Below are 55,668 nucleotides of genomic sequence, written 5' to 3' on the forward strand. Positions count from 1 at the left end.
GGGATTGATGCCGAAGCCCTGGCCAACGGTGTCGGCCCCCCAGACGAAGCGAACGTCGCCGCGCTGACCCGGAGCCGCGCGCAGATGGCCCGTGACGGCCTCGCTGAGCGCTCCGCTATCCACATCTTCGAAGCGGACCCGATAGAAGATGCGCTGATCGGCGGGCAATCCGCGCAGATCGATGCGCGCCGTGTAGTCCTGGATCGCGGTGGCGACGGGCCCGACGACCTTGCGCGCCGAGCTGAAACTTTCCCGGGTATCCCACTCCACCAACAGGCGCGCCGGCTTGTCCGTGCGACTCCAGATCAGGGCGCGATCCCGGGTGACATCACCGGCCTGCACCCCATCGGTGATGGCGGGACGCCCACCGGGCGCAGCCCAGGTACGGGAGCCCAGGGCCGGTAGCAGCAGCGTAGCGCCCAGGCCTTGCAGGACACGACGACGATCGGGACGGGTCAGGGACATGGCAGGTGCCTCCGGCGGAAAAGCCCTAGCACTACCCCGCCCTGATGACCTGGTTGTGACAACGAGGAGTATCCAAGGGCGGCCATCGACTATAGGGGTGGTATTACGCGCCAACATGCCTGGGCCTGAACGGCGTGAAATGGCATCATGGCGCCTTTGTTGCGACCCGCCGCCATGGCCGTCGCGAAGTTGCCTGGAGCCCCCATGTCCGCGAGACCCTACATCACCGTCACCCCTCCCAACATCGCGCTGCAGGGTCGGATCGCCCCGCCCGGCTCCAAGTCCATCACCAACCGGGCGCTGCTGCTGGCGGCCTTGGCCAAGGGTACCAGCCGTCTCTCCGGTGCGCTCAAGAGCGACGACACGCGCCACATGTCCGAAGCGCTGCGGCAGATGGGCGTCACCATCGACGAACCCGACGCCACCACCTTCGTGGTGACGAGCTCCGGCCGCCTGCAACGCCCTGAGCAGCCCCTGTTCCTGGGCAACGCGGGGACCGCCGTGCGCTTCCTTACCGCGGCAGTGGCGACCGTCGACGGCGACGTGACCCTGACCGGCGACGCCTACATGCAGAAAAGGCCCATCGGGCCCCTGCTGGAAACCTTGAGCGCCAACGGCATCCAGGTGGACGCTCCCACTGGGTGTCCCCCGGTTACGGTAGCGGGCCAGGGTCGCCTGAACGCCCGCCGCTTCGAGGTGGACGCCGGTCTTTCCAGCCAGTACGTCTCCGCCCTGCTGATGCTCGCCGCCCTGGGCCGCGAGCCCGTGGACGTCGCCCTGCGCGGCAGCGAGATCGGTGCCCGTGGTTACGTCGATCTCACCGTGGCCGCCATGCGTGCCTTCGGTGCCGAGGTGGAGCAGCTCGATGCGGCTACCTGGCGCGTCGCCCCGACCGGCTACGTCGCCCGTGACTACTTCATCGAGCCGGATGCGTCCGCCGCCACCTATCTCTGGGCCGCCCAAGCCCTGACCGGCGGCGCCATCGACCTGGGCGTGGCCGACGCTGCCTTCACCCAGCCCGATGCCAAGGCGCGTGAATTCATTGCCGCCTTCCCGCGGCTGCCGGCCGTCATCGATGGCTCGCAGATGCAGGACGCCATTCCTACCCTGGCGGTGCTGGCGGCGTTCAACGAGACCCCGGTGCGCTTCGTCGGGCTGGCCAACCTGCGCGTCAAGGAGTGCGACCGCGTCGCGGCCCTGCACGACGGCCTGAACGCCATCCTCCCCGGCCTGGCAGCGGTCGAGGGAGACGACCTGCTGGTCGCTGCCGATCCGACGCTGGCCGGCAGCCAGGTCGAGGCGGTGATCGAAACCCACGCGGATCACCGCATCGCCATGAGCTTCGCCTTGGCGGGCCTCAGGGTGGCCGGCATTCGCATTCTCGACCCGGAGTGCGTCGGCAAGACCTATCCTGAGTACTGGAATGCCTTGCGCAGTTTGAATGTCCAACTGAGCGAGGGTGTCGAAGCCTGACGCGCGCCAGTCACAGGGAAGCCACGAATGTCGATTTCTTCGCTCGAGCAGCAGGCGCTGGCGCAGCTGACGTCCCACGCCCTGATCGTCACCGATCGCCAGGGACGCATCGAGCGCTGGAATCGCGGGGCCGAGCTGCTCTGTGGCTGGTCGGCGACGGATACCCTCGGCTGGCTACTCTCTGACTTGCTGGCAGCGGAACGAGATGGCAGCTTCCTCGCCACGGCCCAGCACCAGGCGCTGATCGAGGAGCACGGCCGGGGGGCGGGCTGGATCGGCGTCCGCAGCGGGGAGACTCGCTGGGTGGAGGTGGCGACCACGGCGCTGAAGGAGGCCGACGAGGTCAGGGGCTTCGTCCACGTCCTGCAGGATCGCAGCGAACAGCTGGTGACCGAGGAGCGGGTGCGGCTGGCCCAGCAGGTCGGCCGGGTGGGCACCTTCGAGTTACTGCCCGGGGAATCCCGCTTGCTGGTTTCCTCGGGCTTCTGCCATCTATGGGGATTGCCCGAGAAGCGCAGCTATCCACTGGACGAACTGGTCAAGCAACTGCACCCGGACGACGTCGGCAATCTGCGCACCCTGACCTCCACCCCTGACGACGACGCCCTGGACTACCTGGAATACCGCATCCGCCGCGCCGACACCGGCGAAGAGCGCTGGCTCGGCCGGCGCGGCCAACTGATGACCGGCCAGGGTACGGGACGCTACCTCGGCGTGTGCTACGACATCACCGAGCGCAAGCGTAACGAAGCCGCCATCACCGAACGGGACGTCTGGTTGCAGGAGCTCTACCACGGCATGCGCGAGGGCTTCTACACGGCCCAGGCCATTCGCGACGCCGACGGGCGGATGCAGGATTTCCGCTTCTTGGAGGTCAATCCCATCTTCTCCAGCCTCACCGGCGTCCCGCTGGAGCAGGTTGTGGGCAAGACGCTGCGCGAATCCCTGCCGCAATTGCAGGCGGATTTGCTGCCGGCCTATGCCGACTTCATGAACTCGGATGCGGAGTTCATCCAGTTCGACATCCTGCTGCACCTGCCGCGCGAGCACTGGTACGAGGTACGGGCGCATCGCCTACCCGGTGATCGCTTCGCCGTGCTGTTCATCGACATCAGCGGTCATCGCCGGCAGTCCCAGGAGCTGGCGCGCAACGAGGCGCAGCTGCGGGCCATCATCAACTCCATCGACCAGATGGTCTGGGCCACCCGCCCCGACGGTCACCATTTCTACTTCAACGACCGCTGGTACGAGTTCACTGGCGTGCCCGAGGGCTCCACGGAAGGCGAAGGCTGGGCCAATGTCTTCCACCCCGACGACCAGGAACGCACCTGGAAGGTCTGGCACCACAGCCTCAGCACCGGCGAGCCCTATCACATCGAATACCGGCTGCGGCACCGCTCCGGGCGCTATCGCTGGGTGCTCGGCCGGGCCCAGCCGGTCCGCGATGCCATGGGGCGGATCGAGCAGTGGTTCGGTACCTGCACCGACATCCAGAGCATCGTGGACGCCCGCGAGGTGCTCACCCGCTCGCGCCAGGAACTCGAACAGCAGATCGAACTGCGGACTCGCGAGCGCGACCGGATGTGGCGCATCAGCCACGACCTCATGGTGATCTGCCACGCCGATGGCGAGGTCAAGACGGTCAACAGCGCGGCGACCCGTCTGCTGGGTCGCCGCGAGACCGATCTGGCCACCCTGCAATTGACCGAGCTGGTCCATCCCGATGACCAGCGCCAGGTGTTCGACACCCTGCGCAACCTGGGCTCGCGCCAGGGCGCCGCCAGCCTCAGGGCCCGCGTACGAGCCCGTGACGGTAGCTATCGTGTCCTCGACTGGACGGCCAGTGCCGAAGACGACCTCATCTACGCCGTGGGCCGGGACGTCACCGAACAGCAGGAATTGCAGGAACAGCTGCGTCAGGCGCAGAAGATGGAAGCGGTCGGCCAGCTCACCGGCGGCATCGCCCACGACTTCAACAACTTGCTGACCGGCATCATGGGCAGCCTGGACATGCTGCAGCGCCATCACAAGGCCGGACGCCAGGAGAAGTTCGATCAGTATCTCAACTCCGCCCTGACCTCCGCCCAGCGCGCGGCAGCCCTCACCCAGCGGCTGCTGGCCTTCTCCCGGCGCCAGGCGCTGGATCTGCAGCCGATCCAGGTCAACGATAGCGTGCGCTCCATGGAGGAGCTGCTGCTGCGCAGCCTGCGCGGCGACATCGGCCTGGTGCTGGATCTGCACGCCGACCTCTGGCAGGCGCTGACGGACGCCCACCAGCTGGAAAGCGCCCTGCTCAACCTGGTCCTCAACGCCCGCGATGCCCTGCCCGATGGCGGGACGATCCGCATCGAGACGCGCAATGTCTACCTGAGCGAGAGCGGCAACGGCCTGGATGCGGTGAGCGCCGGCGACTACGTCGCCCTGCTGGTGACTGACGACGGTACCGGGATGCCGCCGGAAGTCATGGCACGGGCCTTCGATCCCTTCTTCACCACCAAGCCCATCGGCCAGGGCACGGGGCTGGGCCTGTCGATGATCTACGGCTATGCCAAGCAGTCCAAGGGCCACGTCCGCCTCGACTCCCTCCCCGGGCGTGGTACCACCGTGGGTCTGTACCTCCCACGCTACCTGGGGGCCGATGTCGAGGTGCCGCGTGCTACGCCCTCGACCGTGACGCCCAACGGGGCCGGCAAGACCATCCTGGTGGTCGAGGACGAACCCGTGGTCCGGCAGATGGTGGTGGAGCTGCTGAGGGAGCTGGGCTATGCGACGCTGCAAGCCGAGGACGCCCGGGGCGCCCTGCCGATCCTGGAAGGCACGCGTCCCATCGATCTACTGCTGTCGGATGTCGGCCTACCCGGCATGAACGGTCGCCAACTGGCGGAAATCGCCCGCCAGCGCCGGCCCGGCCTCAAGGTCGTCTTCGCCACCGGCTATGCCGAGGGTGCCCACCTGGAGGGCTACCTGGAACCAGGGATGACCCTGATCGCCAAGCCCTTCAACCTGGACGTGCTGGCGGCTCGCATCGGTGAGACCCTGGCCGCCGCGGACACCGACCTCAAAGCTGATGCTGCCCACCTGCACGACGTCGATAGTTGAGCGGGCTCTGGCCGGTTCCGCGACGAAAGCAGCGGGCGAAGTAGGCGGGATCGGCGAAACCCAGGGCCTCGGCGATTTCCGCGACCGGGGCCTGGGTGAAGGTTAGATTGCGCCGCGCCTGCAGCAGCAGTCGCTGATGGGCGATCGCCAAGTCGCGGCACAGCATGTTCAGGTCCACCCGGAAACGCCCACCGTCATGGCCTGCCGTACGCCAGGCTATGCGCCTTGACTTGCCCGGTGCCGGCCCCTGCGTCCCACTCGGTTTGCTCCAGCGACCGCGTCCTTGGCGGCTAGTCCTCTTGCCAGCAAGTAGCCAGAGACACGTTAGGCGGGCTGGCTAGCCATGAAAAGGGACTACTGAGACAGAAAAGCCCCTAATGATTGCTCATCAGGGGCTGGTGGTTTTCGATGTCTCAACGGGCCGCGAAATCGAAGGACCACAGGCCGTTCTGACGGGTCAGGGTGACATCCACCTCGGTCGCGGTGACAGGCGCGACGTACTGGGTCATGTCGGAGAAGTTCTGCACGATGTACGTCTGACCAACCATGGGAGGCGTGGCCACCATGAAGTAGAAATTCGGCTCGTATTCGAAACTCACCGTCATGCGTGCGTCGACCTTGGGCATGGTTACCACAGGCCGCCCATTGACGTACCAGTTGCTATCCAACTGGATGTAGGGATTGGTGCTATTGATGACCCCGCACTGCTGCGGAGTGAGCTTCTCCAATGCCAAGGAGGAGGATGCCGGTTGAAGGATCGGCGACAACCCACTGGGACTGACCGCTTGCAGCAAATTACCTGGAGATGCCTGGTGACGTCCCGAAATGATGACGTTACCCGGCTTTTCGCCCACGGTAGTCACATCGGTTTCGATGACCGCCTCGTAGGTAAAGGACTCGGTAGCCCCAGCCGACCCCGTCAGTATCTGCCAGGCATGGATACGGTAATCACGTTGCGGATTCTGGGGTTTGAGGAAGACCAATACGGTCTTGCCCTGCATATCGTCGACAGCGAAGTTTACGTTGAAAACGGTCATGGTGTGTTCCTTGCTCGCGGTATTGGCAACGACAGGATGTCGAAGCTTGCCTGCCCTGACGTTCAGGTCATGATTTTGTGAATTCTTACCTGGCCGCTTAGATAATGACCTGAGTAACGGATAGTTACCTGATTTTTGAAAAGCGCTTCACACCAAATAAGAAAACGCGTCAGTAGAAGGTCGACGACATGGCCGAGGGAGTTCACAGCGGCGCTGTCTAGACACGTCCTGAATCGATGAGAATATGGAGAGACCACGATGGTCAAGGTCAATGTGACAGTTGAATCCCCTAGCGGCACCCAGAAGGAAAACGTCAAAGCCATAATGGTCGGCGATGCTCGATGGGGAGAAAACGGGGCTGCCTACAATACCTCTAAGCAGGTGGAGTCCGGGACGCGCACGGTAACTGTAACTAAAACGACACACCCGAAGGAAATCAAAAAAGACCATTTGATTCCAGAGCACGACTCAACATTAAAGATTGAAGTAAAAGACACTGAAATAGTGATCACTCAAGTTTAGCCAGCCCTCATGACCAAGGCCAGGTCTTATTGGACCTGGCCCACTGAGATGGTGGAGTTGAGACAATCACCCTCAGAAAGCTCGTATGAGGAAATGCACGTACTGGTTCTTCATACGAGTTTCCTCGCTCACCCGCGCATTCTTGATTTTCTCAGTATCCGCCATTGCGTTCTGGCTAAAATCTTGAGCACCCTGCTGCCCTCCCCTGGAAGGGGATGAGGCCTTTTCATACTGGTGCTCGTGTTCCTGCAGCGCATCGTACTGCAGGCTGCCGACGGCATTGCCACTCCAGCCTCCAGGCCCCTGCTCGGATCGCGAACTTGCATCCGGGTCTCGCGGCTGCTGAGCATTTTCCAAACCCAGGGGATCGGTAGCGCCTCCACTGACGCCTCGCAACACCCGCCCCCGGTAGTCGGGTAGCTGAAAATATCCTGGTTGAATGTTTCCCTGGGCATCCTGGCCCTGGCCGTAGATGAAACCTATTGCACGAAAGAGCCTGGGATAGCGGGCGATAGCGACACTACCGCCATCGCACAGCAGCCATCCTTGCCGGGCCAGACGCAATCGATAGGCCTGCAATTGCCCAGGTGGATAGGGAGCCTGCGCATTTCGAGGCTGATCGAAGGCCACGGGGCCGGCATAGGCGATCACTCCACCGATTGGCTGCGCTGCCTCCAGGGCGCTCAGATATCGGCGCATGGCGGCAGCAACCCGAGCATATCGTTGAGATAGCGGTGACAGGTATCGACATGGAAGGTCCAGCGATGATCGGGGGCTAGGGGCTGGTCCCGCACATCATCCCAGAAAATCTGCAGCGACCGGTCCTGGGCGAATACCGGCGCTCGCCCGGGCTGGCCCAACCAAAGCCGCCCACCACTCTGTAGCATGTAGCAGAATCGCTCGGCTTCCGCGCTTTCCAGCGGGATGGTCAGCCTGAGTTCGTCAGCCCCCAGCAAGGCCTCGAACTCATCGCCACTCTGCCTATTCAGAGGCACCCAGTCACCCGGATTGTCTTTACTGACTTGGCCCAGGACAGCTTGCTGCCAAGGCAGCACCCGGCGTAGCCAGGGCTCCAACTGCAGGGCGCGCCGTTGCAATAGCCCTTCCTGGTCAGGGTAGTGACTTTGGATAGCCTCCAGAATGGCGCCAACAAGTCGATCCACTAGACGCTCGGCAAGTCCGCCGACGCGTGCGGCGTTAAAACTCCTCAACGCTTCGCAAAGCGTTGACCGCGCTTGCTGATAGCCCTCCATCAGTTGGGCGTAGGCTCGTGCCTGCCAAAGCGCTCGGCGAACCGTATAGGTGCGGGCGGTATAGTCCAGCCGCACGCTTACCTGTTGCCCCGCGAGCGTTCCCGCCAGACTGACCGCCAATTTACCGGCTATACCACCCAGAGTGACGCTCTTCGGTTGTGCCAGATCGAAGACTTGCCCGCCCACGAGCAGGTACCCCTGGCTGCCAGCGATGCAGGCATAGGTCAGGCTCATGGCCAGATAGCCGTCAGGAATTTCCAGTTGGCTGCCCATTCCTGCAGGGTTGGCAACGACCAGATGGCTCGACGACAGTTTTTCCTGGGGTGCTTGCAAGATGAGCTGTAATCCGTAGCGATTCGCCAGACGTATGTAATCGGCCTGGGTAAGAGCCGCCGGCGTTGCAACGCCGGCATCGTCAGGTAACGACTCCCAGGGGGCAGCTGGCAATTGCCAGCGCTGCCCCGTCTCGGCATTGAGTTGGTCGATGAAACTCCGGGCGGGCGCTTGCAGCGACCAGTACAGGAACAGCCGTGGGCCAAAGTGGCGCAGCCGTGCCTCGCGTCGCTCAAGCAGCCAGTAGTGAAAACCGCGCCGGCTCTGCTCGCTGCAGTTGCTCAGACGTTGCCATCGGCTGCTTTCCCAACGCGTCTGCACGACCCACTCCCGGGCCTGCCTTACTTTCTGGCGGAGCTGTCCGATAGCCTCATCGAAGAGGTGCTGGGCTTCCTGTCGTGCCGCCTCGATGGGCTGGTAGTCCTGCCCAGAGACTCGCACAGGCTCTACCAGATAGTTTCCCTTGATGGTTTGGCTAAGACCATCGGCGCCATACTGCTCGGCCAGGTCGTTGAATTGAGTACGCTGAGCCACCTGTGGTAATTCCAGCGAGCGCTGATCGCTCGTCCTACGCTGCTGGAAGCGCCGTCCATGATCCAGTTGCGACTGCCGATCGTCGCGTACACTGGCTTCCTGATGCAGGCGACTGATCTGCCGTTCTCCAGGTAACAGATTGACCGTCTCGGCCAAGGGCCCGAGGCTGTAGCCAAGGCGGCTTTCGGCGCACTCATAAAGCTGACCGACTCCCAGCAGCAGGCCCGGAGGGGAACGACCATCCCCGCCCTGTGGCAAGGGGAACAAACGAGCGTCAAGTAACGGGCGGGCCTGCTGTGCCGCCTCGATGGCAGTCCGGCCAAGGAGCAGTTGGAGGTGCTGTACGAGAGCCAAGACTCGCAGCCCCTTGTCTAATTCCTGCACAACGAAGTCCTGGCTCTGGTCCAAGATCAGTAGCACTGCGTAACTGTTGGCTAGGCGTTGTTGTTGCTGCTTGAAGTCGGTCGATTCGAACAACTGCAGCGCCGGCATGCCGAAGAGCTGGTCCAGCGCTTGCGCCAAATCACCATGATCCCTGTGCGGCGTTTCCAGCAGTTGCCTAGCCTCCGGCTTCGCTAGTCGATTGAAGGGCGGGGTCAGTTCGCCGAGTTCAGGCACGTACTGGCCTATCCAGCCCTCCGCTCCGGCGCGGAACGCACCGGCCAGCTGCTGAAGCCCCGACAGCTTCGGCGCCTGCTTCAACAGAGCTTGATAAAAATCCGAAGCGTTGCTCAATTCGAAGAATCGGGTGCACGCCGCGTCCTCCGTCACCTTCGCTTCCGTCAGTAACAATGTCAGGAAGCCTAGTTGCTGGAACGGCTCCACGTCCCCCACCCCAGGATTGGTCGTCGGGTCCCGTTCCGGCGCAGGAGCAGGTACCGGAGGCCAACGCTCCAGGCGCTCGTCGTGCAGCTTGCCGGAGAGAATCGGAAGCCTGGCCTCGCATCGGCAATGGTTGTCAGGAGAGATGGTCAGGCTCAGGGAGCACTCCCAATGACTCAGGGGCGCCGGCAGATTGGTACGCCACTCCTGCCTGCCTACTCCCAAACTGGCCTCGAACGCCAGGCTGCCTGATGACTCGGTGCTCACGCCCGGGATCTCGAGAGTGAGATTGATCCAAGTGGCCTTCTCTTTTTGAAGTTGCCAACTGGCCACCCAAGGAGGTGGTAGCTCCAGACGGCCTGCACTGACCTCGGGAGACAGCTCCATCTCCCATTCGTGGACCTTGGACGTCTGGTACCGGGGCTGGCCCTCCTGGCTGCGCACGCCCAACCACCAGTACTCGTCCTCCTTGATCAAATACACAATCAGCAGCCAAGGCTTCGCGCCTGGCAGCAACCACCAGCCCCGTTCCAACGCGGCACTCGTCAGTTGAAAAGCCAGCGAGCGGCCACCGATTTGTACCTCCCCGGCGACCATGGGCTGCTCGACGTCCGTCTTCCAGTGCCACTCCAGCTGTGCCGAGCCGACATTCCGCCTCATCGCCTTGCGCTCGAGACAGCAGCGGTGTCCAAACGAGAGCGCAACTGTCGTCGAGCCAGTTGGACCCGCTTGCGCAGGTTAGGCTCGCTGAGGGTGTGGATGACAGCCAGTTCGTGGTACTCGATGCCCTGAATGCAGCGTTGCTGCAGAAGATCGCCCAGTGGCTTGGGCAATGAACCCAACGCCCTTTCTAGAACGTCTATCTCTTCCTGCAGGCAAGCCTGGCGCTCTGGGCAAAGTGCATGAGGCTGCCAGCAGATGTTGCCCTCCAGCTGGACATCCACGCTCTCCAGATCACAGGTTCGCGGGATTCTACGCAGGTAGTCGATGCAGTGATTGCTAGCTACCCGGCGCATCCAGGCAGCGATATTCTGGATCGAATCCAGTAAGTCCGGCTGTCTCTCCAATTGCCCGAAGAGCCGTAGACGCAAGTCACTCAAGACATCCTCGGCTTCTTGACGGCTACGGATCATCTGACTGCATCTCTGCCACATGATGGGCTCGTAGGCCATGAGAACGCTCCAGATTGCCGCTCGCTCCTGCCCCCCTTTACTCCCTGTCGCCAAGCTCTTAGCCATCATCGTTCCCTGAATGGACTTAATTCCGGCGTCAGAACGTCTATCGCGGGCGTTCCAACTATCCGGCTGGAGCATTCAGGACGCAGCAGAAGAGCTTTTGTGACGAACACCTCACTATTCGGGCCTGCAGTAGCAGGTAGATCCAATGAGCAAGTTGGCACATCACCCATCTGCCGCTTGATGTGATTCGCGGGGCTGGCGCCCCAGGCAAGCATTGCGCTTGCAGTGCGGCTCGCCGAACCTAATCGAGCGTTCTAGCGTGGTGTTTCAGAAGTTAACTACACAATTTTGGCGGTGCTTTTTCGGCCTGGGCGGCGTTGCCACTCCTCGCCATAGCCCTGCTATGGCTCGTCGCGGCGCCTGGCCCAAGCCAAAAAATCACTCGCCAATTCTTGCGCGAACTTCTGAAACACCACACTAGAGGGCGGACCGCCGATACTCCGACGGACTGCACCCCGTACCTCGGCGAAAGAAACGCGCGAAGTAGGCGGCATCGACGAAACCCAGGACATCGGCGATCTCGGCCACACTGGAAGCGCTATACAGCAATAGCCGCCGGGCTTCGAGCAACAGGCGTTGGTGCACGATCGTCAAGGTATTGCTGCCCACCAGACGCTGGCACAGCGCATTGAGGTATACCGCCGTGATGCCCAATTCGCTGGCATAGCGCGCCACGGGCCAATGCTCGCGAAAGTGCACCTCGACCAAGGCCAGGAAGCGCTCCAGAAGCGACTCGCCACGCGAGCTCACCGCGGCAGAGCCTTCACGCAACCGTTGTCGCAGCAGCCAGACAGCCAGGTTGTCCAGCAGCCCCTGCAGTGCAATCTCGCGACCCGTCGCCCTGCCCTCGTACTCCTGCACCAGGCGGCCGACTAGTTGCCGTAACCAGCCCGCCTCCACGCCTTGGGGCAACAATCGCTCCGGGCGCTGGAACAATCCCTGGCCGCCGCTGCCGCAGCGCTGGCGCAAAAGCTTCAGCAGCGGTAACGCCAGGGTGATCACCTCACCATCGATATCGGGCTCGAAAGCGAAGGAATGGATACAGAGCGGAGGCAGCACCAAAAGAAAGGGGCCACGCAGTTCGCCCTGCCAGTCCTCCATCCGCGCGCGCGCACGGCCACTACGGACGTAAAGCAGTTGTGCCAGATCCGCATGACGATGCGTAGCGATACTCCAGGCATGCAGCCGACTGCGACTCTCGATGGTTTCGCAATGCAGTAGATCGGGCCGCGACCAAGATTCGGCCTCGCCATACAGTTTGAATACGGGAACCGGGCTTTCGGCAGTCATGCACAACCTGGGCGATAGGCGAACGAATCCTTGAAAAGTACCGGATTAAAAGCTTTTTTGCTCTGTTTGACCCAGGCGTTCCAGTCAAAAAATACCGGTGTCGGATAACAAAGCGGCGATCACGCCCCCACAAAAGGACACCTCCATGCACACCCGAGTCGTCATCATCGGCGCCGGCCCTTCCGGCCTGCTCCTCGGTCAGCTACTCACCCGCTCCGGCATCGACAACATCATCCTCGATCGCCAGAGCGCCGACCACGTTCTCAGCCGTATTCGCGCCGGCGTCCTCGAACAGGGCACCGTGGATCTGCTGCGCCAGGCTGGAGTAAGCGCGCGCCTGGAACGTGAAGGCCAGGTACACGAAGGGGTGGAATTCGCCATCGACGGCAAACGCGAGCGCCTGGATCTGAACGACCTGCTGGGCGGGCGCTGTGTCACCGTCTATGGCCAGACCGAGGTGACCCGTGACCTGATGGAGGCACGTAGCGCCAGCGGGGCCACCACCCTCTACGAGGCCAGCGACGTGCAGCCGCACCAGCTCGAGGGCCAGCGGCCCTACGTCACCTGCCAGGTCGCCGGTGAAGCGCTGCGGATCGACTGCGACTACATCGCCGGCTGCGACGGCTTCCACGGCGTGTGCCGTCGCGCCATCCCCGCCGGGGTGCTCACCGAATACGAGCGGGTCTATCCCTTCGGCTGGCTCGGCCTGCTCAGCGACACTCCACCCGCCAGCGAGGAACTCATCTACGCCAGTCACGAACGTGGCTTCGCTCTCTGCAGCATGAGATCCGCCACCCGCAGCCGCTACTACCTCCAGGTGGAAGCCGGTGATTCGGTGGAGAACTGGTCGGATGAACGCTTCTGGGACGAACTAAAGGCGCGGCTCCCCGCCGAAACGGCCGCCCGCCTGGTGACGGGGCCCTCCCTGGAAAAGAGTATCGCTCCGCTACGCAGCTACGTGGTGGAACCCATGCAGTACGGCCGGCTGTTCCTGGTCGGCGACGCCGCCCACATCGTGCCGCCCACAGGGGCCAAGGGCCTCAACCTGGCCTTGGGCGACGTGCGCAATCTGCACCTGCTGCTGGAAAGAGCCTATCGCATCGGCGATGCCGCCTGCCTGGAGCGCTACTCGACGCTCTGCCTGAAGCGGATCTGGGCCGCCGTACGTTTCTCCTGGTGGATGACCACCGCCCTGCACCGCTTTCCCGATACCGATGCCTTCACCCAGCGTGTCCAGGATGCCGAGTGGCGCGCCTTGCTCGATTCCAGAGCGGGGCGTACCACCATCGCGGAAAACTATGTCGGACTGCCCTTCCCGGCGCTGGATTGAGCGGGACTCGTCATGGGTGGTGACGGGCACGCGACTGGTGCATGATGGCGCCCCCGTTCCGCCTGGCCCGCCCTTCCCATGCTCGATTTCGCTCTGGACCCCACGACCCTGCTGCTGCTCGCCGGGGTCGCCTTCCTCGCCGGCTACATCGACGCCATCGCCGGCGGTGGAGGGCTGCTGACGGTCCCGGCATTGCTGATGGCCGGCGTGCCGCCGCATCTGGCCATCGGCACCAACAAGCTCAGCTCCACCTTCGGCAGCGCCACGGCAGCCTATACCTTCTATCGCCGCAAGCTCTTCCAGCCACGCCAATGGCGTAATGCCCTGATCGCCACGGCCGTCGGGGCCGGCGTGGGTGCGCTGATCGCTCATCACCTACCGGCGGACTTCCTCAATCAGCTGTTGCCGGTGGTGGTATTCAGCTGCGCCCTGTATCTGCTCTTCGGCGGTACGCCCAAGGCCCCGGTGCTTAGCGATGCCCCCGTGGCACAACGGCGCCAATGGCCGCAAGGCGTCACCCTGGGCATGTACGACGGGGTCTTCGGCCCGGGTACCGGTGCCTTCTGGACAGTCAGCAGCCTGCTGCTCTACCCGCTCGACCTGCTCAAGGCCAGCGGCGTCGCTCGCACCATGAATTTCGTCAGTAACGGCGTCGCCCTGGCGATGTTCATCGTCCTTGGCCAGGTCCTCTGGGTACTCGGCCTGACCATGGGGCTGTCCTTGACCCTGGGTGCCTACCTGGGAGCGCGCAGTGCCATCGCCGGCGGCGCCAAGTTCATCCGCCCGGTGTTCATCTGCGTGGTGTTGGCCCTGACCGTGAAACTAATCTGGCAACACTGGTTTGCCGCCGCCTAACCGCTCGACCCGGTACAGGTCGATCAGATAGCGGGAGATGGAGAACGGCGGCGGCAGCAGCGGCAGATCCCGCAGGTCGAACCACCGGGCATCCTCGATCTCATCGGGCTGGCAGCGAATCTCACCGGCCAGGTAATCGACGTGATAGCCGAGCATCAGGGAGTGCGGATAGGGCCAGTTCTGGCTGCCCTGATAGCGCAGGTTGCCGACCGTGACGCCGACCTCCTCCATGATCTCGCGGTGCACGCAGGCTTCCGCCGACTCCCCGGGCTCGACGAAGCCGGCGAGGGTACTGAAGACGCCCGGCGCGAAACGCGGCGAGCGCGCCAGCAGCACCTCGTCGCCACGCGTGATCAGGGCAATCATGCTGGGGGACAGGCGCGGATACTGGGTAAGCTGGCAATTCGGGCATTGCAGGCCACGCTGGCCATTCAGCGCGAAGGTCCGGGTGCCACATTGACCGCAGAAGCGGTGCTGGCGAGCCCAGACGCCAATCTGATTGGCATAGCCCAGCAGCTTGAACAGCGCATGGGGTGATTGCAGCATCAGCGGCCGTAGCGGCTGCCAGCTGCAAGCCTCGATATCGACAAGGGAATCGAGTTCCAGCAGCATCACTCGGCGGGACTGCCACTCGCCCAGGCCATGGTGGTCGCCTTCGAGCCGCTGGATTCGTGGATCTTCTGCAGCGAAGAGCACTTCACCCTCACAGCAGAGAAAGGCCTGGCCGCTATGAACGACCACCAGGCCGGACGTCGACTGGGACGTCTGGAACCAACCGGGCCGCCACGCCGTCATGCGGCGGCCGAGGTCCAGCCCAGGGCGCGGATGCTCTGGGCAGCGATGTCGAGGATTTCCGGCGTGCCGTCCTGATTCTCGGTGCCACCACTCTCGACGAAGAACTCGATGCTGCTGAGAGCGTCCGCCAGGACTTCCAGGGTGGCAGGCTCGCAAGTCTGCCCCCCTTCGATCATGCAGCGCTGGATGTAGCCGGTGCAGGCACGCACCAACTCGGCGGCGCGGGGGTTACCGAGGAAGAACAGCGCTCCGCGCACGGTATCGAGCAACGCGGGAACGGTGGCCAGATGCAGGGCATCGCCTCGCGAATCGAGGAAGGCACCGATCGCCCGCTTGGCCTCGCTCAGGCCGTTGTAGGCCTCGCGATGCAACAGGGCCTGCGCCTCGCCCAGCTGATAGTTGGCGACACTGACCTGCACGTCCTCGGCTTCGAGCGGCACGTCGAGCAACTTGCCCTGCCCCTCGGGTTGCGCCACCAGGCTCTCCACCAGCAGCAAGGCGTCCGCCAGAGGAACCAGATCCTCCAGGGTCAGGGATTTGTCCTTCCACTGGGAAAGCGTCGGTACGCATCGCTGCAATACCTCGCCAGCGTTCTGCTGGCCGACCATCTCCAGTGTCTTGCCGAGCACCCCGACCTGGACATAGAGCCGGGAGAAGTTGTCGGACACCGCCGAGCGACCGGACTCAGAGCCTGCACGGACCTCGCTCTCGATGACGTCGAGCAGGTCCTTGACCGTTTCCAGCTCTTCGCGAATCGCTGCGGAAAGCGAATGCATGACCGCATGGCCAGGGCCGGCGAGGCGCTTCTTGCCCGCTTCGAGCTGGGCATCGGTGAAGCCCAGGCGCTCGATACCATAGGCTGCCATCACCTGGCGCGGATGATCGCTATCGACGCCGGCGAGCGCCAGCAGATAGAGAAGCTCCTTGAGGGTGCTGCGCGCCGGCTCGTGCAACTCGTTGCCGAGCATCTGTCGCAATTCCCGGTCGACCCGGGCGAACAGCTGCTTGCGCTCGCGCGTGGCGGTCAGACGGCCTTGGGCGAAGCCTTCGGCAGTGGCCGCGGCGACCCACGGCAGGTAGCCGCCGACATGGTCGTGCAACAGGGTCGCGGAGCGCTCCAGCGCACGCGCCATCAGCTTGAGGCTAGCAGCGGTGTTGACGTCCCGCAGGAAGCCCAGCAGGCCGATCTGGTACATCCGCCGCATGCTACGCGCCTGGTTCTGGCGGTCACGATAGGCCAGCCGGGTCGTGGCGCTGATCGAAGGCCGCTGATCCAGGCGAACGCTGAAGAAGTAGCTTTCCGGCAATTCCGGCTCGCCACCGGCCAGCCGCAGGGCGTTGATGGCCGGCAGCAACAGTTCGGGCATTTCATCCTGCCCGCTGCGCAGTTGTTCGAGATAACGCCGCAGCACATGCAGACCGCGACAGATCGACATCAGATGCTCGTCGTGCTCGGGGCCGGCACCGGCTGGGATGTCATTGGCGATCTGCAGCGTTTCATGCGCCAACAGCTGAGCGCCTGACAGCTCGATGAGCGTCAGGGCGCCGCGAATCTGGCCGATGCTTTCGACCGCACGTTGCAAGAGGCTGCTGCAATGCCGCTCGACGATGAATCGTTCAAGATGGGATTCAGCTTCCTCAATGGTCGCGAACAATTGTTCGCGGACCAAGCTCAAAGCTCTCGCTCCGGTCACCATGGTGCCTTACGCCTCCTGCGCCATTACAACCTCGCAAACGCCACCCAAGAACGGGATCAAAGGCTTGCTATTCCTGATGAAGCTAAGGTACCCGGATCGTCCTGATCAGGTCACGCCACCGTTTTTCTTCCACCTGCGCATCACTGCGAAGGCGTTCGAGCGGAACCTGCCGCTCGCGCCGCCGCCCGCCATGTGATCCTAAAAGCACAGCGATCACGTTGATTCGCCATAGGAATCCAGGAAGCGAACAAAGTTCCGCGTGCGTCGAAATTCGGTACTTCATTCAGGTCCAAACGGTCAGCGTGCACCATCTTTGTTGAACGATAGCTGAAATTTGTGAAGCCTTTCTGCTTATTCGGACGAGCGTAAGCACTGGCGACTTGAACCGCCATCCGCTGGAAACGGGATGAACCGTATGACTAATCCGCGCGTTCGCCCGCAAGCCAGAGCGGGGCCTTGCCACAACTCTTCTCGATGGCCGCCAGGCGTACCGCATGGGCTTCGAGATCGGCGGTCGTGGCGCTGATCACCCGAGTGCGGGGGCGATCGGCCGGCAGCCGCCTGATCGGCATCACATAGTTGCCGTCGCCGTTGCCTTCCTGACCGTGGGCCGCCAGCGACAGACTGGTCTGGCCGCCGGTCATGGCCAGGTAGACGTCCGCCAGGATCTCGGCATCGAGCAGCGCGCCATGGAGCTCGCGGTTCGAGTTGTCTACGCCATAGCGTTTGCACAGCGCATCGAGGCTGTTGCGCTGGCCAGGGTGCCGACCGCGCGCCATGACCAGGGTATCGAGCACCGTGCAGTGCTGGGTGATGTCGGCGCGCTCGGGGTGGTTGCCCAGTCGGGCGAATTCAGCGTTGATGAAGCCCACGTCGAAGGGCGCGTTGTGAATGATGAGCTCGGCGCCTTCGATGAACTCGAAGAAGCTGTCGGCGATCTCGGCGAAACGCGGCTTGTCGGCAACGAACTCATCGGTGATGCCGTGGACGGCGATGGCACCTTCGTCGATCTGCCGATCCGGATTGAGATAGACATGGAAGTGACGCCCGGTCAGGCGCCGCCCGATGACCTCGACGCCGCCGATTTCGATCACGCGGTGGCCGTCGGTAACCGGCATGCCGGTGGTTTCGGTATCCAGAACTACGTATCTCATCGTTACCTCTCGCGCCGCTAGGCCTTGGCGGCCTGTTTGATCTGTCGTACTTCATCCACCCCACGGTTGGCCAACTGATCGGCCCGCTCGTTCTCCGGGTGACCGGTATGGCCACGCACCCAGCGCCATTCCACGTCGTGGCGCTGGACCTGCTCGTCCAGGGCCTGCCAGAGCTCGGCATTCTTCACTGGTTGCTTGGCGGCCGTCTGCCAGCCGCGCTTCTTCCAGTTCACCAGCCACTGGGTGATGCCCTTCATCACGTACTCGGAGTCGGTGGTCAGGCGGATACGGCACGGCCGTTTGAGCGCGGCCAGGGCCTGGATGGCCGCCATCAGCTCCATGCGATTGTTGGTGGTGTTGGCTTCACCGCCCCAGAGCTCGCGCTCCGCGCCGCGAAACTTCAGCAGCGCACCCCAGCCACCCGGGCCGGGATTACCCTTGCAGGCGCCGTCGGTAAAGACCTCGACGATGTCGTCACTCATTGGATTCACTCGATTCGCGCCGGGCGATCTTGGCCACCGGCATGGGCACCAGCTTGCCGCGCGGTTCCTTGCGGACCTGAGGCACGGGACGCAGCCCGAACATCAGCTTGCGGGCCGACAGCAGATAGAAGCCCGCACCCGCGGCCTGCTCGCTGTGGGGGTCGATGTCCCCCTGCTCCATCCAGGCCAGGCGCTGTTGCCACTTGTGGGATGAAAGCGGCGGACGATAACACCCGAAGCGGCGTTTCTCCAGCGCGAAGCCCAGCAGCGACAGCCAGTCCGCGACGCGGCTGGCCCCATAGCAGCGGGCCTTTCGCAGGGCATCGCGCGCCAGGTAGTGCCGCACACCCCAGAGGCTCCAAGGGTTGATACCCACCACCACCAGATGCCCGCCGGGCCTTACGCTCAGCGCCGCCTCGCGCAGCAGCCGATGGGGTGACAAGGAGAAATCCAGCCCGTGTTGCAGCAGCACCACGTCGGCGGCGTGCTCTCCCAGCGGCCAGGCCCCCTCCTCGCAGACGATGTCGACATCGCCCAGCGGCGGGCCGATGCGCACGGCGTGCCGCAGCTGGCCGCAATTGGCCGGCGCGGCCGGATGAGGCCCATAGTGGACGAGATAACTGCCGAAGTGGCGCTTGAGCTCCTCGTCGATCAGTATCCGCTCCTGCTCCAGCAGCAGTTGCCCCAAGGGGCCGGCCATCCATTCCCGGGCGGAACTCATGAGCTTGAGCCAGCGCTGATCCACCTGGGCCGAGAATTCATCGTGCATCGTCTGGTCCTCTCATACAGAAGCCGAAACCGTCGCCGTCCTCGAGACTGCTACCCTGGGAACTCGCGTTCCGACCAGAGAGCTGCCCCCATGTTCGACATCCTTCCCCTGCCCGCTTTCAACGATAACTACATCTGGCTGATCAAGGACGCCTCGACGAGACGGGCGGTCGTCGTCGACCCCGGTGACGCCGGACCGGTCCTGGCCTGGCTCGATGGCCATCCCGGCTGGCGGCTGAGCGACATCCTCATCACCCATCATCACCACGACCATACCGGGGGCATAGCCGCGCTCAAGCAGCGTACCGGCGCCCGGGTCACCGCGCCGGCCGACGAAGCCATCGCCGACGTCGACCTTCCACTCGCGGACGGTGATCGACTGGAAGTGCTCGACGCGACCGTCGAGATCATCCGCGTGCCGGGGCATACCGCTGGTCACCTCGCCTACTACATCCCTGGCGAACAACCACTGCTGTTCAGTGGCGACACGCTCTTTTCCGCAGGCTGTGGCCGCCTGTTCGAAGGCACCCCGGCGCAGATGCTGAACTCCCTACGTCGCCTGGCCAGCCTGCCGGACGAAACCCGCGTCTACTGCGGTCACGAATATACCCAGAGCAATCTGCGCTTCGCCCAGGCGGTGGAGCCGGACAATGCCGCCATCCAGGCTGCCACGGCCGAAACCCAGCGCCTGCGCGCCGCCCAGCGACCCACGCTGCCGAGCACCCTGGGTCGCGAACGTACCATCAACCCCTTCCTGCGTAGCGGCGAACCCGGTGTCCGGCAGCGCCTGCAGCAGGAGCTCGGCGTAGCGGCGGACGCGCCGGAGGATACCTTCTTCGCCGCCCTGCGCGCCTGGAAGGACACGTTCTGACACGCAATGGCGGGGCCCGGCAAGGAGGCCGTGGCGCCTGGTTTTCCGTCGTCGTACCGGTCACAGGCTCGCGGGTTGTTCCTTGACCCCTCGGGAGGCGGTTCCTAGAATCGCCCATCCTCCAAATCCCGGAATGCCCAGACCGATGCCGCCAGCGACGCCGAAAACCCGCGAAATAGACGTGCTGGCCACCTCCTTCAAAGTCTCCGCGCTGTGCCTCGCCCTTTTCCTCGCCGGTTGCCAGAGCAACCAGCAACAGCCGGAAAGTGCCTACCAGGCTGATCTGGAAATGACGCCGAACAAGATGCAGCGCCCGCCGGAATGGCTGCGCAAGGCGCCGGCGGCGGCCGCCACCAGTGGCGACATCTGGGACCGGGTACGGGACGGCTATCAGTTGCAGGGAGCGGGCGAGAACGGGACCAACCCGCGCATCGACCGCCAGCGGCTATGGTACGCCAGTCACGAGGCCGCCCTGGCCCAATCCTGCAGTCGCGGCGCGCCCTATTTGCACTACATCGTCGAGCGGCTGGAAGAGCGCAACATGCCGCTGGAACTGGCACTGCTGCCGGTGGTGGAAAGCTCCTTCAACCCCAATGCCCTCTCCCGTAGCGCCGCTGCCGGCCTGTGGCAGTTCATCCCCACCACCGGCGCCTACTTCAACCTGCGCCAGACCCGTTTCTACGACGGCCGCCGCGACATCACCGCCTCCACCAATGCCGCCCTGGACTACCTGAGCAAGTTGCACGACATGTTCGGCGGCGACTGGCTGCTGGCCCTGGCCGCCTACAATGCCGGCGAAGGCACGGTCAGCCGGGCCATCGAGCGCAACCAGTCGCTGGGCCTGCCGACCGACTACTGGAACCTCTCCTCGCTGCCGCCGGAAACCCAGGACTACGTGCCCAAGCTGCTCGCCGTCTCCCAGATCGTGCGCAACCCAGGCGCCTATGGCCTGGCGCTGGAGTCGATCCCGGACGAACCCTATTTCGAAGTGGTGGACATCAAGCAGCATCTGGACCTGACCCGGGTCGCGGAGCTGGCCAACCTGGATGCCAACGAACTCTATCGCCTGAATCCGGCCTACACTCAGCGGGTGGCCATGGACGGTCCCAAGCACCTGTTGGTGCCGGCGGAAAAGGCCAAGCGCCTGATGGCCACCTTGCCCACCATCGCGTCCGATGCCGAGGTGCAATGGCAGGAATATCGGGTGCGCCGCGGCGACACCCTGCGCACCATCGCCAAGCGCAACAAGGTCAGCGTCGAACAGCTCGCTTCGCTCAACAAGCTCAGTGGCAACACCCGACTGGCCGCTGGCCGCGAACTGATGATCCCGCGCCGGCAAAGCGGCAACGCCACCACGCCGCTGGAGACCATCGCGGTGGCCGAAGAGCCGGTGGTGCGCACCTACAGGGTCCGGACCGGCGACAGCCTCTGGTCCATCGCCCGCGCCAACGACGTCGAACTGGCCGATCTCAAGCGCTGGAACGACCTGGGCAAGCGCGGCCTGAAGGTGGGTGAAACCCTGAAGCTACACGGCAACACCGTGGCGACCCGTACCACCGCCGCTAACGCGGTGCCGGCGTCCTACACGGTCAAGACCGCCAAGAACAGCAAGGCCGCGCCGACCTACTATAGGGTCAAGGCAGGCGATTCGCTCTACCAGATCGCCAAGCGTTACAACATCGGCGTGCAGGCGCTGCAGGACTGGAATCCACGCATCGCGTCCGCGCTGACCCCGGGCCAGACGCTGACGCTGTTCCTCAACTGAGCCGCGACCGCTCACCGCAGCGGTCATCCAGCGCTTTTGTCGAAGGTATCGACCTGCTACCTTACCGCCCCACCCGTGCCTGGCCCCTCAGGGGGACCCGGACAAGATCTCGCTCTGCGCCGCGCAGGGCCCTGCCCAACCCGGACGCCAGCCTAGCGGCGGTCGCACCGGATTCAACACAGAAGAGGAAAAAACCATGGGATTTCTCGCCGGTAAGCGCGTTCTCATCGTCGGCGTCGCCAGCAAGCTGTCCATCGCCTCCGGCATCGCCGCCGCCATGCATCGCGAGGGCGCGGAACTGGCCTTCACCTACCAGAACGAGAAGCTCAAGGGACGCGTCGAGGAATTCGCCGCCGGCTGGGGCTCCAATCCCGAGCTGTGCTTCCCCTGCGACGTCGCCGATGACGCCCAGATCGAAGCCGTGTTCGCCGAGCTGGCGAAGAAGTGGGACGGCCTGGACTGCATCGTGCACTCGGTCGGCTTCGCCCCCGGCGACCAGCTGGACGGCGACTTCACCAGCGTGACCACTCGCGAAGGCTTCAAGATCGCCCACGACATCAGCGCCTACAGCTTCGTCGCCCTGGCCAAGGCCGGCCGCGAGATGATGCGCGGTCGTAACGGCAGTCTGCTGACCCTGTCGTACCTGGGTGCCGAACGCACCATGCCCAACTACAACGTCATGGGCATGGCCAAGGCCAGCCTGGAAGCCGGCGTGCGTTACCTGGCCGGCAGTCTCGGCCCGGAAGGCACCCGCGTGAACGCCGTTTCCGCTGGTCCCATCCGCACCCTGGCCGCCTCGGGCATCAAGAGCTTCCGCAAGATGCTGGCCGCCAATGAGCGCCAGACGCCCCTGCGTCGCAACGTGACCATCGATGAGGTCGGCAATGCCGGCGCCTTCCTGTGCTCCGACCTGGCCTCGGGCATCAGTGGCGAGATTCTCTACGTCGACGGCGGTTTCAACACCACGGCCATGGGCCAGCTCAACGACGACGAGTGATGGCAAACGAAGAGCGGCTGACAAAACGTAGCGAGCCGTTGTCAGGCGGGTGCGCGCGGCGCGCAGGAGTTGCAGTGTACGAGTGGTACATGAGGATTCCGAGCACTGCACGCGCCCGTCTGGCGGACGCGCAGTAGAGTTGTTGGTCGCTCGAAGAGGCCGGCGCAAGCCGGCCTCTTCGTTTTCAGCTGTCGCTGCGCACCTGAGCGTGGCTGATCAGGGCGAAGATCAGGCTGCCACCGACGATGTTGCCAGCCAGCGTCGGGCCGGCGAAGGCCAACCAGAATTCGCTCCAGGTCGCCTCCCCGGCGAAGACCAGGTAAGCCACCTCCAGGCTACCCACCACGATGTGAGTGAAGTCGCCCAGTGCCATCAGATAGGTGATGAGCACGATGATCCAGATCCTGGCGCTCTCCGCGGCGGGCAGCATCCAGACCATGGTAGCGATCATCCAGCCCGACACTATGCCCTTGGCGAACATGCCGGCGGCATCGTTCTCCATGACCTTGGTGCCAATCTCGATGAATTTGACATCGGTCTCGGCGTCGAACAGCGGCAGGTGCAGGATCACATAGGCCACCAGCATGGTACCCAGCAGGTTGCCGACCAGTACCACGCCCCACAGTCGGCCGAGCCGGCCGAAGTTATGCAGTGTGGGCTCGCTCATCACCGGTAGCACCGCCGTCAGGGTGTTCTCGGTGAACAGCTGCTGGCGCGCCAGGATCACGGCCAGGAATCCCGCCGAATAACCGAAGCTGGCGATGACCTTGGAATAGCCACCCGAGGGCAGATTGGCATTGAGCAGCCCCATCGCCATGAGCGACAGGCCCATGGTGAGGCCAGCCGCCAGGGCGGACCAGAACAGCGCGGCGATGGTCCGCTCCAGCTCGTGATCGCCCTGGGTGCGGATGATCTCGTGCAACACCACTGCCCGCGGCAACTGACTGTCGTCGACATCCTCCTCTTCTTCCCGAGTCAGCTCCGGGTCATCCGGTCCCGGTTCCTTGCCCTTGTGGGACTCTTCGGCCTTTCCCCGGTCGTTGCCCATCAGCTGGCCTGCTCGTCCCAGAGAAGTTCGTCGTTGTCGCCGATCTCGGTGACTCGATTGAGGGCGGCATCGGCGGCTTCTTCGGCCTCCGAAGCCAGATCGAAGTGCCGCTCGGTAGCGACCTTGTGGAAGGTCGGTTTCGCGTCGTCCTGGCGCGCCTTGACGGCGATGACCGCGGCGAATCCCTGCTCAGCCGGGACGGCGGACGAGATGGCTTCGTGATGAGTGAAGTGCTTGATGGCCATGGATGCCCTGGTCTCCCAACCTGCGGCGGCCGGACTGGCCGCGCCTGATCAGTAGACTGCTCAAGCGGGAAAACGATCTATGGCTCGAGACGCTCAGTTGCCGAGCAGCTTCTGCACCTGCTGATGCAGGCGTTCCAGCGAGAAAGGCTTGGTAAGCAGGGGAATCCGGCCCAGTAGCGGGGAGCCGGTATCGATGATCTCGGCGGGATAGCCGCTGATGAACATGACCTTGAGATCGGGACGTAGCTTGAGCGCCGGCTCGGCGATCATGACACCGGATACGTCGTCGGGTAGCCGGAAATCGGTGATGAGCAGGTCGAGGCGAGGCCTACCGGCGAGAATGCGGAAGGCTTCCAGGGAGGAAGGTGCCTGGAGAACGGTGTAGCCCAGTTCAGAGAGATAGTCCGCCAGAATCATCAGTATCTGCGGCTCATCCTCGACGACCAGTACCACCTTGTTCGTTTCCACGCTCACCATCTAACCCCTGTACGCACACGTTCGGCTCCCTTGGACCCAAGAGACCCGTAAAGTTCCAACTCATCGCGGCAGGTACGGGCCGCTGGCGTTACCAGCGGCCCGTCGCCATTACTGCTGTTTCTTCTGGCCTTGCTCGTTGAGGGTGGTCTTGCCACCGCCGGTCGCGGCGCCTGCGCCCTCACCGGTCTTCTGGCCAGCCGGGGTGCCCATGCCAGCGCTGTTGGCCTTTGGCGGATTACCCGCGGTTTCGGCGGCGAAGGCAGCGCCACTGACGGCGATCAGACCAGCAAACATCAGAGCAGCGGTTTTCTTTGCGTTCATGGTGAGACTCCGGGTTGATTGGACACTGTTTAGGCAGGCCAAGCGCCGATTCGTTCTCTCACCGTGCATACGGGGGCTGTAACCGAATGCGAACTGCCGCAAAAGCCACAACCTTAACATGAAAAGCCCGCGCCAGAGCGGTTCCTGGCCAGCGGATACCGTCATTCGGGCTACTGCGCGTTCGTAGCCTGGTGTCCCTGAGGGAAACGGCGAAGACCGTTTCGCTGCGCGACAGGGTCAACCCTGGTCCCCACCGCCAACGGGCAGAACCGTTCCGGTAATGTAGGAGGCTTCGTCGGACGCCAGGAAGAGAATGGCGCCCACCTGCTCGTTCAGGGTGCCGTAGCGCTTCATCAGGCTGCTGTCGCAGGTCTGGTCGACGATCTGCTGATACCAGCGGCGGTCCTGCGCCGATTCCACCCGCTCGTTGCGCGGAATCCGCCGTGGCGGCGCCTGGGTGCCGCCCGGCGCCGTGGCATTGACCCGGATGCCACGGCCAGCGGTCTCGAACGCCAGGCAGGCGGTCAGGGCATTGACGCCGCCCTTGGCGGCGCCATAGGGCACCCGGTTGATACCGCGGGTGGCGACGGAGGACACATTGACGATGGCGCCCTGCCCTCGCGCCAGCAGGTAAGGCAGCACCGCATGGCAGCACCAGAGCGTGGGAAACAGTGAACGGCGGATCTCGGCTTCGATCTCGTCGACCTGATAGTGCTCGAAGGGCTTGGCCCAGAGGGTGCCACCGACGTTGTTGATCAGTACGTCGATCCGTTCCTGCCAGGCGTGCGCCTCGTGGAAGACCCGCTGGCAGCCAGCGGCCTGCTCGAGGTCGGCAGTCAGGGTAAGGCTGAAATCGTCCTTCAGCTCATGGACCAGCGCCGAGCGATCGATGGCCACCAGTAGCGCGCCTTCCGCCCTGAGTCGCTCAGCCACCGCTCGGCCGATGCCTTGTGCCGCACCGGTCACCACCACGACCTTGTTGGAAAATCGGCCATTCATGGGGTTCTCCTCAGGCAACGTTACCGGTCGTCACGACCGTGGGCGTGAATTTCTCGTAGTGGAAGCTGGCGGGCTCGACGCCCTGCTCCGCAAGGTACTGGCGAACCGAATCCACCATGGGCGGTGGCCCGCACAGGTAGATGTCGACATCGCCCCCGTTCAGCGCCTGCGCGGGCAGGTGTCGAGTGACATAGCCCTGATGCGGGTGTCGGGTGGTGGGATCGGCGACACAGGTCAGGATGCGCAGCCCGGGCAACCGGCGAGTAAAGGCTTCAAGTTCGTCGACCAATACCAGGTCCTCGTCGCGGGTCACGCCGTAGAGCAGCTGGATCGGTTGCCCGCAGCCCCGCTCGGCCAGTACCGCCAACATCGACAGGAAGGGCGCGAGCCCGGTGCCACCGGCCAGGAACAACAACGGCCGGCTGACTTCGCGCAGAAAGAAGCTGCCCAGGGGACCACTCAGGTGCAATTGATCACCAATGCGCGCCTGCGCCAGCCAACCGCTCATGAGGCCGCCAGGAACCTGTTTGATGAGGAAGCTGGCCGTAGCCTCTCCGGGCCGGCTGCTGAAGGAGTAGGCCCGGGTCTGGCCGCTACCCGGCACTTCCAGGTTCATGTATTGCCCCGGGAGAAAGTCCGGCGCGTGATCCAGAGTCAGGCGCAAGGCGATTGCGGCGTCGCCCAGGTGCTCGAGTCCGGCGACGCTGGCCTGGTAAGTGGCCACGCCGGTCTTGCAGCGTGCCGCGGGCACGGGCACCCGCAGGACGCAATCGGAAGTCACCGTCATCTGGCAGGTCAGCACCTGGCCTTCGGCGGCCTCGCTGGCACTCAGGGCGTCTTCGAGGTAGTCCTCGCCCAGGGCGTAGTCGCCCTTTTCGCAGTGGCACCTGCAGGTACCACAGACGCCGTCGGAGCAGTCCATGGGCAGGTTGATGCGCTGGCGGTAGGCAGCGTCGAGGACCGTCTCGCCGGGGTTGCAGTCGATGAAGCGGGTGACGCCGTCTGCGAACGTCAGGGCCAGGGTATAGCTCATGGCGGCGTCCTCCTAGCAGTGGTAGATGTCGATGACCTGGTGGATGTAGTCGTTCTTCAGCACCACCTTCTTGCGGGTGATCAGGGGCTGCTCGCCGCGCAGGTCCAGGCCATAGAAGGAGGTACCGAAGAAGACGTCGGTGGTGCGATAGCGATGGCTCAGGGTCTGCCAGTTGAAGCGCAGCTCGGCCGTCTCGGCATCCGCCGCCAGGACTTCCAGGTTGGCGATGAAGTGGGCCGTGCGCGGCTCCGGGGTGCTGGCGCTGGAGCGCTCGGTCTTGATGCGGAAGATGCGATCTTCCAGACCTTCGCGATTGGGGTAATAGATCAGCGAGATGTGCACCTGGGGGTCTTCGACCAGTTGGTCGTTGTCGTCCCAGGCGGGCATCCAGAACTGTACCCGGGGGCTGTAGCAGGCGAGCCAGGCGTCCCACTGGCGATCATCCAGCAGCCGGGCTTCGCGATAGACGAAATCGAGGAGCCGACCAGGGGCGGTGTTCATGCGGCGCTCTCCCCATCGGTGGCCACCAGGTTGGCGCGTTCCCGCTCGATGGCCTGTCCCAGGGCCTGGGCCCAATAGGCGTGCTGGCGCACGAAGAGCCCTTCGTCCTCGGTGCGGGGGCCGGACAGCAGCGGCGCCATGCCCAGCGCCCGGGCGTTGTCGTCCGCGCCCGTTTGCCAGTGCAGCGCGCCGCGGGAAAGGTCGTTCCACAGATCGGTATTGCCTTGGTAGCCGCTCTGGCAGGCGCGGAATTCCTCCAGGTCGTCCGGCGTGCCCATGCCGCTGACGTTGAAGAAGTCCTCGTACTGGCGGATGCGCAGGGCGCGATCGGCGCCGCTTTCTCCCTTGGGCGCGAAGCAGTAGATGGTCACCTCGGTCTTGTCGACCGCCAAGGGCCGCACCACGCGGATCTGGGTGGAGAACTGATCCATCAGGTAGACGTTGGGGTACAGGCACAGGTTGCGGGTCTGGCCGACGATGAGACCGGCGCGCTCGGCACCGAGCCGCGCCCGCAGCGCCTCGCGGTGGTGGTACACCGGGCGCACCTCGGGATTGAGCAGCTGGGTCCAGAGCAGGAGGTGGCCCCGCGCGAAACCGTAGACGCCGCCGACACTCTTGGACCAGCCATTGGCGTCCACGGTGCGGGTGCCCTCGGCCTCGTAGTTGCGCCGCTGCATGGTGGCGGAGTAGTTCCAGTGCACGGAGCTGACGTGGTAGCCATCCGCGCCGTTCTCCAGCTGCAGCTTCCAGTTGCCGTCGTAGGTGTAGGTGGAATTGCCGCGCAACACCTCGATACCTTCGGGCGCCTGGTCGACGATCTGGTCGATGATGACGCGGGTTTCGCCGAGATGGTCGGACAGCTCGGGCACCGCCGCGCTGAGCGAGCCGAACAGAAAGCCGCGATAGCTCTCGAAGCGGGCCAGGCGGGTCAGGTCATGGGAGCCGTCGCAGTCGAACTGCTGCGGATAGGCGCCGTGCCTGCCATCCTTGACCTTGAGCAGCTTGCCGCTGTTGCCGAAGGTCCAGCCATGGAAGGGGCAGGTGAAGGAGCTCTTGTTGCCCTGCTTGCGCCGGCAGAGCATGGCACCGCGATGGGCACAGGCGTTCACCAGCCCGTGCAGCTCGCCATGCTTGTCGCGGGTGATCACCACCGGCTGGCGGCCGATCCAGGTGGTGAAGTAGTCATTGATCTCGGGGATCTGGCTTTCGTGGGCCAGGTAGACCCAGCCGCCCTCGAAGAGGTGCTTGAGCTCCAGCTCGAAGAGCGCGGGATCGGTGAAGACACTGCGGCGGCAGCGGAAGACGCCACGGGCAGGGTCGTCTTCGACGGCGTCGGCAATCTGCCGGGCGAGGCGGTCGAGCATGCTGATCATGGGGTTCACCCTCGGTTGTTGTTGTATCAGGCCAACCCAGGGTAGGAGCGGCGGTACCCCGCCAATAGCCGAGCCGTGCGGATCGCTATCCGCGTGGTGCGCCTTCCTCGCGCCCGCGTTTCCAGGTGGCCGAAGGCAGCTCGCCGAACCTCTTGCGATAGAGCTCGGCGAAGCGCCCCAGGTGCAGGAAGCCGAGATCCAGGGCCACGACGGTGACGCTGCTGGCACGCGGGTCCAGCAACCGCTGGCGGACGCGTTCCAGCTTGCATTGGCGGATGTAGTCGCCCGGTGCGATGCCGACGTGGCGCTCGAACAGGCTGTAGAGTGTGCGGCGGCTGACATTGGCTACCTGCATCAGGCGTGCGACGCTGATCTCTTCAGCGAGGTGTTCGTCGATGAAAGCTTGCAGTCGCTCGAAGCGGCAGCCGCCGGCGACGAGCGTGGTGGGCGACGACCAGGTGCTGTTCTCCACCAATGCCAGCAGTTTGCTAGCCACCAGGCGCTCGTAAAGCACCGAGGTACCGGGCGTGGTCACCTCCTCTGCTTCCTGGCACAGCAACTCCAGCAGCGCCAGGAAGTTGCCCACGGCGGCAGCACCACCGGCCTGGGGCTCGAAGCGAACACCCGTGGCGGGCAGTGGGTGGCCCTGGGTCAGGCAAGCCGTCTCCAACACCCGCACTGGCAGGGTGAGAATGAATTTCTCGCAGTCCTCCGAGTAGGTGAGGTCGACCGGCTCGTCGGGATTGATCAGCAGCATCTGCCCCGGCGCATACACCCGCTCCCGCCCTGCCCCGCGCGCCAGGCAGCACCCCTGGAGTAGCACCTGCAGGTGAAAGACGCTTTCCAGCGCCGGACTGGTGACCTGCACCTCTCCGCCATAGCTCAGGCGGCAGAGATCGAGGCTGGAAAAGCTCCGGTGCAGGATGCTCGCCCGCGGGCGGCCGCGCACCGGCAGGCGAATGCGGTGCTGGCCCACGTGCTCGTTGACGTAGGCGGATACGGTGGCTACGTCGGCCTGGGCGAACACCAGGCTGCGCTCGCTGAGCAAGGTCATGTCGGAACCTCTCTTGTTGTGCTGTTCAGTCGAAGCGAACGGCAAAGCCCGGGACGCGAGGCGGCCCGGGCTTTCAATGGATCGAAGGCGGCTCAGGCCTCCAGCGCGCGGACCCGCTCGCGACGTTCTTCGGCGGCCGGTTCGGCGGCGGGCTGCAGCTCGAAGTCGAACTCGATCTCGGCGAAGCGACCGGCTACGCCCAGTGCCTCGGCCTGCGCCGGGTCATCGCTGAAGGTGATCTCGGCGATCAATTCGTCACGGGTGGCATAGGCGAAGTCGTCGTGCAGATACTGGTCGCCGGCCAGGTTGATCTGGGTGGTCAGGTGCCGATGCTGGGGTGCGGAAATGAAGAAGTGCACATGGGCCGGACGCTGACCATGGCGACCGAGCTGGTCCAGCAACTGCTGGGTGGGTCCATCCGGCGGGCAGCCGTAGCCGGAGGGCACGATGCTCTGGAAGCGATAGCGCCCTTCGCTGTCGGTGACGATACGGCGGCGCAGGTTGAATTCGGACTGGCTCGGATCGAAGTAGGAATAGGTGCCGCCGGTGTTGGCGTGCCAGACGTCGACGATGGCGCCGGCCAGCGGCTGACCGTTCACATCGCGCACCACGCCCTGCATGAACAGCGGCGTCCCGGCATCGGTGCCGTCATCCAGACGGGCGCTACCCTCGCACAGGGGCGCCCCGGCCACGTAGAGCGGGCCTTCGATGGTCCGAGGGGTGCCACCGACCAGGCCACGTGCGGCGTCTTCGGCATCCAGGCGCAGATCGAGGTAATGCTCGAGACCCAGGCCGGCCACCACCAGCCCCGCTTCCTGGCGGGCGCCCAGCACATTGAGGTAGTGCACCGCCGCCCAGAATTCCTCGGTGGTGACGTTCAGGTCGTCGATGATCCTGATGGTATCGGTCAGCACCCGGTGCACGATGGCTTTCATGCGCGGATTGCCGCCGGCTTGTTCGAAGCCACTGACGGTCTCGAAGAATTTCTGCACGTCGGCGGTCTGGGCGATGCGTACGGTCATGGTGAGGGTCCTCGTATTGTTCTTGTCAGGCACATTGCAACGGGATCAGCGGTCGTCGGCGTGGATCGACGACGGATGTCGGCACAGCGCGGAGACCTCGATCTCCATGTAGGGATAGAGCGGCAACTGCATCAGGGTGTCGTGCAGCGCCTGGGCATCGGGTACGTCGAAGATGCTCACGTTGGCGTAGAGCCCGGCGATACGCCAGAGGTGGCGCCAGGTGCCTTCGCGCTGCAGGCGCTGGGCCAGCTCCTTCTCGGCGGCCTTGAGCCGGGCGGCCTGGTCGGCGGGCATCTCGGTAGGCAGCTTCACGGTCATGCGGACATGGAACAGCATCTCGAAGATTCCTCTCTTGAGCGGGATTAGCGACGGGCGAAGCGCGCCAGGCGCTCTTCGTCGAGGGCGATGCCCAGGCCCGGCGCGGTCGGCACCAGGAGCTGGAAATCCTGATAGCGCGGCGGCTCGACGAGGATGTCCTCGGTCAGCAGCAGTGGGCCGAAGAGTTCGGTGTGCCATTCCAGGCGGTCCAGGGTCGCGAAGGCATGGGCGCTGGCCAGCGTGCCGATGCTGCCTTCGAGCATGGTGCCGCCGTAGAGGCCGATGCCCGCGGCTTCGGCGATGGCGGCCGCGCGCAGTACCGCTCGCGGGCCGCCGGTCTTGGCGATCTTCAGGGCGAAGATGGGCGCGACACCGGCCTGCGCCAGGGCGAAGGCATCGGGCACCGATTCGATGGCTTCGTCGGCCATCAGCGGGATCGGGCTATGGGCATTGAGGCGGGCCATGCCCAGGCGATCGTGGCGTGGCAAGGGTTGCTCGATCAGCTCGACGCCTACCTCGGCCAATTCACGCGCGGCCTTGATGGCCACCGCCTCGCTCCAGGCCTGGTTGACGTCGACCCGAACGGAGGCGCGGTCGCCTAGCGCACGCTTGATCGCCCCGACATGGGCGACGTCCTGCGCCGGGGTCCGGCTACCGATCTTGAGCTTGAAATGGCGGTGGCGACGCAGGTCGAGCAGGCGCTCGGCCTCTTCGATATCGCGGGCGGTATCGCCGCTGGCCAGGGTCCAGGCGCATTCCACGCCGTCCCGTACGCGCCCACCGAGCAACTCGGCCACCGGCAGGCCCAGGCGCTTGCCCTGGGCATCCAGGATGGCCGTCTCGACCGCGCTACGAGCAAAGGTATTGCCCCGCACGCTCCGGTCGAGGCGCTGCATGGCGGCGTTGAGGTTGCTGGCGTCTTGGCCCACCAGCAAGGGGGCGATCCAGGTATCGAGATTGGTCTTGATGCTTTCCGGGCTTTCGCCGGCGTAGCTCAGGCCGCCGATGGTGGTGGCCTCACCCAGGCCGACGATACCGTCGCTGCAGTGGAGCTTGAGAATCACCAGCGTCTGACCGTGCATGGTGTGCATGGCGAGCTTATGCGGGCGAATGGTCGGCAGGTCGACGATCAAGGTCTCCAGCCGTTCGAAGAGGGGACGGGCCATGGGCTCAGTACCACTACGCGCTGTTGTTTGAGCCGAGATTGACGCGTGGAAAGGCCGCCGTCCAATATGGATTGGGTCTGGCTTCATACCCTGGAGGTATCGTGGAACTGCGGCAGTTGCGCTACTTTCGCGTCTTGGCGAACACTCTGAACTTCACCCGCGCCGCCGAGCTGCTGCACATCGCCCAGCCGCCGCTGAGCCGGCAGATCCAGCAGATGGAAGAGGAACTCGGGGTGACGCTGGTGGAACGCGGGCGGCCACTCAAGCTGACCGATGCCGGCCGCTTCTTCAATGAACAGGCGTCGCAACTGCTCGAACAGTTCGAACGTCTCTGCGCCGATACCCGGCGCATGAGTGCGGCCAGCCGTCGTTTCCTCAGCATCGGCTTCGCGCCCTCGACCCTCTATGGCCAGTTGCCGGAACTGATCCGCCGCCTGCGCGCCCACGGCGACATCGAGCTGAACCTCGCCGAGCTGATCACCCTGCAGCAGATAGAGGCCCTGAAGACCGGGCGTATCGACATCGGCTTCGGTCGCATCTTCATCGACGACCCGGCCGTCACCCAGTTCGTCCTGCGCGAAGATCCGCTGGTGGCCGTACTGCCCCAGGGTCATCCACTGCTGGCTGGGCCGGTGAGCCTGGCCCAGCTCGCCGAGCAGCCGTTCATCCTCTACCCCGGCTCGCCCCGCCCCAGCTACGCGGATCACGTGCTCAAGCTGTTCGCCAGCGAAGGCCTGACCATCCATGTGGCCCAGACCCCCAACGAGCTACAGACCGCCATCGGCCTGGTGGCGGCCGGCGTCGGCGTGACCCTGGTGCCGGCCTCGGTACAGCGCCTGCACCGCGACGACATCGGCTACACCGCCCTGCTGGACTCCCAGGCGACCTCGCCCATCGTGGTCAGCCACCGCACCGGCGACGGCTCGGCGATGCTGCTGGAGGTGTTGGCGGCGTTGCAGCAACTCGCGCCCGTGCCGGCGGCCTCGGACTAGACGGCGAACTCCTGCACCATCCGATTCAGACCGACGGCGAGCCTGGACACTTCCGCGCTGGCCGTGGCGGTCTGGGTCGCACCCGCCGCGCTCTGGGTCGCGAGATCGCGGATGCTGGTGATGTTGCGATCGATCTCCCGCGCTACCTGGGCCTGCTCTTCCGCCGCGGTGGCGATCACGGCATTGCGGTCGTTGATCTGGCCGATGGAACCGGCGATCTGCTCCAGCGAGGCATTGGCCAGTTGCGCCACCGCACTGGAATCGCCGGCCAGTTGCTGACTCTGCTCCATGGCCCGTACGGCCTGGGACGAGTCATCCTGGATGGCGCCGATCATCTGCTCGATTTCCCGGGTCGACTGCTGGGTACGATGAGCCAGCGCCCGTACCTCGTCGGCGACCACGGCGAAGCCACGCCCCTGCTCGCCGGCCCGGGCGGCCTCGATGGCGGCGTTCAGCGCCAGCAGGTTGGTCTGCTCGGCGATGGAGCGAATGACCTCGACCACGGTGCTGATGTCCTGGGCGCGGGACGACAACGCCCGCACCTGCTCGCTGGTGCTGAGCACATTGCGGGTCAGGGCCTCGATGGAGTGGACGGTGCGCGCCACCTTGTCCAGGCCTTCCTCGGTCAGGTCCTGGGTGTGGCGGGAGGTGGTGGCGGCATCGGCCGCGGTGAGTGCCACCTCGTCGACCGCCGAGCTCATCTCGGTCACCGCGCTGGCGGCCTGGTTGACCTCATCGTTCTGGCGAACGAGGCCACGACCGGCCTCTTCGATCACGGCCGTCATCTCTTCCGCGGCGGAGGCCAGCTGGGTCGAACTGTCGGCGATGTGGGACACGGTCTGGCGCAGATTGTCCTGCATCTGGGCGAGGGCCTGGAGCAACCCGGCAGCCTCGTCGCGACCGACCACGGTGATCCGCTCGGTCAGGTCCTTGCGGGCGATGCGCTCGGCGATGCGCAGGGCTTCGCCCACCGGCCGGGTAATGCTGCGGACCAGCAGTAGGGCCAGCACCACGGTCGCCAAAATGGTCAAGCCAATCAAGCCATAGACCCAGGCAAGGCCTTTCTTGAAGGTCGCTCCCGCGGCCACGCCCGCAGCCTGGGCGCCACGCTCGTTGAAGGTCATCAGCGCAGCGATGTTCTTTTCCAAGGCATTGGTGAGCGGGCGAATGGAGGTGTTGATCAGGTTGACGGCGCCCGCGTTGTCTCCCGCCCGCAGCTTGGGCTCGAAGGATTCCAGCAATTGGCGATAGGTATCGGCGCCCTGGACGACGGCGGCATATAGGCGGCGGTCCTCGTCGTTGGCGATGGTCCCTTCGTAGCCCTTGACGGCGTCGAAGAAGGCCGCGCGATAGCCCGGAAAGGCGGTGATGGTCTGCTCACGCAGGGCGGCGTCCGGCGTGGTGGTCGCCCTCAGGCTCTCCAGGCGCAGCCGCAGCAGCCCGCTGCCCATGCGGGCGGCGAGCTGGTTGCCTGGCAGCCAGTTGGTCTCGACATCCTGCTCCGCGTCGTACAGTCGATTCATCTGGACCACGGCCACCGCGCCGAGCACGAAGACGATCAGCACGATGACGGAGAAGAACAGCAGGGCACGCGGTGCGACTTTCAGACTGCGGAGACTCATGGAGCGACACCCTTAAAATAGATTGACTAAAGGGCTATCGACGCGACAGCGATGACTTGAGTCGGCGGTGATAAGCGGTCAGCGAGCCGCCTCCAGTGGTAGGCCTTTGTGTATCGTCATCCTTTATGGATTCACAGCAGTCTCAAGGGGTAGTCCACGATCACACGCAGTTGGTCGACGGAGCCGCCGGTGGACGACGAACCCCGGTGCCAGGCCTGGCGCACCCGGATCGAAAGCCCCTTCGCCGAGCCGGATTGGACGATGTAGCGGCCTTCCAGGTTGAGCTCCCGCTCACGGTCCTCGGCGCCATAGAGACCGCGATAGGCACTGTTGGCAGGAACGTCGCTGCCGTCGATGTCGGTGCCCTTGATATAGCGACTCATCAGGCTGAGTCCCGGCACGCCCAGGGTCTTGAAGTTCAGGTCGTAGCGCGCCTGCCAGGAGCGTTCGCCAGGTGCGTTGAAGTCGGAAAACATCGAGGCGTTGCCGAGGAACAGGCCGCCCCCGACGCGGCCGTTGTCACCCAGGCCGACATAGTCGAAGGGCGTATCGCCGTCGATCCGTTGCCAGCCGAGGGTGAACGTCTGGGGCCCCTGGCTGTAGGCCGCGGCAAGGCTGTAAGCGGTATTGTCGATGGGACCGGCCTTGGCCGCCCCGGTGTCGAGCGTCCGGTAGAGGTTGGCGTCGAAGGTCAGCGACTGGGTACTGGACAGCGGCTTCACCAGATTCACATTGCCGTAGTACTGGTTCCAGATGTCGTCCAGTTGCGCGGCATAGAGGGACAGGCTGACGCCCTTGATCGGGCTGTACTTGCCGCCGGCGAAGTCGAGATGGTCGGCGCGCCGCCGCGCGTAACCGGCCCAGAGATCGCCATCGCGGTTGGTGCTGACCTGATCGGTCGCCGAGGTGAAATGCCCAGCTTCCACCCAGAGATCGGCGATGTCGGCGCTCGCCAGGCTCCAGCCGGTGGCGGTTTGCGGCAGCAATCGGCTGGTGCTGATGGCGAATACCGGCGCGCTAGGCGTCTGCTGGCCATAGCGGACCACCGTCTTGGCCAGCCGCAGCTTTACCGCCGCGCCAGCACGGGAATACTCGTCGGCAGGCTGGTTGCCGGCATGCACCGGCAGATTACCGGTCCCCCGCCGCCCACGACCGCCGTCGAGTTTCAGCCCCAGGTGGCCGAAGGCGTCGACCCCGAGCCCCACGGTGCCGCGGGTGAAGCCGGACTGATAGTCCAGCAGGAACCCCTGGGTCCAGTCCTTTTGATCCAGGCGCCCATTGCGGCGATCACTGCCGAAGTAGTAGTTGCGGGCGGTCAACGTGAGCTTGCGGTCCTCCACGAACCCCTCGGCGAGCACGTCTTCGCCATTCCCCAGCAGTGCCCATCCGCCGACTACCCCTAGGGCCAGCGAACCGAGCAGATTGCCGAGCCCGGGCCGGTGAGCGTTGACGCCTGTTACAGCCTGTTGAACCAAGCGTTCCATGATTTCCTCTGGTCATTGGATACAAATCGCGCGTGTACGCCTGCCCGCCGCGATGGATAGCCGTCCGGCTGGCAACAAGGGTGCGAAGGCTCACTCCCTCTTTCGGTGCGATGAATGGGGGTTTCAGTTCAGGGCTTCGGCGAGTCGCTCGGCTGACGCGGACGGCCATGGGACACGGCTGCTCGGATCGCTCAGCTGAAGGCGTCGGTCGGATACGGCCCGGACCAGGTCCTCGTCGTGGCTGACCAGCAGGATGGCCGTACCCGCCTCCTTCGCCGTTTCCACCAGCAGCTCGATCATTTCCTGCTGGGTGATGAGGTCCAGTCGCGAGCTGGGCTCGTCGGCGAAGATGAGCGCTGGATCGAGCAACAGTACCCGCAGCAGTGAGAAACGCTGGAGCTCGCCCCCCGAAATGTTGCCTGGCAGACGGTCCAGCAGGCGCTCGTCGAGGCGCAGTCGCTGCATCAGCCGCCCGATGCGCGCCGCATCCAAGTGGTGCAGGCGAACCAGATCCGCCAGCAACTGGCGGATCGTAACCGAAGGGGCGAAGGCGGCGACCGGGTCCTGGTGGAGCTTCTGGAAGGCGAAGCGGCTCAAGCCGTCCCGGCGCCGAAGCCGACCACCGCTGGGCGCCGCAAGACCGAGGAGGATGTCGCCCAGCGTGGACTTGCCACAGCCGGACGGCCCCGTCACGCCGAGGATCTCTCCCGGCCTGACCTCGAACGAGAGATCTTCGAACAACTGCCTGCCGCCACGGCTGGCGCTCAGGCCCTCGACCGTTACCACGGGCTCGCCCTCACCCGGCCGCTGCGGGCGACGGCTCCAATGCGCGGGATCGGCCGCCAGCAGTTGCCGGGTATAGGCGTGCCGGGGGGCGGCGAGCACCTGCTCCGCCGTGCCCGACTCGATCACCCGGCCCTTGAGCATGATCATCACCTCGCCACCGAGCCGTCGGGCGACCTCCAGGTCATGGGTGATGATCAGCAGACTACCGCCCTCGGCCAGCAGTGCCTCGAGCAGGCTGATCACCTCGTCGATACGGTCGCGATCCAGCCCCTTGGTGGGCTCATCGGCGATCAGCAGCGGCGCGCCGCCGGCATGGGTGGCGGCGAAGGCCAATCGCTGCGCCATGCCCCCCGACAGCTGGAAGGGATACTTGCGCTCGGCGCCCGCGAGCCCCAGGCGCGCCAGGTCCGTCTTCGCCCTCTGCCGCGCCACTGCGCCCGTGAGTCCCACCACCTGGGTGTAGGTCTCGCTCACCTGGGCCAAGGCCCTCATGGTCGGGTCCAGGCTCAGCCAGGGCTCCTGGGGTAGCACCGCCAACCCCCTGCCCCACTGGCGGCGGCGCCCAGTCTGGCGCCCGTCCTCACTGAAGCCGTCCGCCAGGCCTATCCGGCCATGGGCTTCGAGGCCCGCCGGCAGGTTGCCGACGACCCCCTGGGCGAACAGGCTCTTGCCCGAGCCGGTCTCGCCGATGATCGACAGCACCTGCCCCGGCGCCAGGCTGATGGACAGCGGCTCAACCAGCGGCGTATCGCCGGCGCGGATTGCCAGCGCCGTGGTGGTCAGCAAGGCGGTCATGGCTTGCGTCCTCCGGTGATGAGCAGCAGCGCCAGCACGGTCAGGAAGATCGCGCAGATCGGCAGGGCGATGACGAAGGGCGCCTCGGCGTAATAGGGCAACAATTCGGTGATCATCAAGCCCAGCTCCGCGGTCGGCGGTCGCACGCCGATGCTGACGAAACCCAGCGCGGCGATGGCCATGATGGTCGAGGCGGCGCCGAAAGCGGCGATGGTCAGCAGCACTGGCGCCAGCTGCGGCCAGAGGTGTCGTCGCACGATGTAGACCGGTCCGAACCCCAGCAACTGGCTGGCGGATACCGCTGACGAGGCCAGCACGGTGCGCGACAGCGCCCGGGTCATGCGGAAGTACTCCACCCACAAGACCAGCGCGACGGCGCTATAAAGCGCCACGAAGGAGCCGGGAAACACCGCGACGATCAGCAACACCAGCAGCAGTCCCGGCACGGCCAGGAACAGCTCGGCCACCCCGCCCAGCAGCTTGTCCACCCAACCGCCCTTCCAGGCCGCCAGGATGCCCAGCAGCAGGCCGGGAATGGCGGCGGTGCAGACACTGATGAAGGCCAGCCCCAGGGAAAAACGCAGGGCCACCGACAGCCGCGCGAGCATGTCGCGCCCCAGGTGGTCGGTACCCAGGGGATAGGTGCCGTTGGGCGTCGCGAGGATCGCCAGGTAGTCCTGGCGGGCGATGTCGCCCTGCCAGAGCAGCGGGACGAGCACGGCGAAGGCGATCAGGGCCACCAGCAGGCCCACTCCCAGCGTCCGGGCACCGGTGCGCGCAGGAGGCGCCGTGAGCACGGCAGCGCTTTCCAGGTTCATGCGGGCCTCCCGCGCGGATCGAGCAGATGGTTGGCCAAATCGACCGCCGTATTGAGGAGGACGAACAGGAGCCCCATCGCCAGGGCCGTGCCCTGTACCATGGGCACGTCGCGCTGGACGATGGCATGGACCAACCCGTGGCCGATGCCGGGCCAGGCGAACAGTGTCTCCACCACCACCACGCCCTCGATGAGATACACCAGCTGCACGCCCAGATAGGTCACCACCGGCACGCCGATGTTGCGCAGGCCATGGCGCAGGAAGACGCTGGCACCGCGCAACCCCTTGAGGCGTCCGAAGCCGTAGTAGGCCGAGGCGGCCACCTCGACAGTGGCATCCCGGGCCACGCGGGACGACACCGCTGCCAGTCCCAGGGCGAGGGTCAAGGTCGGTAACACGCTGTGCCAGAAGGTGCCATGTCCGGCCGCCGGGAACAGCCGCCAGGAGATGGCGAACAGCAGCACGAAGAGCACGCCCAGGACGAATTGCGGCAACGCCCGGATCGCCGTGGTCAGCACCAGCAGAAAGCGGTCCGGCAGACGGCCCGGCCGTAGCCCGGCCAGCACCCCCAGCGGCGGGCCGATCAGCAAGGACAGGCAGACCGCACCTATGGCCAGGCGCACGGAGCTGCCCAGCTCATGGGCGACCACCTCGATCACCGGTTTGCCGGAAACCAGCGAATGCCCGAGATCGAGGGTCAGCAGATCGCCGATCCAGGCCAGGAAGCGCCACAGCAGCGGCTGGTCGAGCGCCAGTTCCGCTCGCACCGCCTCGGCGGCCGCCGTGTCCACCAGGTCGTAGCCATAGCGTCCGGCGGCGATGCGGTAGGCGGCGTCTCCTGGCAGCAGGCTCATGAACAGAAACGTCAGAGCGCCTACCAGCAGAGCCACCAGGCCCGCCTGCAGCAGGCGGAAGGTCAAAAGGCGCGTCATTCGATCCACCGCATCTTGCTCAGGCCAAAGGTCCGCTCGAAGGGATCTATGGCCGCCCCTTCGACGGCAGTGGACACGGCGAGGGTCTGCCGATACCAGGCCACCGGAATCACCGGCAGTTCCTGCTGGACCTGGGCCATGGCGATGCGGCGTTGCCGCTGCTGCTCGGCCGGGTCGTCGGTGGCCAGCAGGGACGTCAGCGCCTGGTCGAAAGTGGCATTCTTCCAGCCCAACGGCCCCCACTCGGCGCCGCCGTGACTGAAATCGTTGAGCAGCGTGACCAGGGGATCAGGTACCAGAGCGAAGTTACGGCCATAGAGCGCCAACTGCAGCGAGCCGTCGTGATGGGCCGCCGGGATGGCACTGGAGTTCTGCACTGCGACCTCCACGTCCACTCCCACCTCACGCAACTGCGCCTGCAGCGCCGTGGCGATCAGCGGCAGCTCCGGGCGATCGGAGTAGGTCAGCAGCTTGAGCCTGAGCGGCGTGCCGTCCTTTTGCAGGATGCCGTCGGTCCTGGGCGTCCAGCCCTGCCCGGCCAGCAGCTGGCGCGAAGCTGCAGGATCGTAAGCCAGTGGCGCCAGCTGCGGGTCGTGCCAGGCCGGCACGTTCTTGGCGAACAGTTGGGTCGCCCCCGTCCCCGGCGCACGCAACACGGCGGCGGCAACCCCTTCACGCTGGATGGCGAGGCTGAGCGCCCTGCGTACCTCTGCCGAGGCTGTGGCGCCCGCGCCGGAATTGGGAGTCAGCAACACCACCCGGGGCACTGGCTCGATCAGCACCTTGAGGCTGCTGGAGCGCCTAAGTCTGGCGATGCTCGGCGGGTCCAGCTGGAACACCAGCTCGGCATCGCCGCTCTCGGCCATCAGGGTGCGCGTCTCGCCGCGGCCAGCGGCCAGATAGGTCGTCCTGCCGATCTGCGGCCGCGGGCCCCAATAGCCGTCGAAGCGCTCCGCGGCCAGTCGCTGGGGCGGCTCCAGAAGCGTCAGCCGATAGGGGCCGGTCCCGATGATCCGCTGTACCCTGCCCTCGGCGTCGTAGGACGCCGCCGCGAGGATATTGGTGGAGGAATGGGCCAGCAACGCCAACAGCGGCTTGAAGGGCTTGCCGAGCTGGATCACCACCTCGTTGCCTTGCGCGGTGACCGCCTCGATGCCGGCCTGCCGGAGCACCCCGGGCTTGCCCCGCGCGGCATTCAGGGCAGCCGCGGCGACCTCTGCCGTGAGGTCGCTGCCATCATGGAATTTCACCCCCTGGCGCAGGGTCAGGCGCCAGGTCCGGCCATCCGCCGACACCTGCCACGCCTGCGCCAGACCCGGAGCGGGCTGCCCCTGGGCATCCGCCTCCAGCAACGTCTCCGCGATCTGCATGCGCTGGAAGACGAAGCCGGAGATCGACGGGTCCAGGCCACCGATCTCGAAGGGCCCGACCACGTCGAATACCCGGTCCTGGGCAAAGGCACCCGGCAAGGCCAGGAGGGTCAGCGTCGATGCGGTAACGGCGGTACGGATGAAGCGCGGGATAGGCATGGTGTTCCTTACGAGCGACTGTCTCATCGCAGCCCGAGCCGCGATAAAAAGGGCAGAAAGTGGCTGGCTCTACGGGCCCAGGGTACCGACGGGGCCGTCCTGCCCTTCGGCTGCCAATCCGTCACCCGGGCGATCCGGCCTGCGCCCGATCTGAGCCAGCCCACTAAAGACGCACGTTATATCATAACAATTTCATTGAGTTAGTAACCCAGGCGTCGACGCAACATCCTGAAACAACAGTCTTTTCCGTCGAGCCGGACCGTTCCTGTCAGGTCACCATTACCAGCGGGATGTCTTCAAAAAGGGCCGATCCAGGCGATCAGCCGTGAGAGCGACGCCTGGACTCGGACCAAGGGAAACCGTCATGCCCCAAGCGGGGACGGCCCACCATCGCTAATGGTGCGGCTCGATCAGGCGGCTACGCTCAGCCCGCTGCTGGAGCCGCTGGAGGTACCGTAGCTGCCAATGCTCTGGTACTGGCGCAGAACTGCCTGAACCAGCTGACCGTAGGGAGTCGAGGTGGCCTGGGTGGTCGTATCGCTGGACGTCTGAGCCTCGCTCGACTTCGGCGGCGGGGGTGGCGGCAGGCGTCCGCCGTTACCTCCGCTGCTGGCCAGGCTCTCGCCTGAACCTTGGGCTTCACCCGCGGGCGGTGGCGCGAATACCGAAGCGAATTCGTTCTCGCCCACGCTACCGTCGCCATTCTGGTCCAGCATGCCGAGCAGCTTGTCGACGTCGATGTCACCGCTGGCAGCATCGCTGTCCTGGCTGTCACTGGCCGCGCTGGCGGCAGTGGTGAGCTCGCTCTTGCTGATGGTGCCATCGCCGTCACTATCGAGCTTGGTGAACAGCTTCTTGAGCGGATTGTCGTCATCGCTACCACTGATGCCACTGTCCGCCCTGCCGCTACTGTTGCAGTTGCCTTTGATCGCGCTGGCACTGCCGTAGTAGCTGGAGTAGCCACTGCCTATTCCGCTGATCATGGGAATTTCTCCTGGAAGGTACGAGACGTAGGTATCCCGCACGCTCCAGTATCCGGTCGCCACGTATCGGCGATTTACCGCCTTTGTATGCCCATCGATACAACCTAGTGTGGTGTTTCAGAAGTTGACTGCACAATTTGGCGGCGCTTTTTCGCCGCAAAGGCGGACCTCCCGGGCGTTGTTGCCACTCCTCGCCATAGCCCTGCCATGACTCGTCCCGGCGCCCAGCCCAAGCCAAAAACTCACTCGCCAGTTCTTGCGCGAACTTCTGAAACACCACACTAGGACGGCGGGCGATGCATCGTCACCTGGCAGGTCAGGCCGCCCCCTGGCGTTTCCTCCAGACTCAGCTCGCCGCCCATGTGCGCCGCTGCCTCGCGGGCGATGGCCAGCCCCAGCCCCGTACCACCGGAAGACCTGTTGCGTGAGCCTTCGAGGCGATAGAAGGGTTCGAACACCGCCTCATGCAAGGCCGCAGGAATGCCCGGCCCGTGATCGACGATGCGAATGACCAGGCGATCGGATCGCTCTACCAGGTGGATTTCCGCGTGGCCCGCATAGCGCAGGGCATTCTGCAGCAGATTGGTCAGGCACGAACGCAGCGCCATAGGCGCTACCCACAAGGGCACGCACGTACCCTCGACGGACACCTGGGCGCCCTCCTCCTCGGCATCCTCGGCCATGGCCTCGACCAGCGCCTGGACGTCACACAGCACCGGACACTCCTCGCGATGCTGTTCCCGCAGATACCTCAGGGTGCCATCGAGCAAGGCGATCATGTCGTCCACGTCCTGGCTGACCCGGGCATGCAGCCGGGGATCGTCGATGTCTTCGATGCGCAGCTTCACCCGGGCCAGGGGCGTGCGCAGGTCGTGGGAGATGGCGGTGAGCATGCGGCCACGCTGCTGGATCTGCTCGAGCAGGTGCTGATGCATGCGATTGAGCGCCCGGGCGGCTTCGCGGGTTTCCCAGGGGCCGGTGACGGGAATGGGCGAGCCATCGAGATTGTGGCTCAGCTGCTCGGCGGTCTGCGTCAACTGGCGCAGGGGCCGGGTCAACAAGCGCGCGCCCAGCCAGGCTGCGATCACCAGCGAGCCCAGCTGGAACACCAGCGGCCCGCCCAGCAGCCACTCCACGCGTCGCCACCAGTTGGGCTCCTTGTCGGGAAGACGTTCCGGTGGCGGCGGTGGCCGCTCGAAGGGCGCTTCCCGCATCGCCAGCGGAGGTCGGGGCGGCGGTCGGTCGCGGAACTCATGGCGGAACCAGAAGAAAGCCAGCAGGTGTCCAAGCAGGATGGCCAGCAGGAACACGCCGAACAGCCGCGCGAACAGGGTATCCAGGCGCCGCATGACTAGGCGCCTATCTGCTTGGCATCGAACAGATAGCCTTCCCCGCGCACCGTCTTGATCAACTGGGGCGAGCGGGGGTCATCGCCCAGCTTCTGTCGCAAGCGGGACACCTGCAGGTCGATGCTCCGATCAAAGGCCTCGATGGCGCGGCCCCGCGTGGCATCGAGCAGCTGCTCCCGGCTCAGGACGTGGCGTGGGTGTTCGATGAACACCCACAGCAGCCGCACCTCGGCATTGGACAGAGGCACCATCACGCCCGCGGGCGAATGCAACTGATGCAGGACCCCGTCCAGCTTCCAGCCATCGAAGCTGACACAGGTCCGCGGCGCCTTGCGCGGGGCATGGCGATTGTCCTGCGTCCGCCTTAACACCGACTGGATACGGGCCACCAGCTCCCGCGGCTCGAACGGCTTGGCCATGTAGTCGTCGGCGCCAAGCTCCAGCCCGATGATCCGGTCGGCAGGCTCGCACTGGGCGGTCAACATCAGGATGGGAATGCCGCTGTCCCGCCGCAGCGCGCGGCAGAGGGACAGGCCGTCCTCCCCGGGCAGCATCAGATCCAGCACGACCAGGTCGAACGCCTCTTCCGCCAGAGCCTGGCGCATCTCTCGCCCATCGCCCACCCCCCGCGCAAGGATGCTGAACCGCGCCAGATATCCGCAGATCAACTCACGAATCGGCGGATCGTCGTCCACCAGCAGAATGCGGGACGTCCAGCGCGGGGATTCGGATGGAAGCGACATCGTAGTTACCTGAACAGTCATACGACTAGGACGGGCATGCTAGCGCTCCACGCAGGTCCTAGCCACGGCTAGGCTTGTACGGTTGTGTAAAGGTGGTGAGCCCATGGATACGCCGGTTTCGACGCCTCGCGGAAACAACGCGAGCCAGTATGCGAACCGGCCCGTCATCACTGCTCGGGCGTACAGGATTCTTGATAGACTCTTGGGGCCATCCTGGCGGAAACGAGCAAACCGTCGATTATCGTCGCCCGCCGCCCTTCCGCCGCTCATTACCCGCCGATGCGTCGTTCGTCATTCACCACCTGCTGTCCCGACCAGTCGGGCAGATCCTCCCAGACCAAACCCACATTGTCGGTCGTGCACCTGAGCCTAACTGGGGAACAGTCGTAACGGTCCCCCAGCCCTCTAGCGAAAAAGAGGGTCACGGCATGCGTGAGAAAAGTGCGCGCAATGCAGGGATTCGCAGGGGACTTTCAGCTTGCCGCATCCCTACTCCGCTCCAGTAGCGGCGCCGGCTGGAGCCAGGTGCAGGGCTGCAGAAAAAGCGAACCCTTTAGCCCGCAGGCGTGGCGGGGGGACGACTACGCGCGCTGGGGGTAGTCCAGACGACTGCCCTCTCGCCCGCATTTACACAGCCGCGAATCGCTTGCTAGGCGTTACCTTACCTATCCTTGGCCCACAAAAAAGCCGCCCGAAGGCGGCACTCTTGAATAGCGAATCAGCTAATGAGTAAGAGTCGGACAACACCAATTTCTAAGCGCGATCACCTGTAAAAACAACTCAGCCTTTCTAGGCAGAATCTCATCCCTATACGTAAGCACTCAGAGCCCCTCACAAAATTCCTTCATGTTTAAAGCCTAGCCAAAGCAGATCTACCTCTCAAATTACAATTATATCTCACAACCCATTTAGTATTCACCATCCGATTCAAGAATATTTCCAGCATGCCTACCTGCAGTCCAACCCCCATCGCAAGTCATAGTACTGCCGGTGACGATAGAAGAGTCATCCGATATGAGAAACTCAATTACGGCAGCGATCTCATCGGGACGTCCAATCCTTCTGGTTGGCGCAAAAGACGCAATCTCATCGCGAAGCCATTGCAGCTCTGGAGAGTTGAGGTGACTTACTCCCTCTGTATCAACATAGCCCGGGCAAATTGCATTCGCCCGAATACCCAACAATGCGTAATCCACCGCAATCGTCCTAGTAAGCCCCAAGACTCCAGCTTTGGACGCTGAGTATTGAGTCGCCCCTGTCAACGCCTGCAGCCCAACAACGCTTGAAACGTTACATATGGATCCATGGCGCCTTTTCATCATTGCCTTCAAACAATGCTTTGACATTAAAAAGGTGCCTGTGAGATTCAAGTCAATTATTCTCTGCCATTCGGCAAGCTCCAGTTGGTGAGCATGCCCACCACCGCCACTGCCCGCGGCATTGACAAGCCCATCAATTCGACCAAACTGCTCTATCACTTGAGCGATAGATGCTGAAACCGACTCTTCGCTGGCCACGTCAGTCTGAAAATAACCAGCGTGAGATGAGCTATCTTTGGGACGATTCAGATCGACAATAACTGGTAGAAACTCTTTCTTCCTCGCAAATCGTTCAACGGCTGCAGCACCAATCCCCGAACTACCCCCCGATATAACGACCACCTTTTGATCAACGGCATTCATTTTGCGCTAAACCCCCCATCTACCATGACATTAGTACCCGTGACAAAGGACGACTCATCCGAGCATAGCCAATAAACCGCCTTGGCTACCTCTTCTGGGTTCGCAATTCGCCCGAGAGGATGTTGAGCTTTCAATGCAGTCTCAAGACCTGGATCTCTACTGATCATACCCGCTTGCATAGGCGTCATAGTGGCACCAGGACTGACAGAATTCACACGAACACCAGCCGGTGCAATCTCTAATGCGGCCGACTTTGTCAGCCCGATGATTGCATGCTTGCTGGCAACATATGCTGATATTCCTGGCATTCCTACTACACCGCCAATCGAGGAGCAGTTCACGATGGCGCCTGATTGTTGCTCGGACATGATCTTCATTTCGTGACGCAAACAACTAAACATACCAACAAGATTCACATCCAATACAGTCCTGAAATTCTCAACAGACATAACAGGTATATTATCAGGGACACCAAGAATTCCTGCACAGTTAAAAGCAGCGTCTAACCGTCCATGCCGACTGCTAAATTGCGCAAAAAGATTTTCTACTTGACCTTCATCACAGACATCAGCAGCAATAAAGCTGTGAGGAAGCGGCCCTGCCAAATCAGAGACTATTGACTCACCCCGTGCGACATCTCTACCGCAGATGACGACTGTCCATCCTCGGTCCGCAAAAATCGCTGCGCAGGACTGACCAATACCCGATGTGCCTCCAACGATCAGAACGGTTTTCCCTGACATCTTCCCCTCTCATATTGAAATCAGTGTGCTTACCCATACAGTTAGCACATCTATTGGATATCGCTATTTACAGGGTCGAGTAGACCATGCATCACACGTCGGTGCCAGCATCGGCGCCTATCGATGGTTGTTTTTCAGATATCAAAATGCCACCCTTGAAGAGCTGGCAATACAGCCCCGAGCACGTACGCGTCAGCGGTTGATCGCTTCTGCTAAGAAGCTTCTACTGGGCACAATCCGTCAAGCGCATCGCTTTGCAGGTTTTGCCGCGCTTGAGGCCGCGCTGTAGTGTTGTTTCCGTTCGCTGCTGCCTATTTCGACTCTTTGCTTTCAGATCCGATCCCTGTGGCTGGAGGAGCGATAGCTACCTACTAAAGCGCCTACGCTAAGTCGTATTGACGAAACCGTATGACGTCGTCACCTAACCAATCGTTGGCCTGAGCCAGCCGCGCCTGCAGTGGCTCCAGCTCATTGGTAGCGTAGATCTCCGCTGCTTCCCTGATCGAGTCCAATACCCCGGCATTCTGCGGCACGATCCCCTATCACCTGCGGCGGGATCCGCAGGCCGGCGAGCATGTCGTCGCGAGTGGCGCTCTTGATGGCGTTGAATTCGTTCTTCGCGGCCCTTCGCTGACCGGGATCAGCTGGATGCCGTCCTTCTTGCCGTTGGGAGCGTAGACGAACAGGTTGCAGAAATTGCCCGGGCCCCTTGCCGAGCGCAGCGCGGTGCGCAGGGAGTCGGATATCTTTCTTTTTCTGTGCGACATCGGTCATGCAGAAGATGAAGCCGGCCTGAATACCGTTGTAGTAGTACTGCGGGAAAACAGCATGGCCGACTCGTTCAGCGGTGCTGACTGCATGGCGGTGGGCTGTTTGCGAGAGGTCCCGTACAAGATTGGTAGTGACCAAACGAACCTGTGCATCCCACGTCGAAGGATGCTAAAGCACGACCTTAGGCCTACCGTCGTAGGCTAGGCTTTCCTGATAGACTCAGCCTCGACCTCCCGCATGCTGTGGACCTGGACCGTGCCCCCCGTTCTGCCGTCTTTTGGCTACGAGCCGTCAGCGGTCCCCTTCCGATTCAGCTCATGCCCCTTTGCGCTTGTTACCTTGCAAAAACGGCTCTGGCCAAATAGCTGCAAGGTAGCAAGACAGGCTCCACATAGACGTACCAAGATGCTAGCCGAAACCGCCTCAACCCCAGTCATCACGCGCCCTGAGCCATCCCGCCGCTTCTCCGTGGCGCCCATGATGGACTGGACCGATCGTCACTGCCGTTATTTCCACCGCCTGCTCTCGCAGCATGCCCTGCTCTATACCGAGATGGTCACCACCGGTGCCCTGCTGCATGGGGACGCCCAGCGCTTCCTGCGCCATGACGAGACCGAGCATCCCCTGGCGCTGCAACTGGGTGGCAGCGTGGCGCAGGAGTTGGCCGCGGCGGCGCGGCTGGGCGAGCAGGCGGGTTATGACGAGATCAACCTGAATGTCGGCTGCCCCAGTGACCGGGTGCAGAACAACCTGATCGGCGCCTGCCTGATGGCCTATCCCGAGCGGGTGGCCGACAGCGTCAAGGCGATGCGCGATACCGTGGCCATTCCGGTGACGGTCAAGCACCGCATCGGGATCTCCGGCCGCGACAGCTACGAGGCGCTACGGGACTTCGTCGGCCAGGTCGCGGAAGCGGGCTGCCGCAGCTTCACCGTGCATGCGCGGATTGCCATCCTCGAAGGGCTGTCGCCCAAGCAGAATCGGGAGATCCCGCCGCTGCGCTACGAGGTGGCCGCGCAGTTGGTGCAGGATTTTCCGGATCTGGAGTTCATCCTCAATGGCGGCATCAAGAACCTGGAGACCTGCCGCGAGCAGTTGCAGGTCTTCGACGGTGTGATGCTGGGGCGCGAGGCGTACCAGAACCCCTATCTGCTGGCCGAAGTGGACGCCGCGCTGTATGGCGCGGATCGTCCGCAGGTCAGCCGGCATGAAGTCATGCTGCAGCTACGCCCCTACGTCGAGGCGCATCTGCAACAGGGCGGCGTCGTCCATCACGTCACTCGTCATGTTCTCGGCCTGGCGCAGGGTTTTCCCGGCGCGCGGCGCTTCCGTCAACTGCTGTCCACCGAGTTGCATCGCAGCCCTGATCCGCTGCGCCTGTACGACGAGGCCACTGAACTTCTCAGGGGCCATTGAGTCACGTCTCCACGATATCCATTCGTTAACCGAAGGAAAGACTGCCATGAGCAAGCTGGAACAACTCAAGCAATACACCACGGTCGTTGCCGACACCGGCGACCTGGACGCCATTGCGCGCCTCAAGCCCTACGATGCCACGACTAACCCCTCGCTGCTGCTCAAGGCGGCTGCCCTGCCCCGCTACGAAGACCACCTGCAGGCCGCCTTCAGCGGCGCCGGTGGCGACATCGGCCTGGCCTGCGACCGTTTCGCCGTGGCCGTGGGTGGCGAGATCCTCAAGCTGATTCCCGGCCGCATCTCCACCGAGGTGGACGCACGCCTGTCGTTCGACACCGCAGCCACCCTGGAGCGCGCCCATCGGCTGATCGAGCTCTATGAGAAGGCCGGTATCGGCAAGGACCGCGTGCTGATCAAGATCGCCTCCACCTGGGAAGGCATCCGCGCCGCCGAGCAACTGGAGAAGGAAGGCATCCAGACTAACCTGACCCTGCTGTTCTCCTTCGCCCAGGCCGCGGCCTGCGCCGATGCCGGCGTGTTCCTGATCTCGCCCTTCGTCGGCCGTATCTACGACTGGTACAAGAAGGCCGAAGGCCGTGATTACGAAGGCGCCGAGGATCCGGGCGTGAAGTCGGTGACGCGCATCTACCGTTATTACAAGGCCAACGGCTACAAGACCGTGGTCATGGGCGCCAGCTTCCGCAACCTGAACCAGATCGAACAACTGGCCGGCTGCGATCGCCTGACCATCAGCCCGGAACTGCTGCAACAGCTGTCGGACGCCCAGGGCGACCTGCCGCGCGTGCTGACCGCCGACACCAATGGTGGCGAACCCAAGCAGCAGCTGAACGAGGCGGCCTTCCGCTGGGCGCACAACGAGGATGCCATGGCGACCGAGAAGCTGGCCGAAGGTATCCGCCAGTTCGCGCGGGATCAGGAAAAGCTGGAAGTACTGCTGCCCGGCAAGCGCTAAGCGCCGACCAGGTCAGTGCCTTTCCAGGGCACTGACCAGATCGCGAAAGGCATTGCGGTTGGATTCGTTCAGACCCATCAACACCCGATGGGCTTCCAACACGCGACTGCGCACCTCGGCCTCTGACTGGTCCTGCGGTGGCAGGTCGGTCAGGCACTCGGGGCAAGGCAGCACGGTCTCGACGATATTGAACACCTGATCGAAGCCCATGGAATCCAGCAGCCGCAGGATGTCCGGGTTGTTCGTCGTCAGCATGGGCAACAGCCCGATACGTTGGCGCGAGAGGATGGACAGCTTGGCCAGCAGGCCCAGGGTGGTACTGTCGATACTCTGCGTCTCGGTCAGGTCGATGACGATGGACGAGAAATTCAAGGACGAGAAGATGTGCTCGATTGTCGCATCCAGCGCCGAGCAGAGGGTCAGGCGCACCTCGCCGGTGAATTTCAGGACGAAGGTGCCGTCCTGCTCGGCAAATTGGATTTTTCCGGTGCTCATGCCAGATTCCTGCTCAACACCAGCAAAGCGATATCGTCAGGCATGTCGTTGACCGCTGCCAGCTCAAGGGCTTCACTCAGGCCTGCCAGTGTACCGCCGGCGCGGCGGACGTATTCGGGCAGGCTGCGTTCTTTCTCTTTCAAATTGTCTCCCGGTAGCAGATCGAAGATGCCATCCGAAAAGAGGGTCAGGCTGAAGCGCTCCGGCAACGCCATCTGGTAGTCATTGTAGGTAGCCTCCTGGAACAGGCCCACCGGCAACCCCTTGCCTTCCAGGAAGCGGGTCTCGTCCGGCGTGTGCAGGACCGGCAACGGCAGGTGACCACCGATGCTGTAGCTCAGGGTCTCGGTGGTCTCGTCGATCACTCCGCCCAGCATGGTCACGTGTTTGCCCAATTTGCAATCGAGCAGACCCCGATTGATGTGGCCGAGCACATCCGACGGCTTGAATTCGGGTAGCGTACCGTTGCGCTTGGACTCGTACAGCAGCCGGGTGGTCATGAACTTGAGCAGCACCGTGACGAACGCCGACGAGGCGCCGTGCCCGGAAACGTCTGCCAGGTAGAAGGCGACGCGATGCTCGTCGATACGAAAGTAGTCGACGAAATCGCCGGACAGGTACAGCGACGGGATGATCTCGTGGGCGAACTTCAGCCCCTCGGTTTCCCAGGGTGTCACCGGCAGCATGTTCATCTGCACGTGGCGACCGGCGTTCTGGTCTTCCTGCAGCAGGCTCAGGCTGGCCTGCAACTCGCGATTGGTATTCTCCAGCTTGACCCGGTAGCGATCGTTCTCCAGGCGCAGCCGGGCACGATCCAGCGCCCGGTTCACCGAGTGCTCGAGCACCACCAGGTCTTCCAGCGGCTTGATCAGGTAATCGGCGGCGCCCAGGCGCAGGGCCTCGACAACATCGCTCATCACCCCCGCGCCGGACAGCACCAGCACGGGCGTATCGATGGAGAGTTCACTGATCCGGCGCAGCAGCGTCAGCCCATCGACCTGCGGCATGCGCAGGTCGCAGATGATGAGATCAGGCTGTTCACGCTCGAAGATCTGCAGGCCCTGCTGGCCATTGCTGGCCTGCAGGACATTGAAGCCACTGTCCTCGAGATAGTCGGCGAGGCTGAGGCGAACCACCTCGTCATCGTCAATGATCAAGAGCGTGGCAGGCGTATTAGACATAGAGGATCCAGGCATGCACCCGAACGGCTAACCGGCGGACGCTATCCGACACGGGCCACGGTGATTACGACACGGCGAGACACTACTCCCATCCACCCAGGCGTTCAAGCTTGCCAACGGGATGGATTTTCTTTACAGGGTGCCTTTCTTGAGTTTATACCTCAAGCCTGACGCTATCCATCCTCCCACGCAGTAGGATTGCCATGAGTACCAGTGACCGCTCTTACAGTGAAAAGCGCGACTTCATTCGCATGAATGTCGATTCCCAGGCCATCCTCAAGGTGGGAGACCAGAGCTTCGATGCCCGCTGCGTCGATATGTCCAGCACCGGCTTCCAGATCGAAGCGGAAACCGCGCTCTCGGTCGGTGACCGGGTGACGGTGATCATTCCCTCCAGCCATGCCGAACTCAAGGGCCTGGAGGCGGATGCCGAGGTGCTGCGCGTCCAGGCCACCGACTCTGGCAAGCAGTTGCTCGGGCTGTCGGTACTCGAGATGCGCTAGCCGCGACGGTAACGAAAAAAGGCAGCCCCATGGCTGCCTTTTTTCGTTTCGCCCGCGCCGTGCGTCAGAAATCGTCTACCACATGGCCATCGTTGACCTTGAATTCGCGGGTCTGCAGATAGGCGTTGCGGATGAACACGTACTTGTCACCGGTGATCAGGCGCTCGGCTTGCAACAGGCCGGCGCGCGTGTCGACGGTGCTGAGGGCGAAGGCGCTGTTGCGGACCGCCACGTCATCCACATAGGGATAGGCGCTGCTGTAGCTATCGGGGATACGGCCGAGGCCGTCACGTACGCTGCTGGGGCCGAAGAACGGCAGCACCAGGTAGGGACCGCTGCTGGCGCCCCACTTGCCCAGGGTCTGGCCGAAATCCTCGTCGTTGCGCTGCAGACCGGCCTTGGTCGCCACGTCCACCAGGCCGAGGCCACCCAGGGTAGTGTTCATCAGCAGCCGCGCGGTATCCACCCCGGCGTGCTCCACCTTGCCCTGTAGCAGGTCGTTGGCCAGGTTACGCACGTCCCCCAGGTTGTTGAAGAAGTTGCTCACGCCCGTCTGCACGAAGCCCGGCGTGAAGCGCTGGTAGCCCTGGGCGACCGGCTTGAGCGCATAGGTGTCCAGGGTATCGTTGAACACGAAGATCTTGCGGTTGAAGCCTTCCCACGGATCGGGATTCTCGGTTTCCGCCGCCATTGCCTGACCGGCAAACGCCAGAGCTGTCGCCAGCAGCGCTCCCCAGACCCTGGAACCCCGTCGCTCGACCGTCATCGCTTCTCTCCTAGTTGCACTCAGACGCCTGAAAGGCGCCGATTATAGTCACAGCTTCGCTACTTTGGATCAGTGGCCGAACTCAGTCACTCGATCTTTGACCAGTCGTTGCGGTCAAAGAATCCGGACACAGGAGAAACGCCATGACCACGTCTCATCTGCAGGAACAACTCGACGAACTCCGCCACCAGCTGGATCAGGATCCGCCGTCTTCGCCCGAGGACCGGGAAAGCCTGGAGCTCCTGATCCGCGACATCGAATTCCAACTGGCCAACGAGGACGCCACCCATACCAGCGACAGCAGCCTGGTGGACGGCGTCAATCTGGCGGTGGAGCGCTTCGAAGTCAGTCACCCCACCATGGCCGGTACACTCAGGTCCATCATGAACAGCCTGAGCAGCATGGGCATCTGATCACTGCCGAACGTAACGTTCGATCCCGGGCTGGATATCGTCGCTGCTGCGGTAGGGATTGATATCCAGCCCACCCCGTCGCACGTAGCGGGCGAATACCGTGAGCCGCTCTGGCTGGAGTACCCGCCAGAGATCCAGATAGATGCGTTCCACGCACTGCTCGTGGAAGTCGGCGTGCTGGCGGAAGGCGACCAGGTAACGCAGCAGGCTCGCTGGATCCAGCGCCAGCCCTGCCTCGTACTCGACGACCACGGTCCCCCAGTCCGGTTGACCGGTGACCGGGCAATTCGACTTCAGCAGATGACTATAGAGGCGCTGGCCGTCCCGCGTCTCACCGACAGCCAAGGCCTGCGCCTGCGGCTCCGCATAGCGGTCCACGATGACGTCCAGGTCGTCTATGCACTGGCCGGCAGGCCGCTGGATGCCCCGGGCGGCCCAATCGTCCAGTGATAGCAGCGTCACCCCGACCGTGGCGCCAGCGGCTGCGCTCAGATCCCTGGCCAGAATGGCTTCGAGTTCGGCCAGGCTAGCGAACACCGACTGGTTCAGGGAGTTGAGATACAGCTTGAACGACTTGGACTCGATGATGTTCGGCGACGCCGCCGGGATGGCGAATTCGGCGATAGCGACCACCGGCTTGCCCGACGGCAGCAGCCAGGACAGCTCATAGCAGGTCCAGACATCCACACCGCGGAACGGCAGCGCCTCCGCGCTCAGGCCTAGCTCCGCCCACTTGGGCGCCCGTGGGATGGGATAGAGCAAAGCCGGCTCGTAGTGGCTGACGTACTCGGTGCTCTTGCCCAGGGGCGATTGTTCTACGCTCTGCATGACTCTTTCGACACTCAATGACGCATGCCACGCCCGCTGACGAGCAGGCGAATGCTGACCAGATAAAGCACGACCACGGCGAACAGCATGAAGGCGATCGCCACCCCGATGCGGATGTCCGACACGCCAAGGATGCCGTAGCGGAAGGCGTTGACCATGTGCAGGATGGGGTTGACCAGGGATACCTTCTGCCAGAACTCGGGCAGTAGGTCGATGGAATAGAAGACCCCGCCCAGGTAGGTCAGAGGCGTCAGCACGAAGGTCGGCACGATGGAGATGTCGTCGAAGTTGCGTGCATAGACGGCATTGATGAAGCCGCCCAGGGCGAAGATAGCCGCGGTCAGGACGATCACCAGCAGCATGATGCCGATGTGGTGCACCTGCATGTGGGTGAAGAACAGTGACAGCAGGCTGACGATGGCCGCCACGGCCAGGCCGCGCAGGATGCCGCCCATGGCGTAGCCGATGAGAATGACATGGGGCGAGACCGGCGAGACCAGCAACTCTTCCACCGAGCGCTGGAACTTGCTGCTGAAGAAGCTGGAGACCACGTTGCTGTAGGCGTTGGTGATCACCGACATCATGATCAGGCCCGGCACGATGTACTGCATGTAGGTGAAGCCCCCCATGCCCCCGATGCGGTTGCCGATCAGATTACCGAAGATCACGAAGTACAGGACCATGGTGATCGCCGGGGGCAGCAGCGTCTGTGCCCAGATGCGGGTGAAGCGGCGTACTTCGCGGTGGACGATGGTCCGCAGCGCCACCATGTTGGCTTGGAATTCGGTACTCATCGGGCGACCTTGGCTAGATTCTTTTCCACCAGGGAGACGAACAGCTCCTCCAGGCGGTTGGCTTTGTTTCTCAGGCTCTGGACCTGGATGCCGGCGGCGTCCAGTTGGCGGAACAGCGCATTGACGCCGCTGGCCTTGTCGATCTGCACCTCGAAGGAGTGATCGCCCAGCAGTCGGGTCGGATAGCCTTCCAGTTGCGGCGCTGCCGTCAGCGGCTGGACCACATCGACGATGAAGGTTTCGACGTTGAGCTTCTGCAGGAGCTTGCGCATGCTGGTGTGCTCCACCAGTTCACCATGGTCGATGATGGCGATGTTGCGGCAGAGCTGCTCGGCCTCTTCGAGATAGTGGGTGGTGAGGATGATGCTGGTCCCCTGCCCGTTCAGCTCGGCGAGGAAACTCCACATGGAGCGGCGTAGCTCGATGTCCACGCCAGCAGTGGGTTCGTCGAGGATCAACAGGCGCGGCTTGTGGATCAGAGCGCGAGCGATCATCAGGCGGCGCTTCATGCCGCCGGAGAGCATGCGCGAGGGCGTATCGCGCTTGTCCCATAGCCCGAGCTGGGTCAGGTATTCCTCGGCCCGCTCGCCAGCGATCCGCGCCGGGATACCGTAGTAGCCCGCCTGCGTTACCAGGATGTCGAAGGCCTTCTCGAACTGGTTGAAATTGAATTCCTGGGGCACCACCCCCAGACACCGCTTGAGACCCGCTGGATCCTTGTCCAGGTCGTTGC

At 63.9% G+C, this 55,668-nt stretch carries 55 protein-coding genes, 1 other RNA gene and 2 pseudogenes (2 of these 58 only partly in view); 14 read left to right on the top strand and 44 right to left on the bottom strand.

Going from position 1 to position 55,668, the window contains the following annotated elements; all coding sequences use genetic code 11:
* Positions 1-465, bottom strand: partial view of an alkaline phosphatase D family protein gene (locus AR540_RS12390; RefSeq protein ID WP_059229322.1) — the start only. Its footprint begins 1,113 nt before the window's first position; the window shows 465 of its 1,578 coding nt (coding positions 1-465); its start codon is at positions 463-465; its stop codon lies off the left edge, out of view.
* A gap of 204 nt (positions 466-669) precedes the next feature.
* Between AR540_RS12390 and aroA the strand changes: the two genes are divergently transcribed.
* Together aroA and AR540_RS12400 are read left to right on the top strand one after the other, a co-directional pair.
* Positions 670-1,938 (top strand): 3-phosphoshikimate 1-carboxyvinyltransferase, encoded by a 1,269-nt coding sequence (gene aroA / locus AR540_RS12395; RefSeq protein WP_059229324.1) that lies wholly within the window; start codon positions 670-672, stop codon positions 1,936-1,938.
* A gap of 27 nt (positions 1,939-1,965) precedes the next feature.
* A complete protein-coding gene (locus tag AR540_RS12400; RefSeq protein WP_059229327.1) occupies positions 1,966-5,037 on the top strand; it encodes a PAS domain S-box protein in 3,072 nt (1,023 codons plus the stop codon).
* Here AR540_RS12400 and AR540_RS12405 read toward each other — a convergent pair.
* Both AR540_RS12405 and AR540_RS12410 read right to left on the bottom strand, forming a co-directional pair.
* Positions 4,997-5,203: a helix-turn-helix domain-containing protein gene (locus tag AR540_RS12405; RefSeq protein ID WP_059229329.1), complete on the bottom strand. Its 207-nt coding sequence runs from the start codon at positions 5,201-5,203 to the stop codon at positions 4,997-4,999. The genes AR540_RS12400 and AR540_RS12405 overlap by 41 nt on opposite strands.
* Before the next feature lie 247 nt (positions 5,204-5,450).
* Complete coding sequence (locus AR540_RS12410; protein ID WP_059229331.1) at positions 5,451-6,074, bottom strand: hypothetical protein; 624 nt, start codon at positions 6,072-6,074, stop codon at positions 5,451-5,453.
* A gap of 258 nt (positions 6,075-6,332) precedes the next feature.
* Here AR540_RS12410 and AR540_RS25405 point away from each other — a divergent pair, with 258 nt between their 5' ends.
* On the top strand, positions 6,333-6,596 hold the full coding sequence (locus AR540_RS25405) for a hypothetical protein (protein WP_153014230.1): 264 nt from the start codon (positions 6,333-6,335) through the stop codon (positions 6,594-6,596).
* Between the two features lie 72 nt (positions 6,597-6,668).
* Here AR540_RS25405 and AR540_RS12415 read toward each other — a convergent pair whose 3' ends face one another.
* The 4 genes from AR540_RS12415 to AR540_RS12430 all read right to left on the bottom strand — a co-directional run bounded on the left by AR540_RS12415 (position 6,669) and on the right by AR540_RS12430 (position 12,066).
* The gene (locus AR540_RS12415) at positions 6,669-7,295 is read right to left on the bottom strand and encodes a phage tail protein (RefSeq protein WP_059229332.1); all 627 of its coding nucleotides are present in this window, start codon (positions 7,293-7,295) and stop codon (positions 6,669-6,671) included.
* The gene (locus tag AR540_RS12420) at positions 7,280-10,198 is read right to left on the bottom strand and encodes a hypothetical protein (RefSeq protein WP_059229336.1); all 2,919 of its coding nucleotides are present in this window, start codon (positions 10,196-10,198) and stop codon (positions 7,280-7,282) included. The genes AR540_RS12415 and AR540_RS12420 overlap by 16 nt, the downstream gene beginning before the upstream one ends.
* Positions 10,195-10,710, bottom strand: a complete 516-nt coding sequence (locus tag AR540_RS12425) for an RNA polymerase sigma factor (RefSeq protein WP_160328341.1) — start codon at positions 10,708-10,710, stop codon at positions 10,195-10,197. Before AR540_RS12425 ends, AR540_RS12420 begins: the two co-directional genes overlap by 4 nt.
* A gap of 483 nt (positions 10,711-11,193) precedes the next feature.
* A complete protein-coding gene (locus tag AR540_RS12430) occupies positions 11,194-12,066 on the bottom strand; it encodes a helix-turn-helix domain-containing protein (RefSeq protein WP_059229339.1) in 873 nt (290 codons plus the stop codon).
* 145 nt (positions 12,067-12,211) lie between these two features.
* Here AR540_RS12430 and pobA point away from each other — a divergent pair, with 145 nt between their 5' ends.
* Positions 12,212-13,396, top strand: a complete 1,185-nt coding sequence (gene pobA, locus AR540_RS12435) for a 4-hydroxybenzoate 3-monooxygenase (protein ID WP_059229340.1) — start codon at positions 12,212-12,214, stop codon at positions 13,394-13,396.
* Between the two features lie 78 nt (positions 13,397-13,474).
* Complete coding sequence (locus AR540_RS12440) at positions 13,475-14,251, top strand: TSUP family transporter (protein WP_059229343.1); 777 nt, start codon at positions 13,475-13,477, stop codon at positions 14,249-14,251.
* Here AR540_RS12440 and nudC read toward each other — a convergent pair.
* Together nudC and AR540_RS12450 are read right to left on the bottom strand one after the other, a co-directional pair.
* Positions 14,219-15,046 (bottom strand): NAD(+) diphosphatase, encoded by an 828-nt coding sequence (nudC, locus tag AR540_RS12445; RefSeq protein ID WP_059229345.1) that lies wholly within the window; start codon positions 15,044-15,046, stop codon positions 14,219-14,221. The two genes, AR540_RS12440 and nudC, sit on opposite strands and share 33 nt — an antisense overlap.
* Positions 15,043-16,743 carry a ferrous iron transporter B gene (locus AR540_RS12450; RefSeq protein ID WP_065242533.1) on the bottom strand — a complete coding sequence of 567 codons (1,701 nt, stop codon included), beginning with the start codon at positions 16,741-16,743 and terminating at the stop codon, positions 15,043-15,045. The genes nudC and AR540_RS12450 overlap by 4 nt, the downstream gene beginning before the upstream one ends.
* Here AR540_RS12450 and AR540_RS25735 point away from each other — a divergent pair.
* Positions 16,688-16,939 carry a hypothetical protein gene (locus tag AR540_RS25735; protein ID WP_177339210.1) on the top strand — a complete coding sequence of 84 codons (252 nt, stop codon included), beginning with the start codon at positions 16,688-16,690 and terminating at the stop codon, positions 16,937-16,939. The genes AR540_RS12450 and AR540_RS25735 overlap by 56 nt on opposite strands.
* Before the next feature lie 223 nt (positions 16,940-17,162).
* Here the strand turns inward: AR540_RS25735 and dnaQ are convergent, their stop codons facing one another.
* From dnaQ to AR540_RS12465, 3 genes are read right to left on the bottom strand one after another with little or no spacing between them, the layout of a single operon-like run.
* Positions 17,163-17,897: a DNA polymerase III subunit epsilon gene (gene dnaQ / locus AR540_RS12455; protein WP_059229349.1), complete on the bottom strand. Its 735-nt coding sequence runs from the start codon at positions 17,895-17,897 to the stop codon at positions 17,163-17,165.
* 17 nt (positions 17,898-17,914) lie between these two features.
* Positions 17,915-18,379 (bottom strand): ribonuclease HI, encoded by a 465-nt coding sequence (rnhA, locus tag AR540_RS12460; RefSeq protein ID WP_059229351.1) that lies wholly within the window; start codon positions 18,377-18,379, stop codon positions 17,915-17,917.
* On the bottom strand, positions 18,372-19,148 hold the full coding sequence (locus AR540_RS12465) for a methyltransferase domain-containing protein (RefSeq protein ID WP_059229354.1): 777 nt from the start codon (positions 19,146-19,148) through the stop codon (positions 18,372-18,374). The genes rnhA and AR540_RS12465 overlap by 8 nt, the downstream gene beginning before the upstream one ends.
* Positions 19,149-19,238: 90 nt before the next feature.
* On the opposite strand from AR540_RS12465, the gene gloB reads away from it, so the two are divergent.
* The 3 genes from gloB to fabI all read left to right on the top strand — a co-directional run bounded on the left by gloB (position 19,239) and on the right by fabI (position 22,780).
* Positions 19,239-20,018: a hydroxyacylglutathione hydrolase gene (gene gloB, locus AR540_RS12470; protein ID WP_059229355.1), complete on the top strand. Its 780-nt coding sequence runs from the start codon at positions 19,239-19,241 to the stop codon at positions 20,016-20,018.
* Positions 20,019-20,163: 145 nt separating this feature from the next.
* Positions 20,164-21,783 (top strand): LysM peptidoglycan-binding domain-containing protein, encoded by a 1,620-nt coding sequence (locus AR540_RS12475; RefSeq protein WP_153014231.1) that lies wholly within the window; start codon positions 20,164-20,166, stop codon positions 21,781-21,783.
* A 196-nt stretch (positions 21,784-21,979) separates the two neighbouring features.
* A complete protein-coding gene (gene fabI, locus AR540_RS12480) occupies positions 21,980-22,780 on the top strand; it encodes an enoyl-ACP reductase FabI (RefSeq protein ID WP_059229359.1) in 801 nt (266 codons plus the stop codon).
* 15 nt (positions 22,781-22,795) lie between these two features.
* Here the strand turns inward: fabI and AR540_RS12485 are convergent.
* The 13 genes from AR540_RS12485 to AR540_RS12545 form a co-directional block, all read right to left on the bottom strand.
* Positions 22,796-22,871, bottom strand: a non-coding RNA gene (locus AR540_RS12485) — sX9 sRNA.
* 93 nt (positions 22,872-22,964) lie between these two features.
* Positions 22,965-23,828 (bottom strand): formate/nitrite transporter family protein, encoded by an 864-nt coding sequence (locus tag AR540_RS12490; RefSeq protein ID WP_059229362.1) that lies wholly within the window; start codon positions 23,826-23,828, stop codon positions 22,965-22,967.
* Entirely contained in the window at positions 23,828-24,073 is a 246-nt protein-coding gene (locus tag AR540_RS12495) for a hypothetical protein (protein ID WP_059229364.1), read from the bottom strand. Before AR540_RS12495 ends, AR540_RS12490 begins: the two co-directional genes overlap by 1 nt.
* 93 nt (positions 24,074-24,166) lie before the next feature.
* Positions 24,167-24,550, bottom strand: a complete 384-nt coding sequence (locus AR540_RS12500; protein ID WP_153014232.1) for a response regulator — start codon at positions 24,548-24,550, stop codon at positions 24,167-24,169.
* A 108-nt stretch (positions 24,551-24,658) separates the two neighbouring features.
* Positions 24,659-24,871, bottom strand: a complete 213-nt coding sequence (locus tag AR540_RS12505) for a hypothetical protein (RefSeq protein ID WP_059229366.1) — start codon at positions 24,869-24,871, stop codon at positions 24,659-24,661.
* Positions 24,872-25,108: 237 nt separating this feature from the next.
* Positions 25,109-25,870: a 1,6-dihydroxycyclohexa-2,4-diene-1-carboxylate dehydrogenase gene (locus AR540_RS12510; RefSeq protein ID WP_059229369.1), complete on the bottom strand. Its 762-nt coding sequence runs from the start codon at positions 25,868-25,870 to the stop codon at positions 25,109-25,111.
* Between the two features lie 10 nt (positions 25,871-25,880).
* Complete coding sequence (benC, locus tag AR540_RS12515) at positions 25,881-26,903, bottom strand: benzoate 1,2-dioxygenase electron transfer component BenC (RefSeq protein ID WP_059229371.1); 1,023 nt, start codon at positions 26,901-26,903, stop codon at positions 25,881-25,883.
* Between the two features lie 12 nt (positions 26,904-26,915).
* Positions 26,916-27,404 carry a benzoate 1,2-dioxygenase small subunit gene (gene benB, locus AR540_RS12520; RefSeq protein WP_059229374.1) on the bottom strand — a complete coding sequence of 163 codons (489 nt, stop codon included), beginning with the start codon at positions 27,402-27,404 and terminating at the stop codon, positions 26,916-26,918.
* Positions 27,401-28,777 (bottom strand): Rieske 2Fe-2S domain-containing protein, encoded by a 1,377-nt coding sequence (locus AR540_RS12525; protein ID WP_059229376.1) that lies wholly within the window; start codon positions 28,775-28,777, stop codon positions 27,401-27,403. Before AR540_RS12525 ends, benB begins: the two co-directional genes overlap by 4 nt.
* Before the next feature lie 85 nt (positions 28,778-28,862).
* The gene (locus AR540_RS12530; protein ID WP_059229378.1) at positions 28,863-29,831 is read right to left on the bottom strand and encodes an AraC family transcriptional regulator; all 969 of its coding nucleotides are present in this window, start codon (positions 29,829-29,831) and stop codon (positions 28,863-28,865) included.
* Between the two features lie 92 nt (positions 29,832-29,923).
* On the bottom strand, positions 29,924-30,853 hold the full coding sequence (catA, locus tag AR540_RS12535) for a catechol 1,2-dioxygenase (protein ID WP_059229380.1): 930 nt from the start codon (positions 30,851-30,853) through the stop codon (positions 29,924-29,926).
* A 45-nt stretch (positions 30,854-30,898) separates the two neighbouring features.
* The gene (catC, locus tag AR540_RS12540; RefSeq protein ID WP_059229381.1) at positions 30,899-31,189 is read right to left on the bottom strand and encodes a muconolactone Delta-isomerase; all 291 of its coding nucleotides are present in this window, start codon (positions 31,187-31,189) and stop codon (positions 30,899-30,901) included.
* A 26-nt stretch (positions 31,190-31,215) separates the two neighbouring features.
* Entirely contained in the window at positions 31,216-32,337 is a 1,122-nt protein-coding gene (locus tag AR540_RS12545; protein WP_059229384.1) for a muconate cycloisomerase family protein, read from the bottom strand.
* A gap of 101 nt (positions 32,338-32,438) precedes the next feature.
* On the opposite strand from AR540_RS12545, the gene AR540_RS12550 reads away from it, so the two are divergent.
* Positions 32,439-33,329 carry a LysR family transcriptional regulator gene (locus tag AR540_RS12550; RefSeq protein WP_059229385.1) on the top strand — a complete coding sequence of 297 codons (891 nt, stop codon included), beginning with the start codon at positions 32,439-32,441 and terminating at the stop codon, positions 33,327-33,329.
* Here AR540_RS12550 and AR540_RS26565 read toward each other — a convergent pair.
* From AR540_RS26565 to AR540_RS24860, 13 genes and pseudogenes are all read right to left on the bottom strand, one after another.
* Positions 33,326-34,189: a methyl-accepting chemotaxis protein gene (locus AR540_RS26565; protein ID WP_442963792.1), complete on the bottom strand. Its 864-nt coding sequence runs from the start codon at positions 34,187-34,189 to the stop codon at positions 33,326-33,328. The genes AR540_RS12550 and AR540_RS26565 overlap by 4 nt on opposite strands.
* Positions 34,181-34,951 (bottom strand): annotated as a pseudogene (locus AR540_RS26570) (MCP four helix bundle domain-containing protein); the annotation flags it as partial. The gene AR540_RS26565 and the pseudogene AR540_RS26570, both read right to left, overlap by 9 nt.
* Before the next feature lie 131 nt (positions 34,952-35,082).
* Positions 35,083-36,435 carry an OprD family porin gene (locus tag AR540_RS12560; RefSeq protein WP_059229389.1) on the bottom strand — a complete coding sequence of 451 codons (1,353 nt, stop codon included), beginning with the start codon at positions 36,433-36,435 and terminating at the stop codon, positions 35,083-35,085.
* Positions 36,436-36,558: 123 nt separating this feature from the next.
* A complete protein-coding gene (locus AR540_RS12565; protein WP_059229391.1) occupies positions 36,559-38,016 on the bottom strand; it encodes an ABC transporter ATP-binding protein in 1,458 nt (485 codons plus the stop codon).
* The gene (locus AR540_RS12570; RefSeq protein ID WP_059229393.1) at positions 38,013-38,834 is read right to left on the bottom strand and encodes an ABC transporter permease; all 822 of its coding nucleotides are present in this window, start codon (positions 38,832-38,834) and stop codon (positions 38,013-38,015) included. The genes AR540_RS12565 and AR540_RS12570 overlap by 4 nt, the downstream gene beginning before the upstream one ends.
* A complete protein-coding gene (locus tag AR540_RS12575; RefSeq protein ID WP_059229395.1) occupies positions 38,831-39,766 on the bottom strand; it encodes an ABC transporter permease in 936 nt (311 codons plus the stop codon). The genes AR540_RS12570 and AR540_RS12575 overlap by 4 nt, the downstream gene beginning before the upstream one ends.
* The gene (locus AR540_RS12580) at positions 39,763-41,295 is read right to left on the bottom strand and encodes an ABC transporter substrate-binding protein (protein WP_082706989.1); all 1,533 of its coding nucleotides are present in this window, start codon (positions 41,293-41,295) and stop codon (positions 39,763-39,765) included. Before AR540_RS12580 ends, AR540_RS12575 begins: the two co-directional genes overlap by 4 nt.
* A gap of 410 nt (positions 41,296-41,705) precedes the next feature.
* Positions 41,706-42,278: an EF-hand domain-containing protein gene (locus AR540_RS12585; protein ID WP_059229397.1), complete on the bottom strand. Its 573-nt coding sequence runs from the start codon at positions 42,276-42,278 to the stop codon at positions 41,706-41,708.
* A 281-nt stretch (positions 42,279-42,559) separates the two neighbouring features.
* Positions 42,560-43,627 carry a sensor histidine kinase gene (locus AR540_RS12590; protein WP_059229399.1) on the bottom strand — a complete coding sequence of 356 codons (1,068 nt, stop codon included), beginning with the start codon at positions 43,625-43,627 and terminating at the stop codon, positions 42,560-42,562.
* A 2-nt stretch (positions 43,628-43,629) separates the two neighbouring features.
* The gene (locus AR540_RS12595; RefSeq protein ID WP_153014233.1) at positions 43,630-44,370 is read right to left on the bottom strand and encodes a response regulator; all 741 of its coding nucleotides are present in this window, start codon (positions 44,368-44,370) and stop codon (positions 43,630-43,632) included.
* A 908-nt stretch (positions 44,371-45,278) separates the two neighbouring features.
* The gene (locus AR540_RS24850) at positions 45,279-46,052 is read right to left on the bottom strand and encodes an SDR family NAD(P)-dependent oxidoreductase (RefSeq protein ID WP_082706990.1); all 774 of its coding nucleotides are present in this window, start codon (positions 46,050-46,052) and stop codon (positions 45,279-45,281) included.
* A complete protein-coding gene (locus AR540_RS24855) occupies positions 46,049-46,795 on the bottom strand; it encodes an SDR family NAD(P)-dependent oxidoreductase (protein ID WP_082706991.1) in 747 nt (248 codons plus the stop codon). The genes AR540_RS24850 and AR540_RS24855 overlap by 4 nt, the downstream gene beginning before the upstream one ends.
* Before the next feature lie 380 nt (positions 46,796-47,175).
* A pseudogene (locus AR540_RS24860) lies at positions 47,176-47,658 on the bottom strand (phage portal protein); the annotation flags it as partial.
* Positions 47,659-47,971: 313 nt separating this feature from the next.
* Between AR540_RS24860 and dusA the strand changes: the two are divergent.
* On the top strand, positions 47,972-48,982 hold the full coding sequence (gene dusA, locus AR540_RS12600; RefSeq protein WP_082706992.1) for a tRNA dihydrouridine(20/20a) synthase DusA: 1,011 nt from the start codon (positions 47,972-47,974) through the stop codon (positions 48,980-48,982).
* Positions 48,983-49,028: 46 nt separating this feature from the next.
* Positions 49,029-49,955, top strand: a complete 927-nt coding sequence (gene tal, locus AR540_RS12605; protein WP_059229405.1) for a transaldolase — start codon at positions 49,029-49,031, stop codon at positions 49,953-49,955.
* A gap of 12 nt (positions 49,956-49,967) precedes the next feature.
* Here the strand turns inward: tal and rssC are convergent, their stop codons facing one another.
* A complete protein-coding gene (gene rssC / locus AR540_RS12610) occupies positions 49,968-50,450 on the bottom strand; it encodes an anti-sigma factor antagonist RssC (protein ID WP_059229407.1) in 483 nt (160 codons plus the stop codon).
* Positions 50,447-51,631: a two-component system response regulator RssB gene (rssB, locus tag AR540_RS12615; RefSeq protein WP_059229409.1), complete on the bottom strand. Its 1,185-nt coding sequence runs from the start codon at positions 51,629-51,631 to the stop codon at positions 50,447-50,449. Before rssB ends, rssC begins: the two co-directional genes overlap by 4 nt.
* 203 nt (positions 51,632-51,834) lie before the next feature.
* Here rssB and AR540_RS12620 point away from each other — a divergent pair, with 203 nt between their 5' ends.
* Positions 51,835-52,134: a PilZ domain-containing protein gene (locus tag AR540_RS12620; protein ID WP_059229411.1), complete on the top strand. Its 300-nt coding sequence runs from the start codon at positions 51,835-51,837 to the stop codon at positions 52,132-52,134.
* Between the two features lie 64 nt (positions 52,135-52,198).
* Here the strand turns inward: AR540_RS12620 and AR540_RS12625 are convergent, their stop codons facing one another.
* Positions 52,199-52,825: an MlaA family lipoprotein gene (locus AR540_RS12625; RefSeq protein ID WP_153014241.1), complete on the bottom strand. Its 627-nt coding sequence runs from the start codon at positions 52,823-52,825 to the stop codon at positions 52,199-52,201.
* Positions 52,826-53,043: 218 nt separating this feature from the next.
* Between AR540_RS12625 and AR540_RS12630 the strand changes: the two genes are divergently transcribed.
* Complete coding sequence (locus AR540_RS12630; RefSeq protein ID WP_059229415.1) at positions 53,044-53,313, top strand: DUF4404 family protein; 270 nt, start codon at positions 53,044-53,046, stop codon at positions 53,311-53,313.
* On the opposite strand, the gene queF is transcribed toward AR540_RS12630, so the two are convergent.
* The 3 genes in view from queF to AR540_RS12645 are tightly spaced (at most 14 nt apart) and all read right to left on the bottom strand, a layout consistent with a single transcriptional unit that may run on beyond the window.
* Entirely contained in the window at positions 53,314-54,141 is an 828-nt protein-coding gene (gene queF / locus AR540_RS12635) for an NADPH-dependent 7-cyano-7-deazaguanine reductase QueF (RefSeq protein WP_059229417.1), read from the bottom strand.
* Between the two features lie 14 nt (positions 54,142-54,155).
* Positions 54,156-54,935 (bottom strand): ABC transporter permease, encoded by a 780-nt coding sequence (locus tag AR540_RS12640; RefSeq protein WP_059229419.1) that lies wholly within the window; start codon positions 54,933-54,935, stop codon positions 54,156-54,158.
* Positions 54,932-55,668, bottom strand: partial view of an ABC transporter ATP-binding protein gene (locus AR540_RS12645; RefSeq protein WP_059229421.1) — the 3' portion only. Its footprint extends 196 nt past the window's final position; only the last 737 of its 933 coding nucleotides appear in the window; its start codon lies off the right edge, out of view; its stop codon occupies positions 54,932-54,934. Before AR540_RS12645 ends, AR540_RS12640 begins: the two co-directional genes overlap by 4 nt.

The organism is Pseudomonas sp. EpS/L25 (genome assembly GCF_001512295.1).
In the GTDB taxonomy this organism is placed as follows: Bacteria; Pseudomonadota; Gammaproteobacteria; order Pseudomonadales; family Pseudomonadaceae; genus Chryseomonas.

Coding starts and splice junctions, on each gene's coding strand:
- aroA (WP_059229324.1), top strand. CDS start 670: ATGTCCGCGAGACCCTACATCACCGTCACCCCTCCCAACATCGCGCTG.
- AR540_RS12400 (WP_059229327.1), top strand. CDS start 1,966: ATGTCGATTTCTTCGCTCGAGCAGCAGGCGCTGGCGCAGCTGACGTCC.
- AR540_RS12405 (WP_059229329.1), bottom strand. CDS start 5,203: ATGCTGTGCCGCGACTTGGCGATCGCCCATCAGCGACTGCTGCTGCAG.
- AR540_RS12410 (WP_059229331.1), bottom strand. CDS start 6,074: ATGACCGTTTTCAACGTAAACTTCGCTGTCGACGATATGCAGGGCAAG.
- AR540_RS25405 (WP_153014230.1), top strand. CDS start 6,333: ATGGTCAAGGTCAATGTGACAGTTGAATCCCCTAGCGGCACCCAGAAG.
- AR540_RS12415 (WP_059229332.1), bottom strand. CDS start 7,295: ATGCGCCGATATCTGAGCGCCCTGGAGGCAGCGCAGCCAATCGGTGGA.
- AR540_RS12420 (WP_059229336.1), bottom strand. CDS start 10,198: ATGAGGCGGAATGTCGGCTCGGCACAGCTGGAGTGGCACTGGAAGACG.
- AR540_RS12425 (WP_160328341.1), bottom strand. CDS start 10,710: ATGGCCTACGAGCCCATCATGTGGCAGAGATGCAGTCAGATGATCCGT.
- AR540_RS12430 (WP_059229339.1), bottom strand. CDS start 12,066: ATGACTGCCGAAAGCCCGGTTCCCGTATTCAAACTGTATGGCGAGGCC.
- pobA (WP_059229340.1), top strand. CDS start 12,212: ATGCACACCCGAGTCGTCATCATCGGCGCCGGCCCTTCCGGCCTGCTC.
- AR540_RS12440 (WP_059229343.1), top strand. CDS start 13,475: ATGCTCGATTTCGCTCTGGACCCCACGACCCTGCTGCTGCTCGCCGGG.
- nudC (WP_059229345.1), bottom strand. CDS start 15,046: ATGACGGCGTGGCGGCCCGGTTGGTTCCAGACGTCCCAGTCGACGTCC.
- AR540_RS25735 (WP_177339210.1), top strand. CDS start 16,688: ATGGTCGCGAACAATTGTTCGCGGACCAAGCTCAAAGCTCTCGCTCCG.
- AR540_RS12450 (WP_065242533.1), bottom strand. CDS start 16,743: ATGGTGACCGGAGCGAGAGCTTTGAGCTTGGTCCGCGAACAATTGTTC.
- dnaQ (WP_059229349.1), bottom strand. CDS start 17,897: ATGAGATACGTAGTTCTGGATACCGAAACCACCGGCATGCCGGTTACC.
- rnhA (WP_059229351.1), bottom strand. CDS start 18,379: ATGAGTGACGACATCGTCGAGGTCTTTACCGACGGCGCCTGCAAGGGT.
- AR540_RS12465 (WP_059229354.1), bottom strand. CDS start 19,148: ATGCACGATGAATTCTCGGCCCAGGTGGATCAGCGCTGGCTCAAGCTC.
- gloB (WP_059229355.1), top strand. CDS start 19,239: ATGTTCGACATCCTTCCCCTGCCCGCTTTCAACGATAACTACATCTGG.
- AR540_RS12475 (WP_153014231.1), top strand. CDS start 20,164: ATGCCGCCAGCGACGCCGAAAACCCGCGAAATAGACGTGCTGGCCACC.
- fabI (WP_059229359.1), top strand. CDS start 21,980: ATGGGATTTCTCGCCGGTAAGCGCGTTCTCATCGTCGGCGTCGCCAGC.
- AR540_RS12490 (WP_059229362.1), bottom strand. CDS start 23,828: ATGGGCAACGACCGGGGAAAGGCCGAAGAGTCCCACAAGGGCAAGGAA.
- AR540_RS12495 (WP_059229364.1), bottom strand. CDS start 24,073: ATGGCCATCAAGCACTTCACTCATCACGAAGCCATCTCGTCCGCCGTC.
- AR540_RS12500 (WP_153014232.1), bottom strand. CDS start 24,550: ATGGTGAGCGTGGAAACGAACAAGGTGGTACTGGTCGTCGAGGATGAG.
- AR540_RS12505 (WP_059229366.1), bottom strand. CDS start 24,871: ATGAACGCAAAGAAAACCGCTGCTCTGATGTTTGCTGGTCTGATCGCC.
- AR540_RS12510 (WP_059229369.1), bottom strand. CDS start 25,870: ATGAATGGCCGATTTTCCAACAAGGTCGTGGTGGTGACCGGTGCGGCA.
- benC (WP_059229371.1), bottom strand. CDS start 26,903: ATGAGCTATACCCTGGCCCTGACGTTCGCAGACGGCGTCACCCGCTTC.
- benB (WP_059229374.1), bottom strand. CDS start 27,404: ATGAACACCGCCCCTGGTCGGCTCCTCGATTTCGTCTATCGCGAAGCC.
- AR540_RS12525 (WP_059229376.1), bottom strand. CDS start 28,777: ATGATCAGCATGCTCGACCGCCTCGCCCGGCAGATTGCCGACGCCGTC.
- AR540_RS12530 (WP_059229378.1), bottom strand. CDS start 29,831: ATGACCTTGCTCAGCGAGCGCAGCCTGGTGTTCGCCCAGGCCGACGTA.
- catA (WP_059229380.1), bottom strand. CDS start 30,853: ATGACCGTACGCATCGCCCAGACCGCCGACGTGCAGAAATTCTTCGAG.
- catC (WP_059229381.1), bottom strand. CDS start 31,189: ATGCTGTTCCATGTCCGCATGACCGTGAAGCTGCCTACCGAGATGCCC.
- AR540_RS12545 (WP_059229384.1), bottom strand. CDS start 32,337: ATGGCCCGTCCCCTCTTCGAACGGCTGGAGACCTTGATCGTCGACCTG.
- AR540_RS26565 (WP_442963792.1), bottom strand. CDS start 34,189: ATGCAGGACAATCTGCGCCAGACCGTGTCCCACATCGCCGACAGTTCG.
- AR540_RS12560 (WP_059229389.1), bottom strand. CDS start 36,435: ATGGAACGCTTGGTTCAACAGGCTGTAACAGGCGTCAACGCTCACCGG.
- AR540_RS12565 (WP_059229391.1), bottom strand. CDS start 38,016: ATGACCGCCTTGCTGACCACCACGGCGCTGGCAATCCGCGCCGGCGAT.
- AR540_RS12570 (WP_059229393.1), bottom strand. CDS start 38,834: ATGAACCTGGAAAGCGCTGCCGTGCTCACGGCGCCTCCTGCGCGCACC.
- AR540_RS12575 (WP_059229395.1), bottom strand. CDS start 39,766: ATGACGCGCCTTTTGACCTTCCGCCTGCTGCAGGCGGGCCTGGTGGCT.
- AR540_RS12580 (WP_082706989.1), bottom strand. CDS start 41,295: ATGCCTATCCCGCGCTTCATCCGTACCGCCGTTACCGCATCGACGCTG.
- AR540_RS12585 (WP_059229397.1), bottom strand. CDS start 42,278: ATGATCAGCGGAATAGGCAGTGGCTACTCCAGCTACTACGGCAGTGCC.
- AR540_RS12590 (WP_059229399.1), bottom strand. CDS start 43,627: ATGCGGCGCCTGGATACCCTGTTCGCGCGGCTGTTCGGCGTGTTCCTG.
- AR540_RS12595 (WP_153014233.1), bottom strand. CDS start 44,370: ATGTCGCTTCCATCCGAATCCCCGCGCTGGACGTCCCGCATTCTGCTG.
- AR540_RS24850 (WP_082706990.1), bottom strand. CDS start 46,052: ATGAATGCCGTTGATCAAAAGGTGGTCGTTATATCGGGGGGTAGTTCG.
- AR540_RS24855 (WP_082706991.1), bottom strand. CDS start 46,795: ATGTCAGGGAAAACCGTTCTGATCGTTGGAGGCACATCGGGTATTGGT.
- dusA (WP_082706992.1), top strand. CDS start 47,972: ATGCTAGCCGAAACCGCCTCAACCCCAGTCATCACGCGCCCTGAGCCA.
- tal (WP_059229405.1), top strand. CDS start 49,029: ATGAGCAAGCTGGAACAACTCAAGCAATACACCACGGTCGTTGCCGAC.
- rssC (WP_059229407.1), bottom strand. CDS start 50,450: ATGAGCACCGGAAAAATCCAATTTGCCGAGCAGGACGGCACCTTCGTC.
- rssB (WP_059229409.1), bottom strand. CDS start 51,631: ATGTCTAATACGCCTGCCACGCTCTTGATCATTGACGATGACGAGGTG.
- AR540_RS12620 (WP_059229411.1), top strand. CDS start 51,835: ATGAGTACCAGTGACCGCTCTTACAGTGAAAAGCGCGACTTCATTCGC.
- AR540_RS12625 (WP_153014241.1), bottom strand. CDS start 52,825: ATGGCGGCGGAAACCGAGAATCCCGATCCGTGGGAAGGCTTCAACCGC.
- AR540_RS12630 (WP_059229415.1), top strand. CDS start 53,044: ATGACCACGTCTCATCTGCAGGAACAACTCGACGAACTCCGCCACCAG.
- queF (WP_059229417.1), bottom strand. CDS start 54,141: ATGCAGAGCGTAGAACAATCGCCCCTGGGCAAGAGCACCGAGTACGTC.
- AR540_RS12640 (WP_059229419.1), bottom strand. CDS start 54,935: ATGAGTACCGAATTCCAAGCCAACATGGTGGCGCTGCGGACCATCGTC.